General features: G+C 41.7%; 32 protein-coding genes. 14 read left to right on the forward strand and 18 right to left on the reverse strand.

Annotated features, from left to right (window positions below; genetic code table 11):
- Window positions 1–512: 512 nt before the first annotated feature.
- Complete coding sequence (ccoG, locus tag D5018_RS12755) at window positions 513–1,940, reverse strand: cytochrome c oxidase accessory protein CcoG (RefSeq protein WP_121839387.1); 1,428 nt, start codon at window positions 1,938–1,940, stop codon at window positions 513–515.
- A gap of 415 nt (window positions 1,941–2,355) precedes the next feature.
- Between ccoG and D5018_RS12760 the strand changes: the two genes are divergently transcribed.
- Window positions 2,356–3,771, forward strand: coding sequence for an aminotransferase-like domain-containing protein (locus D5018_RS12760; protein WP_121839388.1), 1,416 nt, complete (start codon window positions 2,356–2,358; stop codon window positions 3,769–3,771).
- Window positions 3,772–3,809: 38 nt separating this feature from the next.
- Here the strand turns inward: D5018_RS12760 and D5018_RS22125 are convergent, their stop codons facing one another.
- The 10 genes from D5018_RS22125 to D5018_RS12815 form a co-directional block, all read right to left on the reverse strand.
- On the reverse strand, window positions 3,810–4,736 hold the full coding sequence (locus tag D5018_RS22125; protein ID WP_243637429.1) for a secretion protein EspA: 927 nt from the start codon (window positions 4,734–4,736) through the stop codon (window positions 3,810–3,812).
- Between the two features lie 20 nt (window positions 4,737–4,756).
- Window positions 4,757–5,800: a secretion protein EspA gene (locus D5018_RS22130; protein WP_243637430.1), complete on the reverse strand. Its 1,044-nt coding sequence runs from the start codon at window positions 5,798–5,800 to the stop codon at window positions 4,757–4,759.
- A gap of 18 nt (window positions 5,801–5,818) precedes the next feature.
- Window positions 5,819–6,367, reverse strand: a complete 549-nt coding sequence (sseB, locus tag D5018_RS12780; RefSeq protein ID WP_121839415.1) for a type III secretion system translocon protein SseB — start codon at window positions 6,365–6,367, stop codon at window positions 5,819–5,821.
- 397 nt (window positions 6,368–6,764) lie between these two features.
- Complete coding sequence (locus D5018_RS12785; RefSeq protein ID WP_416351543.1) at window positions 6,765–7,250, reverse strand: DUF6702 family protein; 486 nt, start codon at window positions 7,248–7,250, stop codon at window positions 6,765–6,767.
- 11 nt (window positions 7,251–7,261) lie between these two features.
- Window positions 7,262–9,736, reverse strand: coding sequence for a M1 family metallopeptidase (locus D5018_RS12790; protein WP_121839390.1), 2,475 nt, complete (start codon window positions 9,734–9,736; stop codon window positions 7,262–7,264).
- A 282-nt stretch (window positions 9,737–10,018) separates the two neighbouring features.
- Window positions 10,019–10,753, reverse strand: a complete 735-nt coding sequence (locus tag D5018_RS12795) for a response regulator transcription factor (RefSeq protein ID WP_243637432.1) — start codon at window positions 10,751–10,753, stop codon at window positions 10,019–10,021.
- Window positions 10,754–10,921: 168 nt separating this feature from the next.
- Window positions 10,922–11,647: a spondin domain-containing protein gene (locus D5018_RS12800; RefSeq protein ID WP_121839391.1), complete on the reverse strand. Its 726-nt coding sequence runs from the start codon at window positions 11,645–11,647 to the stop codon at window positions 10,922–10,924.
- 13 nt (window positions 11,648–11,660) lie between these two features.
- Window positions 11,661–12,365 carry a spondin domain-containing protein gene (locus tag D5018_RS12805; protein WP_121839392.1) on the reverse strand — a complete coding sequence of 235 codons (705 nt, stop codon included), beginning with the start codon at window positions 12,363–12,365 and terminating at the stop codon, window positions 11,661–11,663.
- A 165-nt stretch (window positions 12,366–12,530) separates the two neighbouring features.
- Entirely contained in the window at window positions 12,531–13,784 is a 1,254-nt protein-coding gene (locus D5018_RS12810) for an aromatic amino acid transport family protein (RefSeq protein ID WP_121839393.1), read from the reverse strand.
- Window positions 13,785–13,924: 140 nt separating this feature from the next.
- Entirely contained in the window at window positions 13,925–14,782 is an 858-nt protein-coding gene (locus D5018_RS12815; protein WP_243637433.1) for an ABC transporter six-transmembrane domain-containing protein, read from the reverse strand.
- A gap of 209 nt (window positions 14,783–14,991) precedes the next feature.
- Here D5018_RS12815 and D5018_RS12820 point away from each other — a divergent pair, with 209 nt between their 5' ends.
- Window positions 14,992–16,065 carry a hypothetical protein gene (locus D5018_RS12820; protein WP_121839394.1) on the forward strand — a complete coding sequence of 358 codons (1,074 nt, stop codon included), beginning with the start codon at window positions 14,992–14,994 and terminating at the stop codon, window positions 16,063–16,065.
- A 126-nt stretch (window positions 16,066–16,191) separates the two neighbouring features.
- Here D5018_RS12820 and acs read toward each other — a convergent pair whose 3' ends face one another.
- On the reverse strand, window positions 16,192–18,087 hold the full coding sequence (gene acs, locus D5018_RS12825; RefSeq protein ID WP_121839395.1) for an acetate--CoA ligase: 1,896 nt from the start codon (window positions 18,085–18,087) through the stop codon (window positions 16,192–16,194).
- Between the two features lie 324 nt (window positions 18,088–18,411).
- On the opposite strand from acs, the gene D5018_RS12830 reads away from it, so the two are divergent.
- Both D5018_RS12830 and D5018_RS12835 read left to right on the forward strand, forming a co-directional pair.
- Entirely contained in the window at window positions 18,412–19,875 is a 1,464-nt protein-coding gene (locus D5018_RS12830; protein WP_133309290.1) for a hypothetical protein, read from the forward strand.
- Between the two features lie 99 nt (window positions 19,876–19,974).
- Window positions 19,975–20,946, forward strand: coding sequence for a hypothetical protein (locus tag D5018_RS12835; protein ID WP_121839397.1), 972 nt, complete (start codon window positions 19,975–19,977; stop codon window positions 20,944–20,946).
- A 49-nt stretch (window positions 20,947–20,995) separates the two neighbouring features.
- Here D5018_RS12835 and D5018_RS12840 read toward each other — a convergent pair whose 3' ends face one another.
- Window positions 20,996–21,685 (reverse strand): exonuclease domain-containing protein, encoded by a 690-nt coding sequence (locus D5018_RS12840; RefSeq protein ID WP_121839398.1) that lies wholly within the window; start codon window positions 21,683–21,685, stop codon window positions 20,996–20,998.
- Between the two features lie 9 nt (window positions 21,686–21,694).
- A complete protein-coding gene (locus D5018_RS12845) occupies window positions 21,695–23,542 on the reverse strand; it encodes a DUF294 nucleotidyltransferase-like domain-containing protein (protein WP_121839399.1) in 1,848 nt (615 codons plus the stop codon).
- 209 nt (window positions 23,543–23,751) lie between these two features.
- On the opposite strand from D5018_RS12845, the gene D5018_RS12850 reads away from it, so the two are divergent.
- Window positions 23,752–24,003 (forward strand): DUF4212 domain-containing protein, encoded by a 252-nt coding sequence (locus tag D5018_RS12850; protein WP_121839400.1) that lies wholly within the window; start codon window positions 23,752–23,754, stop codon window positions 24,001–24,003.
- A 2-nt stretch (window positions 24,004–24,005) separates the two neighbouring features.
- Window positions 24,006–25,742, forward strand: a complete 1,737-nt coding sequence (locus D5018_RS12855; RefSeq protein WP_121839401.1) for a sodium:solute symporter family protein — start codon at window positions 24,006–24,008, stop codon at window positions 25,740–25,742.
- A gap of 57 nt (window positions 25,743–25,799) precedes the next feature.
- Here the strand turns inward: D5018_RS12855 and D5018_RS12860 are convergent, their stop codons facing one another.
- Window positions 25,800–26,474, reverse strand: coding sequence for a hypothetical protein (locus D5018_RS12860; RefSeq protein WP_121839402.1), 675 nt, complete (start codon window positions 26,472–26,474; stop codon window positions 25,800–25,802).
- Window positions 26,475–26,633: 159 nt separating this feature from the next.
- A complete protein-coding gene (locus tag D5018_RS12865) occupies window positions 26,634–27,812 on the reverse strand; it encodes a hypothetical protein (protein ID WP_121839403.1) in 1,179 nt (392 codons plus the stop codon).
- Between the two features lie 228 nt (window positions 27,813–28,040).
- Between D5018_RS12865 and D5018_RS12870 the strand changes: the two genes are divergently transcribed.
- Together D5018_RS12870 and D5018_RS12875 are read left to right on the forward strand one after the other, a co-directional pair.
- The gene (locus D5018_RS12870; RefSeq protein WP_121839404.1) at window positions 28,041–28,481 is read left to right on the forward strand and encodes a hypothetical protein; all 441 of its coding nucleotides are present in this window, start codon (window positions 28,041–28,043) and stop codon (window positions 28,479–28,481) included.
- A 42-nt stretch (window positions 28,482–28,523) separates the two neighbouring features.
- Window positions 28,524–31,952 carry a hybrid sensor histidine kinase/response regulator gene (locus D5018_RS12875; RefSeq protein WP_121839405.1) on the forward strand — a complete coding sequence of 1,143 codons (3,429 nt, stop codon included), beginning with the start codon at window positions 28,524–28,526 and terminating at the stop codon, window positions 31,950–31,952.
- A 1-nt stretch (window position 31,953) separates the two neighbouring features.
- Here D5018_RS12875 and D5018_RS12880 read toward each other — a convergent pair whose 3' ends face one another.
- A complete protein-coding gene (locus D5018_RS12880) occupies window positions 31,954–32,619 on the reverse strand; it encodes a response regulator transcription factor (RefSeq protein WP_121839406.1) in 666 nt (221 codons plus the stop codon).
- Window positions 32,620–32,858: 239 nt separating this feature from the next.
- Here D5018_RS12880 and D5018_RS12885 point away from each other — a divergent pair, with 239 nt between their 5' ends.
- From D5018_RS12885 to D5018_RS12900, 4 genes are all read left to right on the forward strand, one after another.
- Window positions 32,859–34,328 carry a leucine-rich repeat domain-containing protein gene (locus D5018_RS12885; protein ID WP_121839407.1) on the forward strand — a complete coding sequence of 490 codons (1,470 nt, stop codon included), beginning with the start codon at window positions 32,859–32,861 and terminating at the stop codon, window positions 34,326–34,328.
- 89 nt (window positions 34,329–34,417) lie between these two features.
- Window positions 34,418–36,277, forward strand: coding sequence for an ankyrin repeat domain-containing protein (locus D5018_RS12890; RefSeq protein WP_121839408.1), 1,860 nt, complete (start codon window positions 34,418–34,420; stop codon window positions 36,275–36,277).
- A 203-nt stretch (window positions 36,278–36,480) separates the two neighbouring features.
- Window positions 36,481–37,458: a hypothetical protein gene (locus D5018_RS12895; protein WP_121839409.1), complete on the forward strand. Its 978-nt coding sequence runs from the start codon at window positions 36,481–36,483 to the stop codon at window positions 37,456–37,458.
- Window positions 37,459–37,587: 129 nt separating this feature from the next.
- Entirely contained in the window at window positions 37,588–39,621 is a 2,034-nt protein-coding gene (locus D5018_RS12900; protein WP_121839410.1) for an ankyrin repeat domain-containing protein, read from the forward strand.
- A gap of 8 nt (window positions 39,622–39,629) precedes the next feature.
- On the opposite strand, the gene D5018_RS12905 is transcribed toward D5018_RS12900, so the two are convergent.
- Complete coding sequence (locus D5018_RS12905) at window positions 39,630–41,840, reverse strand: carotenoid oxygenase family protein (RefSeq protein WP_121839411.1); 2,211 nt, start codon at window positions 41,838–41,840, stop codon at window positions 39,630–39,632.
- A 404-nt stretch (window positions 41,841–42,244) separates the two neighbouring features.
- Between D5018_RS12905 and D5018_RS12910 the strand changes: the two genes are divergently transcribed.
- Together D5018_RS12910 and D5018_RS12915 are read left to right on the forward strand one after the other, a co-directional pair.
- Window positions 42,245–42,793 carry a TetR/AcrR family transcriptional regulator gene (locus tag D5018_RS12910; RefSeq protein WP_121839412.1) on the forward strand — a complete coding sequence of 183 codons (549 nt, stop codon included), beginning with the start codon at window positions 42,245–42,247 and terminating at the stop codon, window positions 42,791–42,793.
- A 4-nt stretch (window positions 42,794–42,797) separates the two neighbouring features.
- Entirely contained in the window at window positions 42,798–44,045 is a 1,248-nt protein-coding gene (locus D5018_RS12915; RefSeq protein WP_121839413.1) for a B12-binding domain-containing radical SAM protein, read from the forward strand.
- Window positions 44,046–44,280: the final 235 nt, after the last annotated feature.

Here is a 44,280-nt window from a genome sequence, read left to right on the forward strand (position 1 = left end):
TTTCTATCTATGCGGACTCTTCATTGATAGAATTTTTGTTAGCATCCGAAGATGATAACTGGATGTTTCTATCTCTGCGAGTGTCCACACAGATTTGCTTGATACTTATTTTTAAAGAACATTGTGCTTTATCAGCACCCCCGCTCTAGCATTCTCTTCAGCGGGTCAGGGCTGCGTATTCTACGCATTTTCCTGTGGTCGTCAACAACTTTTTTAAACTTATTTTCAAAAGAGTTTTCGACCGTTTAAAAAGTGACTTAATCGCTTTCACTTTTTACCTTGAAGCTCAAGGCTGTCCTAACTCGTTTTGCTTTGAAACTCTCGATAACCTCGCTTGTTTCGCCGCTGTGCCGTGTCAGTGGTGGCGCATTATAGGGAGCTTAGAATTTTGCGCAACCCCTTTTTGAAAGAAAAATACGATTTTTTCATTGGATGGCTAGATACCCAGCAATACGTATAAAAAAAGGGCGCTTTTCGTGAAAAAGCCCCCTTTTATGTCGGATAGTTACTGTTTATGGTCCGAAGAATCGAGTTTCTTGTTCGACTTCTACGTCTTTATTCTTGTTTTCTTCTATCACTTTTATGTTGAACTTAGTGATAGGCAGTTTTAAGTCGTATGGATCTACTGCAATGCTAATAGGCAAGGTATAGACTTTTCCTGCATCTACCTTAATGGTTTTAGGCCCTATCCATTGATAGTCAGTTAACCCATTGGCACTGAAATGATATTGCTGTGCTTGTTCCGTTTTATTGAGGATCTTTAAGGTATAGGTATTTTCAACCAAGCCAGCGTCGGTTTCACGATACAACTGATTACGATCTCTTAGAATATCTAAACGAACAGGATCAACATGGAACAAGGCAAGCATAAACACACCGCACATTACTACCATAGTGATCCCGTACCCCACCAACTTAGGTCGCACTACGTGTTCATGTTTACCTTCAAGTTTATTTTCGGTGGTGTAACTGATCAGCCCTTTATCATAGCCCATGCGTTCCATAGTTTGATCACAGGCATCAATACACGAACCACAGTTAATGCATTCATATTGAAGACCGTTACGAATATCAATTCCTGTCGGACAAACCTGTACACATAAGTCACAGTCAATACAATCACCTAAGCCCAACTCTTTGGGGTCGGCTTTACGGGAACGAGGACCACGTGATTCACCACGTTGAGTATCATAACCCACGATAAAGGTGTTTTTATCAAACATCGCCGATTGGAATCTGGCATATGGACACATGTGAATACACATGATTTCACGCATCCATCCTGCATTGCCATAGGTCGCAAACATAAAGAACAGCACCCAGAAGTAAATCAGTCCTGATGCTTGCAGGGTGAAAACCTCGGTATAGATTTCAGTCGTTGGCACAAAGTACGACATAAATGTCATAGAAGTTAACAATGAAAAACTGAGCCAAGCGCTGTGTTTTGCGGTTTTTCGCCAGAGTTTATTGAAACTCCATGGCATTTTATCTAGCTTGATACGTTTGTTACGCGAGCCTTCTAGTTTTTCTTCAAACCAAATAAAGATAAAGGTCCATACGGTTTGCGGACAGGTGTAACCACACCAGACTCGCCCTAAATAGGTAGTGACAAAAAATAGACCAAACGCGGCTATCATCAATAAGGCGGCGAGTAAGGTTAAGTCTTGTGGCCAGATGGTTAGGCCAAAAATATGAAACTTTTGTTCCGCGAGGTTAAAGTAGACAGCTTGCCTATCACCGTATGGGATCCAAGGTAACAGCATAAAGCCCAGCATGGCAATCCAGCCCATGCGTCGCCTTAAAGTCGTCCACATCCCTTCTACTGCACGAACATAGATCTGGTTGCTTGGGTTAAATTTATCAACTTTATCTGCATCTGGTTGATGAATTTTGATTTGCTTGTCTTTTCGATAATCCTTTCGGGGGCGCTCTGCACTCATACCTATACCTACGTTAATACTTCTGTATTTCATTCTCGCTTAACATTGAGAGTATCTTCTCCCTTTATGTCATCGAGTTAGCTGCGTTCATACATTAAATGGTTTATGCGGTGATATTGTGACCTATGAAATGAATCAAGCAAAATAATATGATCTGAAATTTTGTTTTATTTGATCTAAGTCAATTATATTAGAAACTACTAATATTGATTTTATTGCTTGATTAACAAATCTATTAAGGCTTAATAGTCCAGATAGTTCACTGGAGTGTCTTTCTCTGAAGACTACAACTGTTTGACAATCTTTTTATTTGACCACATCACGCTTGCAGCGAATTATAAAGTCAGAATACAAGGTATAATAGATACAGAAACTGATTTTTTGTCTATAACAGTTTTATCTTTTAGGGTGTTCAATGTCTAAATACGAACAATTGATGGCAAGTATTCGCAATCAAATAAATGATGGTGTTTGGGAAGTGGGTGAAAAGCTGCCCTCTCTTCGCAAGCAGTCTTCTCTTTCTGGTTTAAGTTTAATGACAGTACTTAATGCCTATCAAGCACTGGAAAGCCAAGGTTTAGTTGTCTCTCATCCTCGATCAGGCTATCTTGTTGCACCCAAGATCATCCCCCCTGAATACAAGAAGACAAAAGCCAACTATCATGCGGCCGAACATATCGATAGCAATGATCTTATTTTCGATGTATTACAGACCAGCAGACAACCCGGCCTTATCAATTTTGGTTCAGCTTACCCAGATCCCTCGCTTTATCCTAGAACCCAAATCAATCGCTCCCTCGCGACTGCAGCGAAAACGATGCCGACGTCAGCCATGCTGGACAATTTTCCACCTGGAAATGAGGAACTGAGGCACATCATTTCAAAACGTTATGCCACTCAAGGCATGAGTGTATCACCCGATGAAATTGTGATCACATCTGGGGCGCTTGAAGGGCTAAATTTGTGCTTACAATCCGTCACTAAACCTGGTGATTGGGTGATTGTTGAATCACCTACCTTTTATGGCTCGATTCAGTCTTTGCAAAAATTAGGGCTAAAAGCACTGGCAATCCGCACTCATCCACAAACTGGAATCGATTTAGAAGCATTAGAGGTCGCGCTTAAAACTCATGATGTCAAAGCGTGCTGGTTAATGACAAACCATCAAAACCCTCTTGGATTTACACTACCACTTGAAAACAAAAAAAAACTAGCAACAATTTTAAATCGTTATCAAACCTATTTAATCGAAGATGATGTTTATAACGAATTGTTCTCAAGTAATCAAAAACCTCTACCAGCTAAAGCCTTGGAACATAGTGCCATGACAATGCACTGCTCATCATTTTCAAAATCATTAGTTGCAGGATTTCGGATTGGCTGGGTAGCAGCAGGATCGCAAGCAAAATCAATTCAAAAACTCCAGTTAATGACCTCCATGGCTGCCAGTGCTCCAATGCAGCTTGCTATGACTCGTTTTCTGACCACAAAAAGCTATGAAACGCATTTACGTCAACTGCGTAGAACTTTGGCGCAGAGAAAATATTCAATGTGGAAGGTCTTAAATCAGTACATGCCAAGCGATGTGAATATCACATTTTCAGAAGGAGGGTATTTTTTGTGGGTTGAATTGCCAGAACATATCAATGCTTATGACTTATACCTTAATGCACTAAAACATAATATACATATCGCCCCAGGAACTATGTTCTCGTTAACGGATCAATTTGAGCACTGCTTTCGTTTAAATGCCTCTTTTGAATGCACTGATGAGTATGTTGAGGGAATTAAGATACTTGCTGAGTTGATCAAACAACTATGTAAAAACTAAGTTGCTCACTCTCCATTATCGAAGAATGAGCAACACCGTTATCGAATATTTTGTGCAATCGACTTATTCATTTCTTGTAGCATGGTTTGCATACTGTTTATTAAACTCACCGTCACGTTATAGGTCTGCATGATCTTTTGTAGTTGTAGTTGCGACTGTGATACAAAATCCGAAGCTCGGTTAGAGACATTTTCCAAAGCATCTTTAACGGCTTCTAATTGGCCTTTGTTCAATTTAGGACTTGAGATTGCATGACCATCAGAATCTTTAAAGTCAGTAAAGAAATTGCCTTTCCAAACATTTCCATGGTCGTTCCAACTTATTTCAGAACCATTAACGGTGACATCAGCTGGTGAACCAGCATAAAACCATTTTCCATCTTTTTCAGTAAGAGTACGGTGCCCAATGCTACCATTACTCCACTGAATATTGACGTTCATGGTGCCATTTGGAAACTTATCGGTAAAATGACCATAAAGATAGGTATCAATGGATTTACCATCAACTTTAACCCCGTTTTCACGCATGTAGTTGACGACGTCATCAGGCAAGGCATCAGCCCCTTTATCACCCTGCTTAGATACATCGGCGATTTTCTCATTGACCATGTTGGCCATATCCTGAGCATCACGAGAAACCTTGGCTTTTTCTTGCATTTGAAGATACTTAGCATTAGCTAACTCAGATAATAGATTCATAAACAGGTAAAGCACAGCAATGCCTCCAGACAGTACTGAATCACCTTGCTGAGCCAATTGATCATCTACTGACCATTTATCCATGCCGTCCACGTCTTTAAGCTGCTCTGTATGCTGTGAAATATGATCGTTAATGATGCTATTCATCGCCTCGGATACTCTTTCACTTTTGCGCATAACCATCTGATCTTGAACGCCTTGCAAGGCACCATAGTGTTGCCTCGGATCCATTTGGTGGTGAACTGGCTGCATTACCTCTATACCCATCTGAAACTCCTTTTCAAACTCTATCGAATATTTTGTGCAATGGATTTGTTCATCTCTTGCAGCATGGTTTGCATACTATTAATTAAGCTAACCGTAACGTTATAAGTCTGCATGATTTTTTGAAGTTGCAATTGTGCCTGAGAGACAAAATCTGACGCACGGTTAGAAACGTTTTCAAGCGCATCTTTGACGGCTTCTAACTGCCCCTTATTGAGTTTGACGTGTGGAATGGGTGGCTGCCCAGGCTCTGAAGGAATCGTTCCTGAGAAATTTAAATACCCAACAACTTCATCTCCTCCTGTATCCATAACTTTAAAATTATGAAACGTAATGGTATTACCAGAAATAGTATATGGCGTTAACTCTGGATTGACCTTGCCACTGTAATCTTGATGTGGATAAGGCGATGTTCCTTTATCAAAATAAACATCACCATTGGGCTTAATACTGATGTGTATATCAGGTGCTTTATATGGCTGGCCATTGGGTAATTTCATACCTGGAGATTGCTGAATACTAGATGCAGGAATGCTAACTTTGTAGCTAAAATCAGGATCGGTATGAGTTAAGTATTCATCAATGGATTTGCCATCGACCTTAATACCATTGTCCCTCATATAAAGGATCACATCATCTGGTAACTCTGCCGATCCTTTATCCCCCTGCTTCGACACATCAGCGATTTTTTCATTTACTTCATTAGCCTTATCCTGAGCATCACGAGATACTTTGGCTTTTCCTTGCATTTGAAGGTACTTAGTATTTGCTAACTCAGACAATAGATTCATAAACAGGTAAAGCACTGCAATACCACCAGAAAGTACGGAATCTCCTTGTCCAGCTAATGCTTGATCAACATCCCACTTATCCATACCATCAACATCTTTAAGCTCCTCAGTATGTTGTGAGATATGATCGTTAATAAGGTTATCCATTGCTTGTGATACTTTCTGACTCTTACGACGAACCACCATATCTTGTACCCCTTGCAAGGCACCGTAGTGTTGCTTAGGATCAAATGCGTGATAACCGGGTAACTGAGGCGGCATGCTTTCTATTCCCATAAAGAACTCCTTTTAACGCTATCGAATATTCTGAGCAATAGATTTGTTCATCTCTTCTAGCAAAGTTTGCATACTATTAATCAAGCTAACGGTGACGTTATAGGTCTGCATGACTTTTTGAAGTTGCAACTGAGACTGCGAAACAAAATCAGAGGCTCGATTAGAAACATTTTCGAGTGCATCTTTTACAGCTTCTAATTGACCTTTATCTAACTTTTTCGTTTCATCGTTACCTAAATAAGCATCAATAGATTTACCATCAACTTGTATATCATTGTCTTTCATATATTTAATAACATCACTAGGTAAGGCGTCAGTTCCTTTATCACCCTGTTTGGCTACATCGGCAATTTGCTCATTCACTTCGTTCGCCTTGTCTTGTGCATCCCTAGACACTTTGGCTTTCTCTTGCATTTGCAGATACTTGCCATTTGCTAGTTCAGATAACAAGTTCATAAAGGTATACAGCACACCAATGCCACCCGATAATACCGAATCACCACTTTGCCCCAACTGATAGTCGGTATCCCACTTATCCATCCCATCAACGCCTTGCAGCTGTGCCATGTGCTCACTGACGTGCTGCTTTGCCTGTTGATCAAACTGCTCCATCACAGATTGCTTACCATTTTGGTTTAGCTTTTTTTGTAAAGCGTAAACATCCTCGCGGTGACCGCTGGAATCCATTATTGCGGGGTGACTTGCCCATGAGCCTACTGAACCACTATCAATGCCCGTCATGCAGACGCTCTCCTTGTCATAAAGTAATATTTATAACTTACAATTGTTTATATAAAGGGTAGCTGGAATTTTGTGGGTTACAATTTTGCGAATTCAAACAATGAATAATCGTTAGCAGATAAACCGAGAAGTGATAAGTGATATTTGCAGAGAAAGCTCCAGAGCTAAGAGTTGGTAATAGAAAGAAAGGCCAAATTGGAATCCAACTTGGCCATATAAAAAATCAAAAACGAGCGACTAACCAGTCTTTATTTTTCGAAAAATATAAAGTACGAACTTTGCCTTTACCTTCAATATTCACCATATTGACTTGAGTTGGCCACAAATCACGGAGCGTACCATTATATAATTTGATGCCTTTCAAGTTCGCCGGATGAGTCACTTCCTGATAAACCCAAAAGAACTTACCATCAACTTCATAGCCAACATTTTTCAGCGCTAATGGCTTATCTTGCAGAGTGCGAGCAAAAAACTGCTTCGCAACATAGTCAGCAAACTGCTGCTGAGTTTTCTTGGCACTTAAAATATCGGCATTTCTATCAAACAAATCCTGAACGGCATGTTCAGTATCATGCAGATAGAAACGGTGCATGACTTCAATTAAATGAGTGCGTTTATTAAATAGCACTGTGGTTTCTGCCGCTTTTTGTTGATGGGCAGGCACAGGGCTTGCCAGCATCATCAAAAAGACCAGAAACAATAGTGGCAAACTGCGAGCCATTATTTTTCCTCTTTTGATTCAGACTTGTTATCGTCTTCTTTTTTATCTGTTTTTAACTCTGTTTTAATGTCTTGCATAATGTCTCGGCGAACCTTGTCAGAAGATTTTTTCTTCTTATAGGCTTCAACACGTGATGGAATAATGCGACGTGGATAATGGTTATTTTCCATATCGACATCAGCCGTTTCCCAATGTGGATCTACTGTCACACTGACCAGTTGTTTATTTTTGTCAGTAACAATCAGCTTACGAACCTTTTTTGGACTGCGACGCCAAATTTCCGCAGGCACATATTGCTCTTCCACGCTGCCATCGGCATAAGTCAGTTCCAACAAAATAGGCATAACTAAACCACCGATGTTAGAAAACTCCAACACATAGTAGTTTTTATCTTCTTTCACCGCGCGTGCTAAAACTTTACGCTCCCACGGCTCTAGACCTTTTAAGAACTTCTGGTACTTGTTACGCTCTTTATTGGTGACGGTAAAGCGATCATTTTCATCATAAAAATCACTCACATCAGGATTTTTGTCGATCCACAAGGTTTTCCCTTCAGCCTTGTTACGTTCAACAAAGTAAGATGTTGGCTTATCCTGTTCAATTTGACGAAGACGCCCATAATCAATGTCTGGATCATGGGTATCTAATCGCATTTGATACACCTTATCTAAAGAGATATCTACATGATCGGTAGTGTAGAACCAACCACGCCAGAACCAATCTAAATCAACACCAGAAGCTTCTTCCATAGTTCGGAAGAAATCCGATGGAGTTGGACGCTTAAAGCGCCAACGCTCAGAATACTCTTTAAAAGCAAAATCAAATAGTTCACGACCTAATATCACTTCACGCAAGATATTCAACGCCGCGGCTGGCTTGGTATACGCATTCGGCCCCAAGCGCAATACGCTGTCTGATTGCGTCATAATCGGCACTTGGTTTTCTGACTTCATGTAACCAACGATATCACGTGGTTCAACGCCCCAAGGAATATTAGGATCCCATTCTCGGCCAGCAACACCGTCAAGGAAGCTATTTAGTCCTTCATCCATCCATGTCCACTGACGCTCATCCGAGTTCACAATCATAGGGAAGTAGATATGACCAACTTCGTGGATAACCACCCCAATCAAATAACGTTTTTCAGCTTGTGAGTATGTACGAGAGCCATCATCTTGTAATTCAGTACGAGGACCATTGAACGTGATCATTGGATATTCCATACCACCGACAGGCCCATTCACTGATTTTGCGGTAGGGTATGGGTAATCAAATGAAAAGCGAGAGTAGACTTCCATGGTATGAACTACCGACTCAGTCGAGTATTTCTTCCATAAGTCACCACCTTCTTTTGGATAGAAAGACATGGCCATAACAAACGGCATTTCATCGCCACCTTGTTGATAGCCTTTGGCATCCCACATAAATTTACGAGATGACCCCCAAGCGAAATCACGCACGTTTTCAGCGCTAAACTTCCACGTTTTGCGTTTGTTAGTACCCGCTTTTTCGTTTTCTAATGCTTCTTCTTCGGTTACCACGAATACAGGGCGCTTGGCGGTTTTAGCTTGCTCTAAACGTTGGCGTTGAGTCTTGGTTAATACCGCTTTAGGATTAGTTAACACACCTGTAGCACTCACGATATGATCCGCAGGCACATCAATTTCAACTTCATAGTCGCCAAACTCAAGGGTAAATTCACCGCGACCTAAGAATTCTTTGTTAGTCCATGCTTCATAATCGGTAAACGCGTGTAATCGCGGAAACCATTGCGCCAATAAGAAGATGTCATTCCCGCCTTCACGGGCATCATCTGGGAAATGTTCATAACCTGAACGCCCAGATACTGATGCCACTTCATTGATATTGAACGCAAAATCAATTTGAAACTCGACATCAGCCCCTGATTTTAGTGGCTTAGGTAAGTCGATACGCATTTGCGTACCCACAATCGTAAACTTAAGTGGCTTACCATCATCATCTTTTACTGCTTGAATATCGTAACCCAGCTTCACATCTTCCATGTATTGCTGGCGGCGCAATTCACCAAAACTGATTTTTGCAGGAGTGTTGGCATCTCCAGCTTTGGTATATGGTCCTCGACGGCCAATACCACCGAAGTCATTAGCCGCATTAGCGATGGAGTCTTTCTTAAAAATGTTTTGATCTAACTGCACCCATAAATACTTTAGCTTGTAGGGTGAATTATTATGGTAAGTGATCACTTCACTGGCAGAAATGCGGCGGTTCTTTTCATCAAGAGAAACCTTGATGTCATAATCAACTCTCTGCTGCCAATACTGCTCACCGGGCTCACCGGCAGCGCTTCGATAAACATTTGGAGTAGGTAGGACTTCATCTAATTGACGAAATTTATCTTCAAAATCGCCTTTGGTTTGTTTAATGGCAGTTGCGAAAGAATCGGCCGCAACGGGTAAAGCCAACAAAGCCAGTAGCGCTAACTTTCCTGTCATTCTCATAATTGTAGGCGTAGCTCGTTAAGGTTATTTTAATAAAAATGGGATTGAGTAAGCTCGATGAAGTGGAAAAAGCAAGCATGTTCGATATTTCCCAACACCAAAATGTTACAATGTAACAATAGTTATTAATACTATTACAGTTACATATTTATGTAAATTTTGATTGTGAACTTTATCACGCTTTCACTTTTTATCATACAAAATAGTACAATTCATTAATGGTAATACCCACCTTATAACAAACACAATGATCGTGTGACTAATAACAAAAGCACATTACGCTGCTTGTATTTGCGGTGGTGTAAACTTATAGCCTACTCCCCATACAGTTTTTACAATATCTTCATTAAAATAATGAGATAGCTTGGCGCGTAATCGATTGATATGACTATTCACGGTGTGCTCATAACCTGAATAGCTATAGCCCCAAACGGCTTCCAGCAACTGCATACGACTAAAGACTTTTTGAGGATGTTGAGCTAAATAGCAAAGTAAATCAAACTCGGTGGCGGTTAAGTTGATAGTTTGGTCGTTAGTAATCACTTCACGAGTATCTGTGTTGATATACATATCTGCAAATTGAAGATAGTTATCATTAGTAGGTGTTCTTTTAGTAAACCGTCTCAGCAGTACCTTTACTCGTGCTCTAAGCTCTAACACACTAAAGGGCTTAACCAAATAATCATCAGCACCTGACTCTAACCCAAGCACAATATCGGCTTCACTGCCTTTATTGGTTAGAAACATGATAGGGATTTCTTTCTGCTGCTCTAACAATTGCATACACAGCAACAATCCTTCACCATCAGGTAACTGACGCTCCATCAACACCAAATCAAAGTCTTGGGTATTCACATGATGTTTGGCTTCAGATAAATTTGAACAAGGAATAACATCCAAATTCAAACTTTGTAAATTCAATTGGATCTGGCTGGATAATTCATGATCAGCTTCCACTAACAAAATGCGTTTGGTGGTGATCTCATTAATGTGTGCAGATATTGATTTCACATCGAGTTCCTCGGCGGTGTCTTTCTATCACGATCTCAAATGGAGGTTTACCACTGTAGGCTCCAAGTGAGTCACTGTGATTATATTGACCCGAGTACTCAACAAAAGATTTCAAAATAAGCGGCAGCACTATGACCAAGCCAAAGTGCTGCATAGGTAGAAGAAGGGTTACTTCACTCGCTCAATCACCACTGACATACCAGGATTATCAAAGCGATGCGATGCAGATAATGCAGAACCGGTCAGCCCATCATCGGCAGAAATGACTCCCGGATGAATATGAACTTTATTAATATCATCACGTTCTGAATTATAGCCTTGACCGCCACCAGCAGGGCCAGGAACCGTACCTTTAGATTCAGTATTCGCTTCAGTGCCTGCATCATAAATATTGCCTCTAAAACTCAAGGTTTGACCTTTAGCAAGCCCAGAAACATCTATTGTTGACAGTCCAACAAAGGCATCATTGGTATTAACAGGCATAGTCAGTACTGAAACAGGCAGTAATTTGTCGACATCTAAACTAATTGTGACTTCAACTTTATTTCCAGGAAAGAGTTCACCAGAGCCAGAAGCGACTTTCTCAACGCCTTTTTCTGAGCTAAAACCGCTATTATTACCACTTTCTGCTAATCGCTCTAGCGCATTAGAAGCCGGCTCACCGACTCGATATTGCGGATACTCAGCACTGTGGGCTACCACGGTTATAGGAGAAAAAGGCTGATTAGCCGTTAAGTTCGTCACCGTAACTTTATATTCCTGTTTTACAGCAGGTGCATCTTTGGGTGGTTCAACCTGACTGTTATTGTCATTCGAACTTGGGCAACCTGTGAGTATGAGAGTACTGGCAACAATCGCCATTCCTCCTATGGTTTTAGAAAATTGCATTTTCATGATTAGGCTCCCTTTATTTCACTGTAACAACAACACGGGCAACAGGGTTTAACCAACGGTGTACGCGGCTGTCTAGGTCACTGACGCCACCAGATTTATCAAGATCACCTAATACTCCTGGGTGAATATGAACTTTATCATTGCTAGAACTATCGGTAAGACCAGAACCACCTGTTCCTGCATCTTTGCCTGGAGCAACCGGAATGCCCAATACGCCAGCCATACCCGAACCTTCAAGAACTAGCTCATTATTGGCTTCTGTCCCTGCATCATAACCATTAAGATTTAGCGTATAAGTCCCTTTCTCTGTTGGTATTTTCCAATTGCTTAAACCAATAAAGGCATCGTTGGTGGGTAAGATCATTGCAACCACAGAAAGGTATTTTCTGTCACCCGTATCAAAAGAGAATTTATCGGTTTTTCCCGATGGTGCTAACAAGCCATTAGCTGGATTTTTTACGGTTACGCCATTTGCACCTTCGACTAGCGTGACTAGATCATCAATTTGACCACCTTCAGCCATTTTTTGTAATTCTGGTGATGCTTTTTCACCCGCTTTAAATAAAGAGGTATCAGCACCATGGGCAGCCACTAAAATAGGCGTAAAGTGATTACCATGAGTTAGGTTAGTTATTGAGATTTCAAGTTGAGCAGCCGTCGCAGGTAAAGAGACCGCAGCGGTTAACATCATCGATTTTACTAGGGTTTTAAGGTTCATTTTTCTATCTCCAGATCAAGGTTTGGATATCTGGAAATGAGTGTGGCGGTTAAACTTCACTTTGCCGTGTCTAAATATTCACAAAATTATCACGATTGTCTCTTTTTTTAGAGATAAAGACAGAAAAGCGAGTCAAAATAACTCGCTTTATAAAAAAACTGTAGCTCAAACTGCACTGTATACCACCGATGTCATCGCGGCTAAACCGCATATAACAGTGAAAATTTGTGCTGGCAGTGATGTTTTATATTTTGCCATTGCAGGGACTTTATTCATGGCAAACACGGGCATTAAAAACAAAATAGCGGCGATCATTGGTGCCCCCATGGTTTCAATCATGCCTAAGATACTCGGATTTATGATTGCCACAATCCAAGTTGTCACAACGATAAAGCCCAAAGAGGCTTTTTCAACCACTGTCACAGGTAAATTAGAGCGAGATTTAACTAACCCCACTAAACCTTCCTGAGCACCGAGAAAATGCCCAAAATAGCTGGAAGTGATCGCGGCAAAGGCAACTAAAGGGCCAAGTAAAGAAATCATTGGTGATTGATGCACATTAGCCAGATACGATAGCACACTGATGTTTTGCGCTTTTGCCTCAGCTAACTGCTGTGGTGATAACGATAACACCACTGAGAATACAAAAAACATCACAAAGCCCATCAACATTAGTGCGGCACCACCGGTGATGTTATCCGTTTTTTGGATCGCAACTTCACCATATTGTAAACGTTGTGATTTTGAGAACTGACTGATCACAGGGCTATGATTAAAGGAAAATACAATGACAGGGATCGCAAGCCAAATCACCACTGGCATGGCACTCCAATCTGGACTAACCGACATCATTGAAGTGTTCCACTCAAGGATCAAATAGACTGACAGCGCCAGCAGGATGAATACTAAGGGGTAAACTAGCGCTGACGTGGCTTTTAGCATCAAGTCTTTGCCAAACACCACACCTGCTGTCATGCCTAATACCAAAATGCCTGATAGCAACCACCTTGGCATTGATACCATCTCTAATTGGTTCACCATAAACGAATCGACGGTATTGGTGATCCCTACGCCGTAAATCAACACGATTGGGTAAATGGCAAAAAAGTAAGCAAAGGTGATCACATTGGCGCCCGTTTTACCAAAGTGTTCTTCTACAGTGTCGGTAATGTCAGCTTGTGAATTTTTCGCCGACAAGACAAAGCGTGCCAAGCTCTTATGTGCAAACCACGTCATTGGTGCTGCAATCAACGCCAATATGACTAACGGCCAAAATCCACCAGCTCCTGCCTTGATGGGTAAAAACAAGACCCCTGCGCCGACCGCAGTGCCAAATAAAGACAACATCCAAGTAACGTCTTGATATGTCCATTTCGTCTTGCCCACCAATGTATTTGCTGTGTTTAAGTTTAACGCCATGAGTCTCACCTAAGTCTCAATTTTTCAATGAAATTTAATCGCTAGGGCTGAAAAAGACCATAATACGAGTAACAAACTGAGACTTAGTACACATACGATAACAACTGGTGCCCTCCATCTGCACCAAACAGAGTACTTGCTTATTCAGATGTGGGTTGATTAAGCCGCTGACTGATTTCCATTAGCCGAGATAATACTTGCAAGGTAATGGGCAGCATCACTGCGGTTTGAACAAACTCAAGAGAGTAAGTCACAATAGAGAACACTTGACCAACACTAGGGTCTATTAAGCCACTAACCATCCACAGATTCACTAATACTGCAGAAAATAGAACGATAAAAATCAGTCCATAAACCAAGGCTTCAGTATCGGATAATTTGATCTCACAGCGCTTTAAGGCTTCAAAATGAGTGCGAATAGCGGCAAATGGCTGACCGCTGAGAACATGTACTTGTTGCTCAGCCTGATCATTTAACGCCCCATTTAAGCGGGTAAATTGTTTATGGAACAATCCATATATCACCAAGATAATAAGTCCTGAACCCAGCACACAAAGTGCTAAATTAATATGAAATGTCGCCAAAATGATCATGGTTGCCACCAACTGCACGATGGCAGAAATCAATGAAGGCAAGTCTTCTTCTAAAAAGTCCACCAACTCTCGTGACATGGTCAGGCGCGCATCCTTGACCGATACTACAGAGCTTCTCAAATTGCGCTCTACCAGTTTTGATAATCTAACCCTTATCTCTCCATAGACTCGGGTATCATAAAGTCGTCGCAACACACTAACCATTATCAGCCCCAGCAATATTAATGCGAACATCAACAAAGGCTGCATGTTTTGCTTAAGTAATCCATCAATGGCATAACCGATAAATAACGGCAGCAAAATCATAAACACATTTTCAATCAGTACCATTAGCCATGTGCACATCACTTTCATAGGGTTAAAGTGCATGAGTGAACGGAGGGTAATGGCTTGTTTATACAACACTTAAAACTCCTTATTAATTATGAAGAGGAAAATAAGGTTCACGTTTCATAAAACAAGAATCAGATTGCCGCTAATCTCGAAAGCCAGTATAACTGGCATTAACAACAGATGAATTATTGTCCAGCTTTATTTTAGATAGAATTCTGTTTGGTATATTACGCAACACTAATATCTGATGCACCCCCTTACAAAAGCAAATTAGGTTAGCTATGGCCTCTAACACCATATCATCACAAGTAAAAAAGGGCTCATGTACATGGGACGGCTCTTTAAGTGATATAGCACCAAGTTTACGTCCAGAGGATGCAAAACAACAAGCAACATTAAACGTCCTCTTTAAAGGCTCAAAACACAATAGCGCTGATCTGGTATACAGCATTCATTTTGAGGGGCATCGCTGGAGAGCAGATATTCAACATCGTCGTTCTATGCTTAATTTTTGTACTAGCAGTAAAGTTAAAAAGGAAATTGAGGCCACTTTATTTCAACAATGGAAACCCATTCGTCATATGGATGCTGAAGAAGGCTTTAGCTATTGTCGTTTCTTTAAAGGTGAAACGATCAGCTCAGAACCTAGGATACCACCACAAACTTCTACAACTAGTGACCCTAGTGTCCTGCAAGATTTAGATGATGCTCTGGACGAATTCTTAATCGTTTCAAGGCCATTACTACCACAAGACAACACTACAGACTCTCAAGCAACAACTCGTGAAGCTATTGCTAAAGCCTCTAATCTTGTGCCATTCAGTGATTACTATCCTGCAATAGAAAAATGGGTAACTGAGTTTAACTTGCGACATTGTAAAGTTAGCCACAGAGTTGAAATTGAACAAAAATATTTACTGAATGCGATGCAGCAAATTCGCAAACACGGTCTTCCCTATGCTGATGCTCAGATAGTGTTAGTCCCTGTTACGCTTACAGATAGAGGGCGCTTTAAAGGCCTTCATGCTGTTCTCGCTGTCATAACAGAAGAAAGAATTTTTATTGTGGATCCCAAACATCATGAATATCCATCTCCTTTACACTCCTTAAGCACTGGTTTTCAACCATGCTATAACAGAGGCGACTGCACTCGTTATACCATGTATACCTTAAAATCTTTACTCCCGAAACTGGAGCAGCACTGCATTAATCAAACACAAGCTTCGGAGGTAGGAATACTTCTTACTGAACGACAACTGCGCAATTACTTAGTCACAATTCCCCCTTTAAATAGAAAACAAATTAATCAGTTGTTAGCAGAAGATAGCGGTGTAATAAAACGCGAACGTCGTTAGAATAAAAAACCGCCAATGGACGTAGGCGGCAAAGCAAACTAAAACAAGAAATAGGGAGGCTCTCTTGTCACAGCAAAAATATAAAAAATAAGGCCAGCAAGGAAACCTTGCTAGCCTATGGTGGAACTATTCTTCTAGGGTACTCAAATCCCCTTCATCTTGCCCTAATGCACGCGCTTTTAAGACTCGGCGCATGATTTTTCCTGAGCGGGTTTTTGGCAGTGCATCAACAAATTGTACATCTTCAGGAGTGGCAATTTTGCCCATTTCATGGCCAACATGCTCTTTAAGCTCATTAATGAGATCTTGGTTGCCAACAACCCCTTCTTTCAGAGTCACATAAACGTGAATCGCGTTGCCTTTTAGCTCATGAGGTAAACCAATGGCCGCGGCTTCGGTAACGACTGGATGGCATACTAAGGCGCTTTCAATTTCTGCGGTACCCAAGCGATAGCCACTGACTTTAAGCACTTCATCAATACGGCCTATCACCCATATATAACCATCTTCATCTTTTTTAGCACTATCACCAGCAAGGTATCGCCACTGGCCATCAACTTGTGTCCAATACAAATCTTTATAGCGTTGATCGTCTTTAAATACCGTACGTGCCATACCCGGCCAAGGGTTTTTAATGATCAGCTTACCTTCTTCATTAGGCGCAGCCGGAACACCATCATCATTAACAATTTCGACTTCATTACCAAAGAATGGTTTGGTGGCTGAGCCCGGTTTAAGCGGCGTAATTGGCAATGGACAAATCATGAAACCACCGGTTTCAGTTTGCCACCAAGTATCAATAATTGGACACTTTCCATCACCAATCACGTCATGATACCAACGCCATGCTTCAGGGTTGATGGGCTCTCCGACACTACCCAGTAATCTCAAACTCGATAAGTCGTGTTTTTTCGGCCAGCGATCACCGAAGCGCATTAATCCACGAATAGCCGTTGGTGAGGTATAAAGAATGTTGATGCCGTAATTCTCAATGATCTGCCACCAACGATTCGGATAAGGATAATTTGGTGCGCCATCGTAAAGCATAATCGTAGCACCATTGATCAATGGCCCATAGACGATATAACTGTGGCCTGTGATCCAGCCCGGATCGGCGGCACACCACCAACGGTCTTGTGGCTTGATATCAAACGCCATTCTGTGAGTGGTTGAGGTATAAACTGCGTAACCACCGTGAGTATGTAACATGCCTTTAGGTTTACCCGTTGTGCCCGAGGTATAAAGGATAAACAGTGGGTCTTCGGCGCTGGTTTGCTCTGTTTCACATTTAGAGCCCGCAATCGGCAGCGCTAATAAATCATGCAGCCAAAAATCACGGGTTGGCTCCATCTCAACATCGAGTTGATTATTCTTAACGCAGATACACACCTCGATGCTTGGGGTTCGCTTCATCGCATCATCAGCAATCGCTTTTAGATTGATTTTCTTACCACGACGAGAGCCACCATCAGCGGTGATCAACACCCTTGAGTGAGCATCATCAATGCGCTGAGCGAGGGCTTCAGTACTAAAACCACCATAAACTACAGAATGAACTGCACCGATTTTGGCACACGCTAACATCGCAAACACCAATTCAGGAATTTGTGGCATATAAATGGTAACAATATCGCCCTTTTCTACGCCCATGCTTTTGAGCACGTTGGCAAATTGTGATACTTCACGGTTCAAACCATTGTAGGAAAAGTTACGTTTTTCGCCGTTTTCACCTTCCCAGATAATCGCCATCTTATTGCGGTTGGCATTATCTAAATGGCGATCAATGGCATTATGAACAATATTGATTTCACCACCATCAAACCACTTGTACATAGGAGCATTGGACTCATCCAGCACGCTATCCCATTTTTTATACCAGCTTAAGGTTTCTGCCTGTTCCGCCCAAAATGCTTCTCTGTTTTCAACGGAATATTGATACAATTTTTCGTATTCACTGACATTGGCTTGCTCGATAACGTCCTGACTTGGATAAAACATTTCGCGCTTATCAGAATTGGTCATGTTACTTCTCCATAAAGATTGTACTTAGCATCCGTTTGTACCCGTCTGTAGGCATTGTTGTTTGTTGTAGGACACCAATTTTGAGAGCCTGAATCAACAACATTGAATGGCTCGAATATTTGAGTGATGACCAAGTTAGGGAATTTTTTGAGAAATGACTATTAGACCTAAGTCTATATAAGACGATTTAACGCTAAACACAGGCTCAGGGACACAAATGTTATTCGTGGCATTAAGCTTTATTCATAAAAGTAGCTTACTTTCAAAGTGTTATTTACCATTAAACTACACTTTACTTCATCAATAAATACCATGAGTGTATATTTGGTTAGTACGAATTCAATGGGGGATACCCCTCAAACACCCTCAAATCTCATCAATGGATTACCGCCATCAAAAGACAATGTTGATGTTGTCAACAATGGCAGTATCGCGCGTAGTAAACTTTCAGAGTTTTGCGCCCATTATCAAGTAACCAATTTATGCCGAATTCCCGTAGCCGAATTTCAGGGTGCTCGACATGTCCACGCCGTTCAATCAGGAATAGTAAATGAACTTGGTTGTAACCAACGTCAATTTGTTCATTTTAATTTGCAACACACTACAGTCGAAGTCGATAAAGAATATATCGCCCTTTCTATCGTTCAAAGTGGTCAGGGTAGCAAGTTGGGCAAGGTTGAATCTAACGAAGGCTACATCCCACCGATTCTCAGTAATCAAAACGCATTGATTTACCGTGTCGTCAACGTCAGACAAGAAGTCACGTTTGACGAACTTGAAAAAATGGCACAAGACAGTGAAGTCAACTTTAGCCACGGCCTAAATTCAATCTATGATCTTGATAGCTTAAAACAAACCCTGTTATCTCGATACCAACATTCAAGAAAAGACTTGGGCCTGACAGAAAGTAATATTTCACAGCAAACAGTAGCAATCACTTGGTTTGAACTGGTTGGCTATGTTGATGAACGTGATCAACGGGTAAATTTACCCGAACCCCAACACATTCAAGTAGGCGAAATGCGCATTCAACTTGACGATGTTCATGAATTGCTCACCATACTGAATGTCGCCCCAGAAGAAAAAAACTTTCATGATTTAGCAACCGTGGTAAAGCAATGGCGCAGACCACCCGGAATACTGAGATCTCAGCAGCCTGATGTAGTGGTTACCAAAGAGAAAAAAGCACAATGCCTTGCTGTGTTTAAAAAAATGGGCTTTGTTGATGAAACTCATCCTGCCTTAAATCAATACGATCATGGCGTGATCATGGGAGCGGCGATTCCCACCATGCAAAATAGAGTCGAACAAATGGAAAAAATAATTAAGCAAGAGGTACAATGTTCGAAGCTATTTACCTTAACCAGTGCGCGTAAATTGACAGAGCAACCAGATCAATTTACCCAATACAACCAAGCTCACAGTCAACTCACACCACTGAGTACAGAGCATAATGAAACCGATGCAATGGCACACATAGTCAGTCAATCATCTCTCTCCCCTGTCATTCCGGTTTTCTGCGATGCGATGATAGAAGAAAAAGGCATTCGCCGCCCCGCGAATACCTCTGATACGCTGCAACGTTATCAGCAACGGCATAGAGTTGAAAAGGGGAAATCGCTCTTAATGGTAACCAGCCAACCTCATGCGATGTACCAATTGGCCAGTGCTCAAAAAACATTTTTTCCTGAACGCCCTACGATAGCCTTAACGGCGAATAAAGCTCCTGAAGACACGCGCTTGATCACCTGCCTTGATTCATTAGATTCCGTATTTAGAGTGGCATGAACCATTACTGAGGCTTGAATTAAATCTTGTTAACAAGACTAACACCTTGAATTAAATTCAATACAATGAGCATAAAAAGCGAGACCAGACAGGCAGCACATGGCAACAGGCATAACGATACAAGACAACATCGATCCCTATGAAAGCGAGGATAACCCCAATTTCACCACACCAGCTCCCCAAAGAGATGAATCGGTGCACATTTTACATATTCAACTGCGCGCCACTTCTACTCAAGAATGCATTCTCTTAGCTGGCAGTAACACATATCATGCCGACATCCAAATCCTCCGCGAGCATGAGCCACATTTGAACGTCAAACAATTTATAGAGCAAAACGCCCCCGGAAAAATATTAAATCAGTTCTCTTTTGAGTTACTTGAAAAAGAAGAAGGAATGGTGTGTTCGTTTGATGTAAACCTAAAATCATACTCACCCCAACGGTGTAACCTTGTCACCAATAACAATACTTATAAGGCCGTCATTACAATTATACATGTCAACCGAAAGCCTGCAGATTTGCCCGCACCCAGTTTATTTGAAAAGACCGCTCCCCCCTGTCAAATTACAGCGCCCCAAAACACTAAGCGTCCGAGTCACCCCATCACACCCCAAACGCCCTCAGCCCCCCATCAATGCTCTGCAGAAAATCCAGCTCTGTACGGCGCCTCCAAAGCATCGACAGCTCCAAGCCAAGCAGTAAAGCAATTTTTAGAGGGTGCTACACAAGTGCCAAGTAAAACAGCTTATGCTATTTTTGAACGGTATTGGGAGCAAATCGCAGATGAAATTACGCGGTTATCTACAAATCAGTGCGTAAGTGTTAAGAAACAATGTTTTGCCCGTTTTAAGTATACTGAAATGCAAAAAAACCTTCTGGATGATTTTTTATCTAAAAATAATAAATCTAGATTCTCACGCCTTCTCTTACAGGCCATAAAAGCGAAAATCCAAACAGAACAAGATGTGTTTAATAAACTATTAATGACGCTAAACAGCTGTAAGATCCCAGCCCTCATTGATTTTGCAGAAAAAATGGTTAAGGACGTATATAGCCCAAGTTTACGTTGAGCAAAAGTCATCCTAAGAATCTACTTAAAAGTACCTGACTATACGTTTCTTAAACCAGTAACTTCTTCAAAGGCGTATCCCTCCCTTGTGTTAATTGGCTCAACTGAGCCAACAACAACTCCCCCGAAGCCACCGCATCATTCAAGGCATTATGTTCATAATGAGGAGGTAAGCCATATTCTTGTCTCAAATTGGCCAACCTGAGTCGAGAGGGATCATAAGGCGTATCACTCAAATCAAAACGACGTTTGGCGATTTGCAAGGTATCAATAATAGGAAAAACAGGCGCGACGCCATAGAGTTGCAAACAGGCTTGCTGCAGAAAACTGCGTTCGATATGGGCAAAATGCACCAACATCACTTTCCCAGCTAACTGTGCTAACAACTGTTCTATTACTCGTTCTAATGACTGACCTTGGGCTTGCTCATTATCGGTAATTTGGTGAATTTGTACGTTTTCTCTCTCAAGTTCGATATTGTGATTCACAACAGTATGTAGGCTATCAGCAAGACAAATAATGCCATGATGTATAGGCGTACATCCTACTGATAAAATATGATCTTTTTTAGAGTTTAGCCCTGTAGTTTCAAAATCTAATGCCAGTAGTTCCACCTCTTTTATTGGTGTTTGAGGCTCAGGAAACGGCACAGATAAAAAAGATTTGAGTGGTCCCTCTGGGGCTTTTTTACATTGTCGCTCTCGCACGGCATTGAGCCCAAACCAGCGTTGAAATAACATTTGAACTCCTTAACCGTAGGTGGTTTGGCGTACACTCTGCATTTCTTTAATCACTTTAAACGCATCTTTTAAATGCTCTCTATCGAGCTTAGATAGAGCATTAGGCGAGATGAAACAATCGGTTTCTTCTCCCTCTAACAATTGCTTGGCTTGGTGTTTTACTTTCGACATGGTCAAAAACTCAAAGGCTGAAAATAAGCTTTTACCCGAACCTTGAGTTAATGATGATGTCCCCATGGCCTGCGTTAACCGTTTAAGGGTATTCACTTCTTCAATGCCTTCCGATAGCGCATAAATTCGCGCCAGATCCACCACAGGTGCGATACCATTGTGTTTTAAATCCAGCGTATTTTTATGCTTGCCGTTATCGGTTAACACGAAGTCTCGAAAGAAGCCTAACGGCGGTCTGAGCTTGATGGCATTGGCAGATAAATGAGCCAAGAATAGGGTGTTGCCTTGAGTCTTTTTCAGCATTTTTTGACGAACATCTTCAAGCAGTGATTCTTTGCCATATACGCTGCGCATATCAAAAAAGATGCTGCAATGCATCAAGGCTTTTGGGTCAGGTTTATCTATCCATTGAGTAAAATACTTATGCCATACCGCTTGCGTTTGGCGCCATTTCTGATTGCTGGCCATCACATCTCCAGGACAATAAGGATAACCACATTGAGCGAGCCCATCACACACAAACTGCGCCAACTGAGTAAACCAAGGACGATGCTGCTCTTGCAGGCTGTCATCAATGATCAAAGCGTTATCTTGATCGGAACTGACCATTTGTTCTTGTCTTGCTTGAGAGCCCGCACTCACCCACACAAAGGGGACAGGTTCATCGCCTAAATGTGCTTTGGCTAACTCAATCAGCTTACAGGTAAACGCATCAGCAATCGCACTCATGGTTTTACCGACACTGCTTGCGGATGTTCCAAGCTTGGCCATGCTCACTTGTAATTTCGGTAATAAATCAGAGATATGCGACAACTCGGTCACATCTTTTGCCTTAGCAATCATGGACGATACATTGACAGAACTTAGACTTTCTTGCCTCATTAAGTCGGTAATGGTCACCATCCCTGCCAGTTGCCCTTTTCGGCTCACAGGTAAATGATGAATGCCGCGACTGTTCATTTTAATCAAGGCTTCATAAGCGCTTGCGTTCACATCAATCATTTGCACATCAGCCGTCATGATGTCTGATACTGGGGCACTAAGGGTCAGACCTTTTGCTAACCCACGACATCGAAAGTCTTTATCCGTCACAATGCCAACCAGCGCTTTATCTCTAATGATCAATAGAGATGAAAAATTACGCTCGGTCATTATCATTGCGGCTGATTGCAAGCTCGTAGTTTCCTCAATCGTCACCGCTGGGCTACTGAAAAAATCACCAATTGAGCGGTTCATCAAGGTTGACGACACAACTTCCTGCTCATTGATTTTAGAAACTTGATCTGACAATCGTTCTGCCGCAGGCTTAGTAAAAAAAGCCCCCACGTGTGGATGCTCGACACAGATTTCTAATAAACTCGAAAAACTAATGGCATAAATCAGGGTATCTTCATCAGCTTTAACCAAGGTATTACTTACGGCATCTTGCGAACAAAACACGCTGCAAATATCTCCTTCCGCTAACTTCTCAATCAATTCTTGATTATTTTTGATGACCGACAGCGTGCCTTTGCGGATCACATACAAACTCGGATCCGTTATACCTTGTGGCGGCAGAGTTTCGTCACAGCGAACATAACAAATCTGAACCTGCTTAATGAGTTTTTCCAATATCGGTTCAGGGAGTAAATCCAGCGGGTTCGTCGCTTGAATAAAGGTTTTGATTTCCGTCAGTTCACTACTCATGGCGCGTCCTTGTGTTTTCTTATGTTGTTGTTTTTACCATTGAAAACGTTAAGGGTCGAGCATTGAAATGCCCCCTTAGACTAAAGTTTAATATGTTTGTTTTCCATTGGTTGTTAGGGTCTTAACTGAAAAATTAAGTACCTGAGCATAAAACCTTAAGCAATTTATGCTCAGGTACTTATAACAATAAAAAGTAAAAGGAGATCAATGTGGAAACACAAAATAGTTACTGGGCGGAGAATTTACGCCTGATCCTGATCTGCCTCGCCATTTGGTTTGTTTCCTCATTTGGCTTTGGTTTACTGCTGGTGGAACCCTTAAATGAAATTCGCTTGGGCGGTTATAAGCTTGGTTTCTGGTTTGCCCAACAGGGATCCATATACGTGTTTGTGGCACTTGTTTTTTGGTATTCATCACAAATGAATAAGCTCGACAAAAAATATAACGTAGAGGAAAGCTGATCATGGATGAGTTAAAACTGTATACCTACATCGCGGTATTTGGCTCATTCGCCCTATACTTTGCGATTGCTTGGTGGGCGAGAGCCGGATCGACCAGCGACTTTTATGTCGCAGGTGGCGGTGTTACCCCAATTCAAAACGGAATGGCGATTGGTGCCGATTGGATGAGTGCAGCGTCATTCATTTCGATGGCGGGTCTGATTGCATTTCTGGGCTATGGTGGCTCGGTATTCTTAATGGGCTGGACAGGCGGATACGTTCTGCTGGCAACCTTGCTTGCACCATACATGCGTAAGCATGGCAAGTTCACCGTACCAGAGTTCATCAGTGATCGTTACTACTCGAAAACAGCTCGTATCGTGGCGGTTATCTGCTTAATCATAGCATCACTCACTTACATCATAGGTCAAATGAAAGGTGTAGGCGTCGCCTTCTCACGCTTCCTTGAAGTGGATTATGGCTTAGGCTTAGGCATTGGCATGATGGTGGTTTGGGTTTATGCGGTATTAGGTGGCATGAAAGGCATTACCTACACCCAAATCGCGCAATACTGTGTACTGATTTTTGCTTACACTATCCCAGCGGTATTTATCTCACTGCAACTGACAGGTAACCCAATTCCACAGCTTGGTTTGGGTAGTACTTTAGCCGACGGCAGTGGCGTGTACTTACTTGATAAGTTAGACAGTGTTGTCACCGACTTAGGCTTTAAAGAATACACCACGGATAACCTTGGCGGTACTTTAAACATGTTTGCTTACACCATGTCATTGATGATAGGTACAGCAGGTCTGCCACACGTTATTATGCGTTTCTTTACTGTGCCTTCAGTGAAAGCGGCACGCTCGTCTGCGGGTTATGCGTTAGTGTTTATTGCTCTGCTTTACACTGTTGCTCCGGCAGTTGGTGCGATGGCTCGATACAACCTGATCAACACCATTGAACCAACAGCGGGTCAGCACATGGATTACTCTGAGCGTCCGCAATGGTTTAAAGATTGGGAAAAAACTGGACTGCTTCAGTTTGAAGATAAAAACAATGACGGCAAAGTACAATACAGCGCTGATCCTAAAACCAATGAAATGGTCAAAGTTGACCGTGACATCATGGTACTGGCTAACCCTGCGATTGCAAACTTACCTAACTGGGTAATTGCACTGGTGGCAGCCGGTGGTCTAGCAGCAGCATTATCTACCGCAGCAGGTCTTCTTTTGGCGATATCCTCATCGGTCTCCCACGATCTGATGAAGGGGGTCTTAACCCCCGACATGTCTGAGAAAAACGAACTGCTTGCTGGGCGGATAGTGATGACACTCTCGATTCTAGTGGCTGGATACTTGGGACTGCATCCGCCCGGATTTGCGGCCGGGACAGTAGCACTCGCCTTTGGTCTTGCCGCGTCCAGTATCTTCCCAGCCTTAATGATGGGGATCTTCTCTAAGAAGATGAGTGGTAAAGCAGCTGTGGCGGGTATGTGTAGTGGTATTGGTATTACCATGCTGTATGTATTCCAGCACAAAGGGATCATGTTTATTCCTGGCACTTCCTTCTTGGGTGACATGGGTGAAAACTGGTTCTTCGGGATCTCACCAAACGCCTTTGGTGCAGTGGGTGCGTTAGTGAACTTCGCGGTAGCCTTTATCGTGTGTAAACTGACTGGCGATGCACCTAAAGAGATCCAACAATTGGTTGAAAACTTCCGTATTCCAAAAGGAGCGGGAGCGGCTCATAACCACTAATAATGGTTAAATTGAAAAAGGCTCTAGTTTGTCGCTAGAGCCTTTTTGTTTTCCCGTCTACTTTTTACTTTCAATAATTTGTTTAAGCTTGTCGTGATTGATTGACTCTAGAATTTCTAAATGGGTTTCAAAACCCACACCCAATTGCTTCTGTTCAAACACTTGGCCTTTCTTCCTCTCTATCCCCATTCTCATTTTGCCTTGGTAGTAAAAAAAGCTCATATGACTAGAGATGTGAGAACTTAAGCGCTGAACAGATTGAGGGATGGTAATGTCAACAAAATCGAGTCCAAAACGTGTTGAACGGCTCCATAAGCCAGAACCTAAATATTGAATTGGGTTGCCGTCTAATGAAGAGATTTCGGTATCAATCCCATTTAGGTTATCAAAGACAAACGACAACTTGTCTTTGTCGACCCTAAAGTATCTCACTCGTTGAGCTGGCCTGTAGAACCATGGATGGAATAGCCATGCGATGATGTAGTGGTTCTCATCAGAGTACACAATGGGAGAAAAAGGAATATTAAACTGATAGTTCGCTATTATGGAATTTACGTTTTCAACTTCAGTTGCAAGAGAGTAGTTAAAGCTAGCCCCTCCAGGTTCACCCGCTGATGTATTAGGTGTGAGTACAGATGCGGTACCACAGTCCTCAATCGCCGTTTCCGTTGTCTGACATTGTAATTCAAAAAAGTCGAGAGCCACCGTCTTAGTAATCTCTAAAGCAGACATTGAGCTATTATCAGGAAGTGTTTCTAAACCTGAAGCATCGGTAATTTGAGGCCAAACTTGTAAGTCATGCTGCGTACTGAGTAAAGCTGAAATATTGGCTCCGCCAACATCATAACGTTTAGCATTGATAAAATAAGCATAGTCTGAAACATTTTTACTCTATACTAGAGCATCTAAGCCTTCTGTCGGAGATACCAAAAGATTTTTCCCAACCGCACTATGACCATTTTCTGTAAATACTATTGCATTAGCTTCTTCATTTGCTATTTCAGTGAAACCTTGCTCCTGCCAGCGGCTCAGCTTGAACTCGATATTTCTTGCTGTACTATTTTCAACGGAGTTTCTGCCATCAATATAATCAAGCTCTACACCATTTGAGAGTAGTTTGTCTTGATAAGTGATCATCCCTAACTTAGATGATGTTGAGTTTGCAAGTTGCTGATAGGCATCAATATTGACGGCCTGCTTTCTGAGTGCCAATATTTTCATTTCATCAGCAATCGTCACTTTGTTCGATGGAACAGTTCCTGCGCTCACCGCCAATGAAAATGACTTTTTCATGAGCTGAATGGTAAAACGTCCTAAGCCAGAACTTCCTTGGACTTCCTCATCTGAAACTTGCCCAGTTAAATCGGGATAATTGTTTTGGGTGATCTCCTCAGTTATGGCATTGATTGCTTTCATTTGATGAGCAACAACATATTCATGACGCTCAGAATATTGAGTTTCTTCCTCTAGAACATCATTAAGTTTACTCATATTCGAGACCATCAACTCATTAAACTTATTGGCAACTTGATGAAGGTGTTTGGCTTCTAATTTTTGTTGTTCTGAACTCGTGTCATCAAACCGCGCTCTAACGTAATTACCACATAAAGGTGCATCTGTTTGAAGCCTATGCTGTAAGAATTTTGTGGCCTCTTCCTTTGTATAGCCAAAACTCATTTCATGCTTGAGCATTGTGGTGATTGGCGTGATGTTATGGCAACCCGCAGGACTGGTTAACTTAAAGGGGTTTGCTATTGGCTGATTACTTAATACGTTAATAGAATCAGTCGTCACTTCAGCCAAAAGCGGGCAGCTGTTAGCTTCTGCAGAAAGATTATTGAGCTCAAAACGCCCTTGTTCATCGCTAAGCGTATGAATTTCATTGCTGTCACAAACCATATTATTATTACAGTCAGTACAGACTTTAGCGTTTCGTATGGGATCATCTAAGACGGTGCCAGAAATTGAATATGTTTTGGGAGGCTTGGTTACCGTTTGCTTATTACTATCGTTACATGCAACTAAGGTCAATAGCGACAAAAATGACATTAAAATCAATGGATGCTTCATTTGGTACTCCTTTACCACAAATCCATCTACAGCCATTAAAAAATAGGCTTTAGACCTTAATACTGCAACCCAGAGCATAATAAACTGTGTTTTAAATTCACGACTAAATTTGTACTTTTAAGACTAGACATTTGAGCTAAAACCGAATTTACTAGAACCACAACAAAAAAGAGCATTTTATTTACATTTAAGTAAAAAAATAAAAACAATAAAGTAAAAGGAAGTCACTTGAATAAGCATACAAAACTGGCCATTGCTATTGCCCCTCTACTCGCTGTGGGCGGATACATACTGTCGGATATGTACATCGAAGACCAAGCGCAACAAGACCGTATTTTTACCTTAACCCCTGAGTCAAAGTGCGATGTCTTAGCCAAAGACTGTGTGTTGGTGTCAGGAGACTTAAAAATCAATGTCTATGATGAAAATGGTGTGACTTTTATAAACTCCACCTACCCCCTCGACCGAAGTACCTTATTTCTGGTAGACGAAAACAACAATGCCACCAGCTATCCACTTTACATGAAAGATTCGCCCTATTATTGGAGTAGTAATACCCCTCTTAAAACACAAATTGATAAGGTTGGCTCTCGCAAAAAGCTGCGCTTGATTGCACAAATTAAAGGTGGGAAATACATCAGCGAGTTCTATACACAGACGGCCAAATAAATTCGCTCACTGTTAAAACAATAACCAATAAGTTGTATTGATATGTTTCATTCATGGCAACTGCTTAGCTTAAGCATTATCTATATTGCATTACTGTTTTGGGTTGCCTACTTGGGTGACAAGTTTCGTCACAAGCTTTTTGGTGACAGAAAAGCCATTATTTATGCGCTAACCCTTGGGGTTTATTGCACCTCTTGGAGTTTTCTCGGTACAACCGCCCAAAGTGCCACCAATATTTTTTCTCACATTCCTATTTACCTTGGACCTGTCTTATTATTTGTCTTTGCGTGGCCATTCTTACTACGCATTATTCGAGTCAGTCTCCAACTCAATTTAACCTCTATCGCTGATTTACTGGCGGTTCGATTTGGTAAATCCCACAGCCTAGCTAAGCTGGTGACTTTGGTGGCACTGATTGGTACTTTGCCTTATCTGGTACTGCAAATAAAATCCATCGTTTATTCATTTGAGTTACTGCAAATAGAGTCAACGATGCCGCAATGGCAACTGGGCTTAATCGTATCCTTGATCATTGTCGCGTTCACCATTCTATTTGGTATTCGTCACATCCATGTTACCGAAAGCCACCCACAAATGATGTTAGCAATAGCGTTTGAATCGGTGATCAAACTAACGGCCTTTGTGGTTCTGGCAGTATTTGTGTGCTTTTTTATATTTGATTCGCCAATTCAGCTGTGGCAAAAAGCGGACATTAACCTCAACGAGCAATTAAGCTTTCCTAACCTCACCAGCTTATTTGGCATGCTAGTGGTCGTAATGGCAGCATTTTTAGCCCTGCCACGCCAATTTCAAGTGATGGTGGTCGAAGCCAGTCATGTAAAAGACACCAAATACAGTCGCCCGATTTTTATCCTCTACCTCACTCTATTTGCCATAATGGCGATTCCACTTGGATTAGCAGGACTTATGCTATTTGGCGACCAAGTCGCTGCTGACTCTTATGTATTGAGGCTTTCCATTATGGAACAACCCGGCTGGATAAGTTTGCTGGTATTTTTAGGTGCCATTTCCGCTGCCAGTTCAATGATGATCATTTCTTCAATGGCATTGAGTACCATGCTCAGCAATGAGATTGTGTTCCCGATCTTATTTCAGTCACAGCGCCAGCAAAGCAACTACCAATCATTTCAAGCCCGACTGCTCAACATTCGTAAGCTGCTGGTACTGTGCATTATTATGATGGGATACGCTGCTTTTTTGGTGATTGACCCAGATAGGCTCGCTTCTCTTGGAGAAATCGCGTTTGGCGCATTAGCTCAACTGACTCCAGCGTTAATTGCGGCTTTTTATTGGCGAAATGCCAGTTTAACTGGTGTATTTACTGGGATTTCTGTCGGTTTTAGCTTATGGCTATTTTTGAACTTTTTACCAAACCTTGGCATTTATGATCTCAGCCTTGCCAATGAGTATTTATCCAGTAATACCGGCTTTACCTTATTCTCATTAGCCGCGAATACCCTAGCAATGATTGTCATCTCATTATTTAGCCGACAGAGTGTACATGAGCGCGTTCAGGCCACCTTTTTTTACAACAAAACCAGTGAACTGTCCGAACTAACCCCGAAGCGATTAGCCATTGATAGCTCTGAACTGAAACTGTTATTGGTTAAATTTTTAGGCACCGATACCGCTGAAGAATGTATGGCGAATTTTAAACGCCAAGTAGATAACAAACAGCTGCCCACCGAACAATACAACCAAATTTTGATCCAACATGCCGAAAGTGCGCTTGCCACCATTATGGGCGCATCGTCGGCTCGAATGTTGATTCACTCGGTGTTACAAGGGCGCAATATCAATTTAACTGAGCTGGCCTCATTAATTGAAGAAGCCTCGAATCAACAACAATTGAAAAATCTCAGTATCCTGCACAGTGCCATTGAACATGCCAGTGAAGGGATTTCAATTATTGATAAAGAGCTGAATCTGGTGGCTTGGAATCGAAAGTATCTCGATATTTTTAACTATCCCAAAGGGGTGGTCACCATTGGTGCGCCTATTGAAGATCTCATTCGTTATAATCTGTCACAAATTTATCATGGCCAAATTAACCTTGAACAAGCGGTGCAAAAGCGCCTTGCCTATTTAAAACAAGGCACCCCTCATGCGTCAGAGCGAACCATGAACTCAGGGCAAGTGATCACCATTGAGGGTAACCCTCTGCCCAATGGTGGTTTTGTGATGATGTTCAGAGACATCACCACTTATCGACAAGCTGAAAAAGTGCTTAAAGAGCAGAACCTTGATTTAGAAACCGTCGTCCAGGCTCGAACTAAAGAATTAAAACTGGCCAATGAACAATTAGCCATCTCTCATCAAAAAGCACGTCAAGCCAACCAAAAGAAAAGCCTGTATTTAAAAGCCTGTAGCCATGACTTAATGCAGCCCTTGGAAGCCGCTCGACTGTTTACTTCTGCGTTGTCCGCTCAAAATAAACTGTCCGACAGTCAGCGTCAGCAAGTTAGTAATATCGAACAATCCCTAAAAGTGGCTAATGATATGTTATCCAGCTTAGGAGATATGGCACGCATTGAAGGCGGCAATATCAAAGTCAATGCTGAGGTATTTTCATTACTTGAGTTTCTCACCCAACTTGAAGATGAATTTACACCATTAGTTGAAGAAAAGCAGTTGGATTTTCATGTCGATAAAGTTGAAGGCTGGCTTAATACCGACCGCCATTTATTACGCCGTATTCTGCAAAACCTACTGACCAATGCTTTTCGTTATGCCTGTGACGGAAAAATTGCGGTTATCGTCAACAACAAAGACAATCACGTCGATATCGCTGTAGTTGACCACGGGCCGGGAATTTCACCTGAAAATCAAGCGCTAATTTTTGAGCCTTTTACTCAGCTCGAAAACAGCGACAGCAAAGGCTTAGGTTTGGGGCTTAATATTACTCGTGCATTTGCACAACGATTAAATGTACCTATCAAACTGACTTCAACCACAGGCCAAGGCTGTCGCTTCACTCTATCTCTGCCAACCGTATCAAGCCCTAACTTATCTCAGCCACAGCAAAAACCACAATCCGGCCTACAGGGTGTGTCTGTACTATGCATTGATAACGACCCTGAAGTCTTAGCTGGAATGGTGGAGTTACTGTCGGCATGGAAATGCGACGTCGTCGGCGTAGCCAGCAGAAGCGAAGCTCTGGCGGCTTGTAACCGTCATGGTAATCGCTATGAAATCATCCTCGCGGATTATCAGCTGGATGATAATGACAACGGCCTAGAGGTCATTGCAGCTCTTCGTGAACACTGTCAAAGAATGATACCGGCTATTTTGATCACCGCCACAACCGAAGCCGATATAGAACAAAAAGCTAAAAGAGCCAAAGCCGGTTACATGAGAAAAATGGTCAGGCCTGCTGTACTTAGAGCCATGATGAGCGCCATGCTTACTCAAACTATGCAAGATAAGTATGGCAACATCCATAACCAGTAAATTAACCATTTAATTGGTGACTAAAATCCTCGGTGATCTCTAATTGGTTTAACACCAACACCGCTTGAGTGCGGTTTTGCACGTGCAGCTTACGAAAGATAGCTGTTGCATGTGCCTTAACCGTCGCTTCAGACACATTAAGCTGATAGGCGATTTGTTTATTCAATAAGCCTTCGGCAAACATGGTTAAGATTTTAAATTGCTGTTGAGTCAGGCTGGCAATTTGCTCAGCCACTTGTGATTTACTTGGCGAACTTTCTTTACCATCAAAACCTGAGGGCAACCACACTTCCCCCATTAACACTCGGCTTATCCCATTAAAAATACTATCAATGTCTGTCGATTTAGGGATAAAACCAGATGCACCGTATTCAATGGCTTGGCTTATGGTGTCTCTATCTTCATAGGCTGACACGACGATGACGGGAATATGAGGATAGTGCTGACGGACATGAATCAAGGTATTGAATCCATGTGCACCGGGAATATTGAGATCAAGCAGTAATAAGTCAGCTTGAGAGTGTTCAACCAATACCTCTTCTAGCTGCTTAACCGTTTCCGCTTCAATAAACTGGGTTTGTGGCATCCTGCTTTTAAGCGTTTCTAGCAAAGCCTGACGAAACAAGGGATGATCATCAGCAATGATCACGTTCTCTGGCAAAAACATTATTGTTATTCTCTTTTGTTTATTTGCTTATGAGCACCTTGTGTTATCCATAACAAAACGATATTGGCAAGGTACTAACCAATTCAATTTATAGTATTTTATTCATAATATACCTGTGGTACTTCACGGTGCAACACTTCATATGATTGTTCTCGATAAGTTATGCTTTTTATCTCCTAACCTAGTCCCCTCAAGAAGGTACAATCAGGCATTATCTTCGAGTTGAAATTGGAAAGATTATGCGTGCTGCCATCATTGCGTTATCCGCTATGCTCTCGGTGCTTTACCCAGCTCACTCTTTCGCACAAATGAAAAAAATAAATGTGCCTGAAAAAAATGTGGGCAATAAACAATGTACCTTTGCTGTCGAACACACAGGACCAGGCTCAGGCCGCTTTATCGAACGAATATACAATCAACAAGACGTTGATAACTTTCATGCAAAGTATGGTGATTGCACAGACTTTATTGGTGTTTTGCTCATAACGGATAAAAGCAATAACTTTTCTACAGCCACGGCAAACTCAAGCGCCATAAACAGCCTTCAAGGATTAGCTCAAATTCACAGTGCCACTTATATCTATATCGAAAACACTCAATTAACAAACCTCAAAGGGTTTAACAACTTACAAAACGTCAGTAACTTTACCATCAGCTCTAACCCTAACCTGCCCTCACTTGATGGCCTGCAAAGCCTAAATACGGTGTCCTCCTTCACCCTGCAATCTAACCCTTCACTCACTTCACTATCTGGGCTAAACAGCCTAACTTCAGCCTCGCTCACCATAAAAGATAATAATAAACTGACCTCGTTAACGGGGCTGGACTCATTGGCATCGGTTTACGATATGGATATTGAAGACAATCAAGCCCTTATCAACTTTGAAGGTCTGACAAAACTCACTAAAATTAACAGTCTCACTCTTAGAAACAATGCGGTATTTGCTAATTTTAAAGGCGCAGCTCAGCTGCAACACATCAGTACCTTATCCTTGTACGTCAACCCAGTGTTTGAGGGGTTTACAGGGCTAGATAATCTCACAGATATAGGCACTCTTACCGCAGAATACAACCCTAAATGGGGCGACTTTGAAGGGCTATCAAAAGTGAACAGCATTGAACATATTGTCCTAAACAATAATCAACAATTAACCTCCTTTTCTGGCTTAGATCAACTGCAAGATGTGAATACGCTGGAGTTAACCAATAACCCTTCCATTGAGAATATTGATGCGTTAAGTCAAACCCTTGGCGCTTATAATCAAATCGACATTGAAAATAACCCTAAGCTGTCTTCTATTAAAGGGTTAAAAGGGAATTTAGGTATTCAAGCGGCTGACGGCTATAACGGTGATCTGACCGTCGTAAACAATCCATCATTAACGTCACTTGATGGTTTGGATAGTATGGTAAAAGTAGAGGGCAGTATTTTACTTAAAAACAATGCCGCCTTAACCTCAATCAAAGCTCTGTCGCATTTACAGCGGATCGGCAAAGACATCCAAATAACTGACACCGCTCTAACTTCCTTAGATGGATTAGAACATCTTGAGCTGCCCTCAAGTTCAGCTGATCATCACCTGATTTTACAAGACAATTCTGGATTATCAGATTGCAGTGCCGTCTGCCACTTATCCGCAACCGATGGCTATGTGCAGTTAATTGGGGAAAATGGAACTTGCCAACAAAGCCTCGATGCCTGTCATTAATTCAAAAGAATCGTTCGTATGGCGTTTAGTGCAGCCATACTGACTGCTCAAGCTTACAAGTGATAGTTTTCTGACATTGAGGTGAAATTATGGCATCCAAAGCAAGTGCTCCCAACGCAATCGATATTCCTTACTTCAACCGAACGATTCCAACTGATGCTTTTTCAGCCTTAGGGCAACTCCCCATAGGGCAAAAGTTCACTATCATGCTAGAGCACCCTGATGGCTCTAAATCATTTCAATGCACACAAGTGCGTGAATGTAATGCTTTAGGGCTTAAAGTCACTAAATTCATAGATACAAAAGCGAAAAAATCACGCGAATCCAAATTTAAAGCCATTGATTATTCCGTGACCCTCACTCCAATAACCAAAAAAGATATTGAAACTTTTATAACCCAGTTTAGGCTTGGAATGAGCACGCGTTCACCTGAGTTATTTGTATGCTGCAAAGAGGGAAATAAAGCCGACCTTGAAACGCTTATTAAATCAGGCATCAACCTAAATCAAAAAGATGAACATGGTGTCACCCCACTTTATTACGCATACCAAAACAATCACCAAGGCATTATTGAGCTGCTGTTTCAACATGGAGCTAACCCCAACATAACAGACCCAAAAGGGGAATCGATATTTCTTCACATTGCCGAAAAAGGCGAGGTTGCAATAATGCGCTTATTTGTACAGCAATCCATCCCCTTACAACTCAATACCAAAAGAGCATCTGGCGAGTGGACACCTCTACATTTAGCCGCCATGCACAACTCGTTAGAGATGTTCAAAATTTTTATGGATGCCCAGACAAACAAGCTTGCAGTCACCCAAAGCAAACGCTGCATTTGGCATATTGTTGCTGAAAACAGAGACATTCATTTTTTAAACGTACTGATTGAAAGAAAAATACGAGGAGGCCAATCCATTACAGTTGATGGCTATACACCGCTGCATCTAGCAGCCGAAAACGGAGACTTTGAAGTCTTTAAACGTTTATTGTCAGCCACCAACGCACCATTATTGAGTGTCACTCAAAACATTCATTGTCTTTGGCATCTAGTGGTAACCAGAGGTGCCCCTAGATTTATACAGCTTCTGATAAACAAAAATATTGCTGGTATTGATTGGAAGGATAATAATAATTCAACACCACTGCTACTGGCAGCACAACAAGGTACCTTAGCTAACCTTACCTTATTGTGCCAATCACAATTAACGTCTAAAAATGCAAAAACCAAAGACCAAAAATCCGCTTGGCACTTCGTTGCTCGCCGAAATGACCCTCTGCTTTTCGATGTCGTAATGAAACACCATAACGTAGGTCATGCTTTGGAGAAGGATGGAAAAGGATGGTTACCACTGCATTATGCTACTCGATACGGCAGTCCTGAAATGTTCGTCAAAGTCCTGTCGATCTCGGGTACGGAATATGATGCTTTAACCAACGATCAAGAAGCCTTAATTCACCTAGCCGCCTACAGGACTAAAGCTTATTTTGTACAATACCTACTGCCCAAGGGAATTGGTGGTCACATTAATGCGTTAACAAAAAGTGGGGAGTCCGCACTTCAACTAGCCGTTCAAAAAGGCTCCGTAGAGACCCTAAACTATCTCCTCCAGCAAAGTCGGCTGAAAAAAGACATCAAAACGGTTAAAGATAGCGCTACAGTGATTCACCTTGCGCAGCAAAGAAGCAATACCGATATTATGAAATGTTTATTAGCCGATCCATCAATAAAATCACTGGTTAACGTTGCGAACAAACATGGTCATACCCCGCTTCACTATTGTGTAGCGAATAATCGACTTGAAATGCTAAAGCTCTTGATCAGTAACGGTGCTGATGTCCTAATTACACCTAAAGACGGAGAGTCTCTACATGCTATAGCGAAACGATGTAAAGCACCCGATTGCGCAACTTACTTAGCAACGCTTGATGCTTTTAAGCGCAGCTGAGTCTGCATTATGATTGATGTGAGCTCTCATGTTCATACAGTCAAGCATGCCTGATTAATGGCTAAAAAGTGCCCAGAGAAATTGTTCAACCACTCTGCTATGCACACCAACAACGGATCGACGATGAATAACATTTAACTGTTATAACTTTGTTATTTTTGAAACAATGGTCGCCCATAAAACTGCGCTCTTCAGGCTTAGTTATGTCGATACCGAGCTCTCTGCCACTTTGGCATCTAAAGCAAATATCATACACTTTAGATGATGTTGTAATGTGCGAACACCGTGAATCTTCTAGTATTTTGGACAAACTCTGTCAGTGGTTTGAAGCAGAAAATAAAGAAATCATCATAACCCCTTTTCTTTCACAACTGTTTGACCAAGCACTTCCTGTCATGAAGCTGCGTGCGTGGCAACGGCTTCGTTCACATGCTTTTCGTGCTGAAGATCTTGTTTTAAGGATTACCCCATACCGTCACCTAACGGCCGTATTCAGAGGAAAGGAATCTATTGAAATCACACTTAGGGATGATTCATTTCCAGAACTCAATATGTTTGAAGCATTCCTTGCGGATGCGATTGCCTCTTCAAGAGATACATGCACAATGCGGAGTTTTAGCCTAGATATAGATAGGGGAGAATACTCTTTTATCACTCCATCAGATGAAACAACATATTCGGTTGGTGATCAAATAGATAAAACGATAAAACTGGCTTATGCCGAGACCTTTTTTTCTTCAGCGGCAGATAAACAATTAATCTACCGTTTTTGCTACCAGTTTTTTCCTATAATACTTTTTGAGCAAGTCTTCCAAGAATATACTGTCACTTTTCATTATGAATCCGATTGCAACTATATACTTGAACGATTGGCTGATAACCAATTCTTAATCACCAACATTTTCAGGCTCAGCTATAAAGAAAATCCATTCGAGCTAAGTATTCATCGCTTTCCTGACAGTAGTTACATCAAGTCGATAAAAGTTATCGCCACTGTACTTGTTATTGGAAGTGACTTTTTATGTGTTAATTTTGAACGTATTTTTAGCTATTTTAAAGAAGAAGAATTACAGCAACTCACCAATAACGGTATCGAACTTAAGGTCATCCCGAGGCCTGAGCCTCTTCGCCCAAATAAAACTATCCCTCACAAATTAAACTCTCAGCGCCTCAAGGCTTAAAGCTAAGATGAGATAATTCCAGACATCTCAAGTAACAAGATAGATTTTTTAAAATATCAAACAGTTCAAACTACATTAAGGGTCGAATCTTTAAAATGGGCTTACTAATATCGAATATGAGTGGGTTGAATGTTTGCATTTTCAGTTACAAGCTATTCATCGGATCCCGTGGCTAAGGAACCTCCACCCCCCAGCCCTAAACTCCAACATAAATCGGAGTATCAAGTATCAACTATTGATGATGACCGAACTCCAACTCCAGCAACAAAGTTTCATCATTCTTCCACTTCAAAAGAACCCGTCATTATTGAGGGTGAAACTCACTTACACAAGACTCCCCAAAAGAAAAGCGCTATCATCATCAACGGCGAAACATGGGATACACATAAAGTCGAGCAACTGTTGAAACAAAAACAAAGTGATCCCAGCACCAAACTCAAACTGCAACCGTATCAGTTACCCGGTTTCGACGTTTGGTTAAACAATCTAGAAAGCGATCTTGCGGGTGCCACGCCATTATATGCCGCCTGTGCCTATGCCGAATTAGATCTGTTGAAAGCATTACTCACATTACAACTTAAGCACCCAGACGAAGATATTGGCCTCGCTGCTGTCAACAAGCATTCAAAGCACACGCCATTTTCTATCGCATGTAAATATGAACATAAAGACATCATTTCTGTGTTACTCGACTTTCATGCTCAAGACCCCAAAATTTCCATCGGGCTTGAGCATCTTACCCTTGTAGGCAACTCAATATTACGCCAAGCCGTTATTGAAAATAAAAAAGTCACGGTTAAATTATTATTAAACTTCATCACTCAGCACCCTGAGTTAACTAACTTTCAAAATACTCGGTGTAAAAATGAGAGCGAGAAATATTTGTGGAATTTAGGTGTCTATTATCAGTATTCAGCTAGCAATTTTCCGCTCTATATAGCCACACAGAAGAGATATAGTGATATCGTGCGCTTACTGTTAGAGTTTAAACGAACCAATCCACATATTCAGATTGGCACCTCACAACCACACAAGACTCAACGTAACACCGCCTTTCAACTGGCTTGTAAGCAAGGTGATCTCACAACTGCCGCCTTATTTTTACACTTTAAGCTCCAAGCACCCAATAGCTTGTTTCAAATATATAAACCGCATCTCGACACTCATAATTCACCGTTATTTGAAGCGGTTATACAACAAAAAGTCGAGGTGGTAGCGCTCTTGATCAATTTCAAAATTAAATACCCTGAGATAGACATAGGAGCTGATGATCTCCACAAGCAAAAGGGGACGACGCCACTGTTTGAGGCTTGTAAGATCGGTAATCCTCAAATCGTTCGCTTGTTTTTAACATTAAAAGCCGCGGTTCCTAATGCCGATATAGGACTTGCCGATGTCCACCCGTCCACAGGCAACACGCCTTTTTTTGAAGTTTGCGAAAGAGGGCACGTTGAAGTACTGAATGAGTTTTTAGAATTTATTCCTCAACATGAAGACATTGATACGGGTATTGGTTGGCTGCACCCACACTCAAAAAATCCGCCTTTTTTTCATGTGATCATAAATAATCAAACTCCAATGGTGGATAGGTTCCTCAAATTTAAAGCCCTGCATCCACACATTGTCATTGGATTACATTATCAACTTGATGATTCTGGGGATTCCGTTTTTCACATCGCCACTAGACAAGGGAATTTGGCTCAAGTTAAGCAACTGCTTGCAGCAAAAAAATCAAACCCAAGGTTACTTATTGGTGAGAATTACCTGAATCATAAGGAATTTACGCCAGTACATGAAGCCAGCATTTTAGGACAAACTGAAGTCATTGAACATTTAGTTAACTTACAATCTCAAGAACCAGATTTGCAATTGAGTTTCGCTTATCAACACCCCACTACTGGAGAAACCCCGTTAATAGCCGCCATTAAGGCCGAACAACCTGAAACCGTCAAAGCCATGCTCAGCAATCGCTATGTCGAAATTGGTATTGATATACCTGATCCCGAAACAAAACTTAGACCCGCACAACTGGCCAACAGGAAAAAACAAGTCGAAATAGACAAGTTATTACAGGAACTCGATGAACAATTTGAAAAAGATAGTGAAACCATTGAAGCCTTTATCAACAGTTTACATACCAAAGCCGTATCAACGGATGTATAGCGATATAATCAATCTTGATTAAACGCCTGATAGACTTGTTGAAACAGTGTGCTAACCTGCCCTTTTAATTCTTCGGAGGGTAACACCTTCAATAAAGCATCGACTTTATCTTTATGGTCGGCTGCAACATCATAATTTCTCTGCTGAGTTTCAAGTTGCTTCAGCCATGTTGTATGCAGAGGAAAGCCCATATTCAGTTGTGGGTGACTCATTTTGTATTGAGGGCCAGCACTTAAATTGTCGGCATCAAAAAACCAAAATTCAGTATTGCTTGACCAGTCATCATCGGTGTCATCAGAGCGATAATGATCAGAGAAAATAGCGCAGCACACCAAATAGCCACCAGCAATTTCATTTTTGCTCGCATCGACTTTGGGGACATAAGTCGGCGAGGTGACTAAGTAACCATCAGGACACGAATAACTGTCAGCTACCGTCAACACAGACTCAGGCCTTTCCCCCGTTTCTAACCACGTATGCAACGCACATTTATCAATACTGATTTTATTCACCATCGCTGGTGACTCATTGGCAATCAGTTCCAACATTGCTTCTTTAGATTGACGACGGTTAGGATAGTTGCCGTACAGTTCATCCATAATCTGGGGTAAAGTGTTATTCCATAATGGCGCACCAAACCAATAAATATGCTGAAACTGTTTGACTGGGTAAGTGTCACGATACGCATATAAACCCAACACTGGTGTGTATTGTTTAGAGTCGTCCAGTGATAAATCAACTTTGTCTGCGGTTTGGGCATCAACATCAACCACAATTACCGCCGGACTATTGATATCCATTCCAGCAATCAGCATGCCCGACTCGGCCTTCATACTGTCACCAGAAAACATTGACCGATCGACCGAATGGATAAACTCAGCTGGATCGGAAGCGTAAGACATCCCAGCATGGAGCACTAATTTATTGTCGCTTGACTGTTGATAGTCCACTACAAAGTGAACCATTTCACCTGCAACAGTGATTTTTTTAGCCACAACTGATGAGCTATTTATCTTTTGAAACTGATCACGGTTAATAACATACAAATGAGTGTCAGATGACTGCGGATAGGTAAATACCACTCTCACCACTTGTTTAAATTTAGCGATGCATTCTGCGACAAATTTAGGTTCATGTTGAGTCTTAAAATCGTCTGAAAACGGTGAATAATCCTCAGTAAAAAATTGACTGGGCAAAGCATCAAGTAAGGATATTTTAAATGCGGTATCGGCAAATAATATATGATGTTCAGTTATCCCCATCATATGAGTGCTTTGCTGGATCACAATTGGTCGACCATTTTCATCCACCACATCAAAGCTATCAACACCAATACTGTTACCATTCCAACGGTGCAGCTTAACCCCGTTATATCCATCCAAATGAAACGCATCTAAAAGCCCCAATAATTTCTCAAAGGCCGCCATAAACAACTCCATGACTGGATAGTGCTTATGAGCAATCACCTTTGACGCTCTTTCCTTAAAATCGTTTTTGATTTTATCTTTCATAAAGTTATCGAAAGATACTTGGGTATTCGTCACAAACAACTCACCCGTTGTCGGATCAAATGCAGGGTGAGCTGTCGACATCAACATGCTAAAAGGCATCAAATTAAGCGGGTATTTATCTAACAGTGGCGTCCAATCACTATTTTTCCCCACAGGTGAAATCAACTTGAGCGATATTGGGTCAACCTCAAACGGACGCATTACATCGTTGGTTATCAATAGTCTTTCTGTGTCGGAGTCAGGAAATCTAAGAGGAACAAACGCCGTTGATGCTTGCTTTAACATACCCAAAATAGGTGAAACACGACCCAAGCCTAAGTTTGCCCAAGGAATTAACTTAGAATAGCTGTCTTTATATTGAAAACTGATTTGATCCGCATAATAGCTCGGTGTCGCCGCAATTCGCGTGGTTAACTCCGCCTTACCTGAATTGAAACTCAACCGATAAATCATGCCATCGCCATTAAATAACGCCGTTCCACCATCCTCACAAGGCAGAACCACCTTATTATTTTCTTTTGTAGTGGCTGATGAAACAGAACCTACTGCAGATACAATAAATACCGAACCGATTAAATCATCGGGAAGTAACGCTGGCGCACCTATAGCATCAACAATCGATAATTCTAAGGGTTGGTGAGCATCATCTTGACCATAAAATTCTCGGCGACTACAAGACATGATCGCTTTAGGGAAACTGGATTCCATCGTTAGACCTGCAAGTTAATGAGTAGTGTGAGGAACAAGTTCAAGCAAGGTAAATTGGGGAAACAATAGCAATGGTTTGGTTAAAGAAGAGGAGGGCTGATTAACGTTTTCTTTGAGTAGATTTTTGGCAACTACGGGCCTTATTACCAATCCAGCACTCAGTAATACACCGCCTGTTGTTAAGAATTGTCTTCGAGTCCATCTCATAGCACGACCTAATTACTATTAAATTAAGTAGTTAGCATATACCTCCCCATAGATAAATGAAGGAGCAAATCGAAATACCTTATATTGCACTCACGATCTCAAATTTTGATCTTTTTTATCAAAACTCGATCCATATCAAACATCGAGACAGTTTTGTCTCATACAATACATTTATGAATCACCAATGGGATAGGTAAGTGAATCCTAAGCAATCTGTCAGAGACAAGCTGATTGAAACAGGCACTTCGTTATTAGCCATTAACCCTGGCGCGAGCCTTAGCGAAATTGCCAAACAGGCCGGAGTGGGACGGGCATCGTTACACCGCCACTTTTCCAGTAAAGAAGCGCTAGTATCGGTATTGAGCATGGAAGCTATTCGTCAGTTTAAAACAGCGCTCAATGCAGCGGTGATCAGCTCTGAGATCCCCATAGAACAATTATCTAAGCTAATTGAGCTACTGGTGCCTCACGGTGATTGTGTTCATTTCATTCTGTATGAATGGAAGACATTTGAACACCAAGACATCATGACGGAATACTTATCATTAGAAAGCGAGATTTTAGAACTGATTGAGTCTTGCAAACAACAAGGCGCTATCGATATCACAATGAGCAGCCGCTGGATTTACTATTTGATTGATTCAACCGTATACACCGCGTGGTATGCAATACAAGATGGAACACTCGCCGCCAGAGAAGCCCCTAAAGTGGCTTCATACAACGTACTTAATGGGCTAAAGAGGTAGCATTATGAATATTTTGATCATTAAAGCGTCAGCCGAATCTGATTTCAAAGATTACAAAAAATATATGTCTTCACCACCACAAGGCATTTTCTCTTTAGCGGCGGCAATGCCCAATGCGCATTCATTTGAAATCATAGATGAAACCAATGGTGATAAACTCAGCAAAAAGCAGATTGAGTGGGCACAATTGGCCATTTTGACCGCATCAACACCCGATATCACTCATGCTTATCAATTAGCGCAAAAGCTAAAAGAGAGTAGTTTAATGGTGGTGTTGTCAGGGCTTCATGTCACCTTTTTACCCAGCGAGGCCGCGTACTACGCCGATTCGGTGATCATTGGCGAAGCTGAGCCAGTATGGCAAACGCTACTGGCAGATGCAGATAAAGGTCTGTTAAAGCCGTCATACAAAAGTAATGAGCAAGTGGATATGGGTAATCTTAACCCATGGCCAAACACCGCCGATCTTAAAGAGCGTTACGGCACGTGGGGTGTACTGGTTGGTCGTGGTTGTAAAAACAGTTGTAGTTATTGCACTGTGCGTCCTTTCTTCAAGCGTGAAGTCTTTCGGCCGGTATCGCATGTAATTGATGAAATCAGAGCCTCAGGTAAAAAGTACTTAGAGCTGCATGCCGACAACTTATGCTCTGATCCTGATTATGCTTTTGAACTGTTTACTGAGCTCAAAAAGCTCAAGGTGCAATGGGTCGGGGAAGCCACTTTGGATTTTGCTGAAAATGAAGCCTTAGTTGAAGCGGCAGCGCAATCGGGTCTCACATATCTGCTGGTGGGCTTAGAAACCTGCTCGCATCCAGCGCTAAAAATGGCAGGAAAAGGTTTTATCAAACCCGCCAGAGCCAAAGAGTTGATCCGTCGATTGCATGATAATGACATCGTCGTGGATAGCTGTATGTTGTTTGGGTTTGATGAGCACGAAAAAGACATCTTCGATGAAACCATTGCCTTTGTGGATGACGTAAAACTGGATGTGATCCATCCCAACTTTATTACTCCATTTCCCGGCACCAAGTTTTACAATCAACTGCTAAGAGAAGAACGTCTACTCAGTAATGACTGGGCGGATTACGATTGCTCACATGTGGTATTTCAGCCCAAACACATGACCCCACAAGAACTTGAGAATGGCGTGATAAAAGTCAGAGACACCCTTTACAGCACTGGACGCAGGCTCAAACGCTTTGCCCGTGTGACATCTATGCAAGGATTGTATGTGTCTTCAATGACCACTTAATGTCCAATTTACACTCAAATCGAGTAGGAGGGAGCCTCACGGCTCCCGTCCTCTCACACCACCGTACAAGCGATGTCGCATACGGCGGTTCCAATTATACTGCTAACTTCTTGTACCCTTCTAACAACGAGTACAGTCCCATCTCTTTAAACCTCTGATTTGGTAAAGCTTGATTCAGTTGTGGCGTTTTCGAGAGTTTCCACCAACCTTTGTCAGATGCTGCTAACTTCCAAGC

It is taken from the genome of Parashewanella curva (assembly GCF_003675895.1).
Classification (GTDB): domain Bacteria; phylum Pseudomonadota; class Gammaproteobacteria; order Enterobacterales; family Shewanellaceae; genus Parashewanella; species Parashewanella curva.

Excerpts from the sequence above, each read along its gene's own strand:
- D5018_RS22125 (WP_243637429.1), bottom strand. The coding sequence starts at position 4,736 with ATGGGTATAGAGGTAATGCAGCCAGTTCACCACCAAATGGATCCGAGG.
- D5018_RS12760 (WP_121839388.1), top strand. The coding sequence starts at position 2,356 with ATGTCTAAATACGAACAATTGATGGCAAGTATTCGCAATCAAATAAAT.
- D5018_RS12915 (WP_121839413.1), top strand. The coding sequence starts at position 42,798 with ATGAATATTTTGATCATTAAAGCGTCAGCCGAATCTGATTTCAAAGAT.
- D5018_RS12790 (WP_121839390.1), bottom strand. The coding sequence starts at position 9,736 with ATGACAGGAAAGTTAGCGCTACTGGCTTTGTTGGCTTTACCCGTTGCG.
- D5018_RS12820 (WP_121839394.1), top strand. The coding sequence starts at position 14,992 with ATGGCCTCTAACACCATATCATCACAAGTAAAAAAGGGCTCATGTACA.
- ccoG (WP_121839387.1), bottom strand. The coding sequence starts at position 1,940 with ATGAGTGCAGAGCGCCCCCGAAAGGATTATCGAAAAGACAAGCAAATC.
- D5018_RS12875 (WP_121839405.1), top strand. The coding sequence starts at position 28,524 with ATGTTTCATTCATGGCAACTGCTTAGCTTAAGCATTATCTATATTGCA.
- D5018_RS12860 (WP_121839402.1), bottom strand. The coding sequence starts at position 26,474 with ATGTCTGCTTTAGAGATTACTAAGACGGTGGCTCTCGACTTTTTTGAA.
- D5018_RS12890 (WP_121839408.1), top strand. The coding sequence starts at position 34,418 with ATGGCATCCAAAGCAAGTGCTCCCAACGCAATCGATATTCCTTACTTC.
- D5018_RS12900 (WP_121839410.1), top strand. The coding sequence starts at position 37,588 with ATGTTTGCATTTTCAGTTACAAGCTATTCATCGGATCCCGTGGCTAAG.
- D5018_RS12895 (WP_121839409.1), top strand. The coding sequence starts at position 36,481 with ATGTCGATACCGAGCTCTCTGCCACTTTGGCATCTAAAGCAAATATCA.
- D5018_RS12835 (WP_121839397.1), top strand. The coding sequence starts at position 19,975 with ATGGCAACAGGCATAACGATACAAGACAACATCGATCCCTATGAAAGC.
- sseB (WP_121839415.1), bottom strand. The coding sequence starts at position 6,367 with ATGGCACAGCTGCAAGGCGTTGATGGGATGGATAAGTGGGATACCGAC.
- D5018_RS12865 (WP_121839403.1), bottom strand. The coding sequence starts at position 27,812 with ATGAAGCATCCATTGATTTTAATGTCATTTTTGTCGCTATTGACCTTA.
- D5018_RS12905 (WP_121839411.1), bottom strand. The coding sequence starts at position 41,840 with ATGGAATCCAGTTTCCCTAAAGCGATCATGTCTTGTAGTCGCCGAGAA.
- D5018_RS22130 (WP_243637430.1), bottom strand. The coding sequence starts at position 5,800 with ATGGGAATAGAAAGCATGCCGCCTCAGTTACCCGGTTATCACGCATTT.
- D5018_RS12800 (WP_121839391.1), bottom strand. The coding sequence starts at position 11,647 with ATGAAAATGCAATTTTCTAAAACCATAGGAGGAATGGCGATTGTTGCC.
- D5018_RS12885 (WP_121839407.1), top strand. The coding sequence starts at position 32,859 with ATGCGTGCTGCCATCATTGCGTTATCCGCTATGCTCTCGGTGCTTTAC.
- D5018_RS12840 (WP_121839398.1), bottom strand. The coding sequence starts at position 21,685 with ATGTTATTTCAACGCTGGTTTGGGCTCAATGCCGTGCGAGAGCGACAA.
- D5018_RS12880 (WP_121839406.1), bottom strand. The coding sequence starts at position 32,619 with ATGTTTTTGCCAGAGAACGTGATCATTGCTGATGATCATCCCTTGTTT.
- D5018_RS12855 (WP_121839401.1), top strand. The coding sequence starts at position 24,006 with ATGGATGAGTTAAAACTGTATACCTACATCGCGGTATTTGGCTCATTC.
- D5018_RS12805 (WP_121839392.1), bottom strand. The coding sequence starts at position 12,365 with ATGAACCTTAAAACCCTAGTAAAATCGATGATGTTAACCGCTGCGGTC.
- D5018_RS12810 (WP_121839393.1), bottom strand. The coding sequence starts at position 13,784 with ATGGCGTTAAACTTAAACACAGCAAATACATTGGTGGGCAAGACGAAA.
- D5018_RS12845 (WP_121839399.1), bottom strand. The coding sequence starts at position 23,542 with ATGAGTAGTGAACTGACGGAAATCAAAACCTTTATTCAAGCGACGAAC.
- acs (WP_121839395.1), bottom strand. The coding sequence starts at position 18,087 with ATGACCAATTCTGATAAGCGCGAAATGTTTTATCCAAGTCAGGACGTT.